Here is a 55,778-nt window from a genome sequence, read left to right as displayed (position 1 = left end):
GTTCGAGCGGCTGGACCCCGACCCGGGGCCGCCGCCGTCCGGCGGGGGCACGCTGCGCGACTTCGGCAGCCACCTGGTCGACCAGGCCTTGGTGCTCATGGGAGCGGTGTTCTCCGTCTACGCCGAATGGCACCTGAACGAGGCCCGCCTCGACGACGACTTCTTCGTCGCCCTGACGCATGCGGACGGTGGGCGTTCGCACCTGTGGGGCAGCTGGCGGCAGGGGGCGCCGGGCCCCCGGTTCCGGGTCACCGGGACGACGGGCACCTACGTGGTGGGCGGACCGATGGACGGTCAGGAGGAGCTGCTCCTCGCCGGCCACACCCCCGCGTCGCTCGGCCCGGCGTGGGGTTCGGAGCCCGCGAACCGGTGGGGTCGGGTGCATCGCGGGGACCACGGCGAGATCGTGCCGACGCTGCCCGGGGCGTGGAACGGCTTCTATCCCGCCTTCGCCCGCGCCGTCCGGGGACTGGGGCCCGTCCCGGTGGACGCGCGGGACGCCGTCGCCACCGCGACCGTGCTCGACGCCGCGCGGCGCAGCGCGACCGAGGGTGGCGTCGTCCGCTTCACGGGGTGAGGTCAGCGGTCCAGCCCGTCCCAGGACCAGCGCGGGATCGGAACCCCGTCGGGGACGACCGAGCCCTGGGCGGAGTACGCCAGCACGTCGGCCACGGCCCATTCCATGTACGCCCGAAGCGCCGCCCGGAACTCGGCGTCGTCGGGCAGACCGGCGTCGTCCGCGGCGGCCACGAAGCACTCCACGAACCGCCGGCCGAGATCGCTCATGTCGCCGTGGCCGGCGTGCAGGTGGAGCAGGAAGGACTGGTCGGCGGGCAGTTCGCTGTACCGCGGCGGCCCGCCCATCACCTCCGCCCAATACGCCGCCAGCCGCTCGACGTGCTGCGGGTCGAGGTCGTCGTGCGAGAAGGGGTGGTTGAGCTCCGGATCGGCGAGGCAGCGCGCGTGGTGCGCCGTCGCCAGGGCCAGGAAGGCCGGCTCACCGCCCGCGTACTCGAACAGCGTCGTCTGCATGGTCGCAATGTCCCAGCCGGGCGCGGTCGCGCGCCAGGTCAGTCGTTGCGCGCGGTCTCGGGTCCGGTGATGCGTGTGAGCAGCGGCAGGGTCGACGCGATGACGGCGAGCGACGCGACCAGCCCGGTCACGATGAGCACGTAGTAGTCCGCGCCGAGCGGCTGGAGCGTCTCGTGCAGCTGCGCGCGCAGGAAGAAGTGCGCGGTCAGCAGGGCGACTCCGGCCGACAGCGCGGCCGTGACCAGCAGCGGCACCGCCGACTCGAGGAGCACGACCCGGCGGAGGACGGCGAGCGGCGTGCCGGTGAGCCGCAGGAGGCTGAACGGACGGCGCCGGTCGGAGAGCCCACCTGCCACGGACACCGCCAGACTGCAGCCGGCGATGGGCAGGCTCACCAGGATCGCCACATCCGCCAGCCGCTGATACTGCGTGGACAGTTCGGCGTTGTGCGCGTCGTACTCGGTGAGCGTCTCCGGCGCGAACGTGCGCGGGAAAGCCAGCCCGAGGACGGTCCGGGCCTGCTCGACCGCGACCGTGGAGCCGTCCGTGCTGATGACGACGGTGTCGACCGGCAGCCCGTCGAGGTCAGCGAGCGGGACGGCGGCCGGGGGCCACACCTGTTCGGCCATCGGCCGCGACGTGTCGATGACGCCGTGCCCGAACTGCGGAACGACCGCCGCGGTGTCCGCCCCGGCAGTGCAACGGCCGAGCACCGGCGTGGCGGCCAGTTCGCGGCACGAGGTCGCGTCGACCCACAGCTGCTGCTTCGTGCCGGGCGTCGCGTGGAGCACGGTGACGCCGTCCACCCCGTCGATCCTCATGAGGTCGCCGCGCACGGCGTCCGGGATCGCGGCCACTGGGTTCTCCGGCCCGAGCCCGGAGAAGAACTGCTGCACGAGGGTCTGGTCCGACGTCGCCGAACTGCCCTGCGCCTGTCCGTTGTAGTCGACGATCGTGGTGATCACGGCCGTCGCTCCGGTGCCGATGAAGACGGCGAGCACCAGCCCGCTGATCGCCCGGAACCCGCCCTTCGGATCGTCGGCCAGCCGCCTTCCGGCGATCAGGGTCGCCGCCCGCTGTGCGCGCCGTGCCATGAGGCGGGATCCGAGCATCGTGAGCCACGGTCCGGCGATCACCAGGCCGGCCATGACGGTCAGCACCCCCGCCAGGTAGGCGCGGGACTGCAGAGTCGTGTCCTTGCTCGCCGCGATGTCGCTGACGTAGGCCAGATAGGCGAGCCAGCCCAGGCCGACCATCAGGGGCACGACCCGCCACGCCCGGGGCGACCGTCCGGTCACCCGCCGGGCCACGCCGAGCGGCGAGACCGAGACATGGCGCAGGGCGAGGCGGGCCGCGACCGCAGCACCGACCGGGATGCCCACCCCGACGAGCAGCAGATCGCGCAGGCTGGGGGTCAGGTCAGCCGTGAAGAACGGGGCGCCGGTGAACGGGATGGTGGCCATCGCGGGCCGGAGGAGGAAGAAGAGGCCGAAGCCGACGGCGACGCCGGCGAGGGCGGCCACCGTCGACTCGACGGTGGCGATGGTCGCCACCTGCCGGGGCGTGGCCCCGACCAGCCGCATCGCGGCGAACCGCTGCTCGCGCCGCGCGGCGGCCAACCGGGTGGCACCGCCGATGAAGATGAGCACGGGGAACAACAGGGCCACCGCGACTACCGTCAGGATGAGCGTGATGCCGTTGTCGTTCGTGCCGACCCCCAGCGCGCACTCGCCCCGGCAGCTGCTCGGCACCGTGGTGCTGATCCGGCTGACGGTCTGCGCCTCGGGCTCGGCGGACAGCTCGTCGACGCTGCGGCCGACGATCAGGATCAGGGTGTCCGGCGCAGGCAGCGCGGCCTCGCCGATCGTGCCGGCCAGGGTGCCGGGATACCGGTCGCCGAGCTGGTCGGCGGGGGCCTCGCGCAGCAGCTGCACCATCGCGGGCGACGCGTAGTACGTCCCCGCCGCCGGGAGTGCGGGGATGCCGGGCGGGACGGGCGATTCCGGGCCGGTCGCGGCGACGTCGACCCGGCCGATCAGCCGGCCCTGGTAGTAGTCGGCCCGGAGCCGCCACCACAGCGGATCGGTGCCCGAGTCGTCCGCGGGCGCATTCGACCCCGTGTAGCCGGTCTCCAACCAGGCGTACTTGGCGTTCTGCGCGTTGACGGCGTTGATGCCCGACAGTGTCGTGAGCAGCAGCCCGGTGCCGATGGCCACGGCGATGGCGATGAGCGCCAGCCGTCCCAGTGCCTCGCGGCCGCCGGTGACGGCCAGCCGCAGCCCGAGCCGGATCACGACACGACGAGGTCGGGGACGGCCACCTTGCCGTCCCGCACGATGATCTCCCGGTCGGCGTAGGCGGCCACCCGTGCGTCGTGGGTCACCAGCACGACCGTCGTCCCCTCGTCGCGGGCCGAGGCCACCAGCAGGTCCATGACCTGCTCACCGGTCAGCGAGTCCAGCGACCCGGTCGGCTCGTCGGCGAACAGCACCTGCGGCTCGGCGACCAGGGCGCGGGCCAGGGCGACCCGCTGGGCTTGGCCGCCGGAGAGCTCGCCCGAGCGCCGGCGCTGGAGACCGGGCAGGTCGAGCCGCTCGAACCACACCTGCGCCCGGCTCAGGGCCTCCGAGCGACGGACGCCGCTCAGCAGCAGGGGCAGGGCGACGTTCTCCTCGGCGGTCAGCTCCGGCACGAGCTGGCCGAACTGGAAGACGAAGCCGAAGCGGTCGCGCCGCAGTGCGCTGCGGGCGTTCTCGTCGAGGGTGTCGATCCGCCGCCCGCCGACGTGGATCTCCCCGGCGTCCGGACGCAGGATGCCGGCCAGGCAGTGCAACAGCGTCGACTTGCCGGAGCCGCTGGGCCCCATGACCGCGAGGATCTCCCCCGGCGCGACCGCGACGCTCGCGCCGCGCAGCGCCGGGGTGGGGCCGAAGGAGAGGTGCACGTCCCGCGCCTCGATCAGCGGTGCGGCCTGACCGTTCATGCCCCGATCTCCTTCGCCAGCGCGTCCAGCCGGGCGGCGGTGAGTTCGATCCAGCGCAGGTCGGCCTCGAGGTGGAACAGGCCGTGGTCGGCGAGCAGTGCGTCGACCAGGCTGCCCGAGCGGCGCAGCTCGGTCAGCTCGCGCATCCGCTGCATGTGCGCGGCCCGCTGACGGTCCAGGTAGTTCTCCGCCGACCGCCCCGACATGAGAGCCAGCACGACCTTCACGAACAGCACGGTCTGCAGGCTCGGTTCGGGAGCGACCGGTTCGGCGAGCCAGGTCTCGATGTCGCTGACGCCCTGCTCGGTGATGACGTAGCGCTTGCGGTCCGGCCCGGCGCCGGGCTCGGCCTCGGCCGCGATCACCTTGCCGTCCCGGGCCAGCCGGGCGAGCGTCGAGTAGACCTGCCCGAACTGCAGCGGCTTCCCCCGGCCGAAGAAGGTGTCGTAGTCGCGCTTGAGGTCGTATCCGTGGCTCGGTTCGCGTTCGAGCAGCCCCAGAAGTGCCAGCGGTACCGTCATGCCGCGGCACCATACACTCGGTGTATACGCCGAGGGAAGACAGGAGGGCGCCCAGCCGGCCGATGACTTCTCCGGCCCCGCGCGGTCTCCTTCACGACGCCGCCCTTCGAGCCCGGGAGCCTCCGATGACCACGCCCACGATCAGCACCCAGACGCTCGAGGCACCGGGCGCCACCATCACCTACGACGTGCGCGGCAGGCTCGGCACCGGCACCCCGTTGCTGATCGTCGGCTGCCCCATGGGCGCCGACGGCTTCGCGACGCTGGCCGGCCTGTTCCCCGACCGGCCCGTGGTCACCTACGACCCACGCGGTGTGGGTCGCAGCCCCCGCCACGACGGCGCAGGGGAACTGACACCCGACCTCCACGCGGCCGACCTGGTCCGGCTCGTCGAGACCATCGGAGGCGGGCCGGTCGACGTGCTCGCCAGCAGCGGCGGGGCAGTCAACGCACTGGCCTGGGTCGCCGGGCGCGGCGAGCAGGTGCGCACGCTGGTTGCGCACGAGCCGCCGCTGGCCACGATCCTGCCCGACCGCGACGCGCAGACCGCGGCGATCCGGCACATGCGCGAGACCTACCAGCGGGACGGGTTCGGGCCGGCGATGGCGATGTTCATCCTGCTCGTCGGCCACGACGGGCTGATGCCCGAGGGCTACCGGCCGCCGTCGGTCGACCCCGCGCAGTTCGGTCTGCCGACCGAGGACGACGGCCGCCGCGACGACCCCCTCCTCGCGCAGAACATCGGCGGCCTCACCGGTTACCGGCCAGACGTCGAGGTACTCCGGGCGGCACCCACCCGGATCGTGCTCGCGCGGGGCGCGGCCTCCGGGCAGACGATGGCGGCCCGCGCCGCCGATGCGATGGCTGCGCTGCTGGGCGCCGAGCTGGTCGCCTTCCCCGGCAACCACGGCGGGTTCATGGGCGACGAGTACGGCCAGCCGGGCGAGCCGGAAGCATTCGCCGCCCGGCTGCGCGCGGTCCTGGTCAGTAGCTGAAGCAGCTGGCGGCCTCCGGACCGATCCACTCCCACAGCTGCACGGTGCCGCCGAGCGCGGCGTTGGCCACGAAGGTGCCCGGGTCGATGCCCTTCGCGTTGACGCAGATCGGGCAGACGAGGTGCGTGCCGCCAGCTGCGGCGTATCGCGTCATGAGGGTCGGGATGTCGGGGCATCCGACACAGGCGGTGCCGACGGCGAAGGCGTCGGTGGCCAGGCGCACCGCCTCCTTGGTCAGGAACATCAGCGTGGGCCGGCCGGACTCCGCAGCACCGACGGCGACGAGGAGGGCCACGGTCACGCGCTCGGCGTCCTCGAGGCCGGTCGCGAGGCTGATGGCGGCCTTGTCGCTCATGACAGCGGCTCGCGGCAGAAGCCCGAGCAGAGCAGGAACAGCCGCGCGATCCGGCCATCGACACCCGTGTCGGCGTAGACCTGCTGCTCCACCACGAACCAGCCCGCACCGAGGTGCGGCGCTCGCACACGGGCCCGCCAGCGGAGGTGCAGCCGTCCGCCGACCTCCCCGACGGAGGCGTCGACGAGGTCGAAGTCGTCGACGTCGCCGAACCATCGCCGGAAGGTCGCACCGATCTGCTCGGCGCCGTGCCACTGCTTGAATCCGCTGGGCACCAGCGCGGTCAGGTGGGCGTCGTCGGACAGGGTGCCCGCGAGGCCGGTGAAGTCCTGCGCGGCGAGGCCCTCGAGGAAGGCCCCGGCGACGGAGAACAGCGGCGCGTCGGAACGGGCCGGGATCGGCGGTCGTGCAGTCGTCGTGGTCATGGCTGTCGTTCTATTGCGCGGACCCGGCCGCCCGACTCGGGCAACTGCCCGATCTTTCTACGCGCCGTCGCCCACGAGCCCGTGCCGCATGGCGAACAGCGCCGCCTGCGTGCGCGTGGACACCCCGAGCTTGAGATAGATGTGCTCGAGGTGCGTGGAGACGGTCTTGCGCGAGACGGTGAGGGCGTCGGCGATCTGCCGGTTGGACAGCCCCCGGCCGAGCTCGATGAGCACCTGCCGTTCACGCGCCGTCAACGCTGTCGAGGGGCCGTCGAGCCGGCGCACCCGGTGGCCCGCGGCGGCGAGGACCGCATCGACCGCATCGCCGTCCAGTCGTCCGGCACGGACCTCCTGCCCGACGACGGCCGCCGCCTCCCGGGACGCGAAGGCCGCCCGATGCGAACGCGGTTGCCCCAGGGCATGGACGACATCGGCCGCCGCCAGCACACGCGACGTCATGGGCAGGGAATCGGCCGTCAGCCCGTGCGGGTAGCCGGATCCGTCCAGCCGCTCGTGGTGCTGGGCCGCGCAGCGCGCCACGGCGGTCAGCGGCGGTATCCGTGCCAGCATCCGCTCGGTCAGATAGGGATGGGTCCGCGCCCGCTCCCGCTGTGCCAGGGTCCACGGCCTGGTCTCGTTCCAGACGGCACTGGGAATCCCGATCATCCCCAGGTCGTGCAGCCAGGCTGCCTGCCGCACGAGGGCGACGTCCTCGTCCGCCAGCCCCAAGCGCCGGGCACCGTCCGAGGCCAGGACGGCGACACCGCGCGAGTGCCCGATTCGCGGAGGGGACTTGAGGTCGGCGAAGTCGGCGAAGGCCTGCAGCGCCAGGTCCAGCCGGTCGCCGGCAAGGACGGACCCCAGCCGCGGGTCGAGCGCGATCACCTCGTCCCACGCCCGGATGGAGTCCAGCCCGGCGAGGATCTCGCCGTGCCGCTCGACGAAGCAGTCGGCGAGGCCTGGATCGAACTGGGTGCCCCGCCGATCCCGGACGACGGCGAGAGCGGCCTGTGCCCCTCCGGTCTGGTGGAAGGCCTCGATGTTGTCGGCGAGGTGCACCAGGCGCATCGCCGGGGCCAGCTGGTCGCCGGCGACCTGCCCGGGCACGCCACGGCCGTCCCACCGCTCGAAGGCCTGGAGCAGCGGGCGACTCACTTCCTCGCCCAGATCCAGCCGCTCGGCCAGATCGCTGGCCGACTGGCAGTGCGCCTCCATGACGCGTTGCACCGAGCGGCCCGCGGTGGCCAGGAAGCGGCCGACCATGCCCACCCGCCGCAGCCCGGAGCTGCCGTTGCCGAGGTGACGAGCCACGAAGAGGGCCATGGAGACGCCGCCCAGATCGCCGTCGTGGGTATCGGCGTACAGCTCGACCTCGTCGCCGAACAGCTCGGCCAGCTCGCTGGTGTCGGCGGCGCAGCCGACCCAGGTGAGCAGCGACGTGTAGTACGCCGCGGACCGGACGGAGTTGTCGAGGCCCGCCGCGTCGGCCAGGCGCAGCGTGACCACGGTCTGCCGGAGGACCCGCTCCATGGGCCGGCCCATGCCGAGGTCGGACAACAGAGACAACGTGGCGACGAGGTCCGCGAGCCTGACTGGCGCACCGGAACGGGTCACGGCCGGATCCTCACGCATCCATGCCGTGCGTAGGTGAGGTTCAGCCCCGCTGCTCGGCGAACCTCCGCTGCGCCTCCTCGACGGCCCGCACCGCCTCCTTCTTGCGATCCCACGCCCCGGCCACGGACGGCTCGGACGACTTCCCCGGCTCCAGCGCCTCGTAGATCTGGAAGAAGTGCCAGATCTCGCTGATCTGGTGCATCGGGACGTCGCCCAGGTCCTGCAGGTGCGCCTGACGGGGGTCGGTCGCGGGCACGCACAGCAGCTTGGCGTCGGGGCGGCCGGCGTCGCGCATCCAGAAGACGGCGATCACGCGCGCCCGGACGATGCAACCGGGGAACGTGGGTTCCTGCAGCAGGACGAGTGCGTCGATCGGGTCGCCGTCCTCGGCGAGGGTGTCGGGCACGAATCCGTAGTCGCTGGGATAGCCGGTCGCGGTGAACAGCATCCGGTCCAGCCTGATGCGGTCGCGCTCGAGGTCGTACTCGTACTTGTTCCGCGAGCCCTTCGGGATCTCCACGAGCACGTCGACGTCCACGAGGGCGACCCTGACCGCCCCTGCGACGCACGTCAACCGGAGAACACCGCGCGCCGGGCCATGGCGGACGACTCCGCCACGGGCCAGGGTGCCGGTGCATGCGTCGAGGGAAGGGACTTCAGGTGACGACGTCCGAGGTGACCATCGGGGCACCCGGAGGGGCGCTTCCCTCCTACGTGTCGATTCCCGCCGGCCCCGGCACGTGGCCCGGCGTCGTCGTGCTGCACGACCTGGTCGGGATGAGCCGTGACCTGCGCCGGCACGCCGACTGGCTCGCCGACGCCGGCTACCTCGCCGTCGCGCCGGACCTCTTCCGCGGCAGGCGAGGGCCGGTCTGCATGATCAGGATGATCCGGGAGACGGTGCGCCGGCAGGGACCCACCTTCGCCGACATCGAGGCCGTTCGCGCCTGGCTGGCCGACCGCGCGGACTGCACCGGCCAGGTGGGCGCCATGGGGTTCTGCCTCGGCGGAGGCTTCGCCCTGCTCATGGCCGCCGATCACCGCTTCGACGTGGCGAGCGTGAACTACGGCCCGGTCTCGTCGAAGGCCTACACGGAAGACGCGTTCGCGGCGGCATGTCCGATCGTCGCCAGCTACGGCGCCAAGGACCTGGGGAACCGCGGCGCCGGCGAGCGCCTCGAGCGGATCCTGACCGCGGTCGGGGTCGACCACGACGTGAAGACCTATCCCGTCGCAGGGCACTCGTTCATGGACGAGCACGACCGGGCCGAGCTCCCGGCACTTCTCGCCCTGCAGTTCCGCGTCGCCGGCGACCCCTACCGGGCGGAGGCGGCGGACGACGCCCGTCGGCGGATCCTCGCCTTCTTCGCCGCCCACCTGAGCGGCTGAGCGTCCTCAAGGACTGCCGCCCATGCGGTCGACGAGGGTGTCCAGGTCGACGCCGACCTTCTCGAACGCTGCGGCGGCGACCTCGAAGTCGACCGGGTAGTGCAGCGAGAGCAGGCGTCTCTCCTGCGCCGGTGTCAGTCGCATGGCGGGCAGCAGGCGCTCCACGTGCTGACGGGTGATCCGCCAGCCATCCGGATCCTTCACGGCCACTCCTGGAAACGGTGGGTGGTTCCATGTCGAGAACCTCGCAACGGCTCCGCTCAGCAGGTGAAGGGTCCCAACCGAGGCGACCCCGAGTCCAGGAGAACCACCATGCCGAAGTATCTCCTCCTCAAGCACTACACCGGCGGCCCGCAGCCGCATCGCCCCGTGCCCCCGATCGACCAGTGGGCGCCCGAGGACGTGGAGGCCCACATGGCCTTCCAGCACCACGTCGCCGACCTGCTCAAGGAGAACGGCGAGTTCGTCGACGCCCAGGCGCTCGCACCGGCCCAGACCTGGGTCCGCTACGGCGGTCCGGACGCCGCGCCGGTGACCACCGACGGTCCGCATCCCGAGACCAGCGATCTCGTGGCCGGCTGGTACATGGTCGACGTCGACTCCTACGAGCGGGCACTGGAGCTCGCGGCCTACGTCTCCTCCGAACCCGGCCCGGGCGGGACGCCGCTCTACGAGTGGATCGACGTCCGCGAAGTCATGTTCGAGATGCCCAAGAACGACTGACGTGGCCGACGGGCCCACCCGGGTGGACGACGGCGCTCTGCGCGCTCTCGTCCCTCGGGTGCTCGCCGGCCTGGTGCGACGGGGCGAGGACTTCTACGCGGCCGAGGACGCGCTGCAGGAGGCCCTGGTGGAAGCGCTGCGGGTGTGGCCCGCGCACCCGCCGCGCGATCCGCGCGGGTGGCTGATGACAGTGGCGACGCGGCGGCTCGTCGATGCCCGGCGCAGCGAGTCCGCCCGGTGGCGGCGCGAGGAGACGACGTCCGTCGAACCCCGGCCGGGACCCACCGAGGAGGGGGACGACACCCTGTTTCTGCTCTTCTGCTGCTGCTCCCCCGAGCTGGCGCCCGCCTCGCAGGTCGCGCTGACCCTGCGCGCCGTCGGAGGACTCACCACCCGGGAGATCGCGGACGCCTTCTTCGTGCCGGAGGCGACGATGGCGCAGCGCATCAGCCGGGCCAAGCGCACGCTGCAGGGACGCCGGCTGGACTCCCCCGGCGACCTGGCCGTGGTGCTCCGGGTGCTGTACCTCGTCTACACGGCGGGCCACGCGGGACGGGTCGATCTGGCGGGCGAGGCGATCCGGCTGGCCCGACAGCTCACGCTGGCCACCGATGAGCCGGAGGCGCGCGGACTGCTCGCGCTGATGCTGCTCAACCACGCCCGGTTGCCCGCGCGGCTCGACGCGCGGCGCCGGATCGTCCCGCTCGACCGGCAGGACCGAGGCCTCTGGGACACCCGCGAGATCGCCGAGGGTGTGCGCGTCCTGCAGTCGGCGCTGGTGCTCGAGCGCCCCGGCCGCTACCAGATCGAGGCCGCCATCGCCGCGCTGCACGACGACGCCGCCAGCGCGGAGGAGACCGACTGGCCGCAGATCCTCTCCTGGTACGACGACCTGGTCCTGCTCAGTGTCGACCCGGTGCGTCAGGACCCCGCCGCCGTGCTCGGACGCGCGGTCGCCGTGGGTCACGTGATCGGCCCCGCCGCCGGGCTGCGCGAGACCGACCGATTGCGCGAGGTGCTCGGCGGGCGGCACCGGTGGCACGCCGTCCGCGGGTACCTGCACGAGCTCGGCGGCGACCTGCCTGCCGCCGCAACGGCGTACGCGGAGGCGGCCCGTCTCGCCACGGACGTCGCCGAGCGCGATCACCTGGTCCGTCAGGCCGCGCGCGCCCGGGCCGGAGGCTGAGGTCCGCCGTCCTCAGGCCGGCGGCGGTGCGGCGGCCGGGCCCGCGGTTCTCCGCCGCATCCGGCGGAGCACTCCCAGTACCCCCGCGGCCAGCACCGCGGCGACGGCCAGCCAGGGCAGCAGGATGCCGAGGACGATCACGGCCCCGTGGAGCACCGACACCAGCGCGCGCCAACCGGTGCCGAGCGCGTCGAGGAAGCCGTCCGGTCCGCCGGGAGGCGCCACCCCGAACGGCGTCAGGTGCACGGTGAGCGTGGAGAGCTCCACCCGGTCGGCCAGCAGCGCCCGCTGCGACTGCAGCGACTCCAGATCCCCCTGCCGCTCGGACAGCGCCTTCTCCGCGGTGAGGAGGTCCGCGGTGCTCGCGGCGCCGTCCATCAGGCGCTGCAGCCGCGTCACCGACGTCTGCAGCGCCGAGATCCGCGCGTCGAGATCGACCGTCTTGCTGGTGACGTCGGAGCGGGACACCGAGACGTTCCCGACGTCGCCGACCTTCTCCAGGTCCGCCAACAGGTCGGTGAGCGCGTCGGCCGGCACGCGGACGACGAGGTCGGCGACCGCCCCCCGGCGCCCGTTCTCCCCGGACGCCGTCTGCTCCGTGCGCTCGTCGACCCGGCCGCCGGCCGCTTCGACCAGCTCGCTGACCCGCTGCGCGCCCGTCGCCGGCTCCTTGACCTGGACCGAGGCGCTGGCGGTCGTGACCACCTGCCGGTCGGCGTCGGACTCGGGTGCACTCGCCGTGCCACCCGGAGCCACCGCCGCACCACCCGCGGAACTGCTCGAGCTCGAGCCGGACCCGGAGCACCCGACGAGCAGCACCAGCGCCAGAGCCACACCCGCCACGCCCAGGGATCGCCTCATGGCCGGTGACCGTAGGAGCCCGGCGCGGCCCTGACCAGCGCCGATGCCGGATCGTGACGCCAATGGAACGCAATCGTTCAGGTCCGTGACGGAACCTTTCCGGTCGCAGCGCGTCCGCTCCTACGCCCATGATCCGGGCAGGTGCAGTCGCTGTCAGGAGGAGACATGCCGGCATGGCTGGTGGGGCAGGCGTCGACGCTGACCGGGGTCTCGGGCAAAGCGCTGCTGATGTACGGCACGGCCGTCGTCGGCCTGCGCATCGCCCACCGCCGCACGCTGTCGCAATGGACCGCGATCGACTTCGCCGCCGCGGTGGCGATCGGGGCGGTGATGGGGCGGACAGCGATCGCGGAGGGACAGTCGTTCCTCGTCGGCGCCGTCGCACTGGTGACTTTCCTCGGCGCACACGCGCTCGTGACCTACGGGCGCGGCAACCGGTGGATCGCCAAGGCAGTCGATCACCGGGTCCGCGTGCTGGTCCATCGCGGCGAACTCCGCAGCAGCCAGCTCCGCATCTGCGGACTGACGGAGAACGACGTCGTGGCCAAGCTCCGTGAACTCGGGATCCGCGACCTCACGGAACTGCGCTACGTCCTCTACGAGACGAAGGGAGAGCTCACCGTCATCCGGGAAACCGGGGCACCCACCGACGGCACGCTCGTCCGTGCCGGTTTGGCCGATGCCGCCGGGTTCGGTCCCGGGCGGACGGCAGGCACCGACCCCGTGGAGTGACGCCCGGTCAGTCGCGGCCCCGGCGCCTTCGCCCGCTGTGCCGGCCCCGCCGTGCGGCGTCGCCGGTCAACAGAGGACCTGATAGCGACGCTTGAGAGCGCTGGGCTGCATCCTCAGCAGGTCGGCCACGAACTGCACCACCTCACAGGTGCCACACCCGCGGTGCGGGCCCCGCCAGACGCACCGGTCCTGCGCGGTGATCCGGACCGCATGCCAGCGGGACGTCGTCGTCCCGGCCTCCTGGTCGCCCAGCAGTTCCACGCAGACATCCGGATGATCACGGACGACGCCGACGCGCGGATCGCTCTCTCCCGCGCAGGTCTCCCCGATCACGTACACCTGCATGTCCCCGTTGAGCCCTTCGCTGCGACCTCGACGAGAGCGGCTGGGTGGCCACCGGCCCCCACGGTTCGACCAGCGTCGGCGGCGTCCGGGTCGCCGGCAACGTCGTCAACCCGCGCGCCCAGGTCGTCACCGCCGCCGGCGAGGGGTCCGCAGCCGCCATCGCCATCAACGGCGACCTCGTCGACGAGGACGTCGGCGCCGCCCTGCACACCTTCACCACCGGCGCCGTGGTCTGCGACCCCCGCCCACCCGCATCCAACCCTCTCGACCCCCAGGAGCACCCATGTCCGACCACTCCCCATGTCCGCCTCCACGCCGATCGCCCCGCCCAGCAAGCACCAGCTGGCGCTGATGATCTGGCTGGCCGTCTTCCCGACCCTCACCGTGCTCAACCTGGCACTGGGCGACTGGCTGAAGACGCTGCCGCCTCTGCTCCACACCTTCGTGCTCGCCACCGTCGCGGTGCCGATCGTCATCTACGCGCTGATGCCCCAGCAGCACCGGCTGCGGGTCCGTCTCACGAGCCGGTGGGCCCGGTGACCGCCGTCCCGGTGGGTGATGCCTGGCCGAGGCCGCGCCCCTTGACACCCGTTCCGGCCGCGAGGATGGTCCCCGGCACCACCCCACGCCGTGAGGTGCGCAGGCAGCGGGGTCGCTCCACCGGCAGTCCGGCGTTCGCCGGGATCGGCACCAGCCGATGGGCGGAGAGGTCGTCATGACCGAGCGCCGGCCGTCCTACCCCGTGCGCGTGGACGGGGCCCCCGAGCCCGAAGCCGTCTCCCGCGGACTGTGGCTGGTCAAGTGGCTGCTGCTCGTGCCGCACCTCGTCGTCCTGCTGTTCCTCTGGCTGGCGTTCTACGCGGTCGGGATCGTGGCCTTCTTCGCGATCGTGATCACCGGCCGCTACCCGCGGGGGCTGTTCGACTTCAACGTCGGCGTGCTGCGCTGGTCATGGCGGGTGCACTACTACGGGTACGGCGCTCTGGCCACCGACCGCTACCCGCCCTTCACGCTGCACGAGGTCGCTGACTACCCGGCCCACCTGGACGTCGCCTATCCCGAGCGGCTGTCCCGCGGACTGGTCCTGGTCAAGTGGTGGCTGCTGGCGATCCCCCAGTACGTGATCGTCGGCATCTTCGTCGGCGGCGGACTGTGGTTCGGCACGCACGGGCAACACAGCAGCGACGCCTGGACGGCGGCCGGTCTCGTCGGGCTTCTCGTGCTCGTCGCCGGCATCGTGCTCCTGTTCACCGGCCGCTACCCCCGGGCGCTCTACGACTTCATCCTCGGCATGGACCGCTGGGCCCTCCGCGTGGCCGCCTACGCCGCGCTGATGACCGACCAGTACCCGCCGTTCCGCTTGGACCAGGGCGGCACCGACCCCGGCTCGACACCCGCCGTCCCCACTCCCCCACCGCCCTCCGGGGTGCCCGGCGGCCCCAGTCCGGTGGCCCCCGCGCCCGTCGCGTAGTCGGAATTCCGTCCCGGGCGGGCCCGGCAGGCCCTCCGAGATCGACCTGCCACGCCCGTGAATCGTCCTCAGCGGCAACCGCCGCTGCGGTCCTCGCACCGATCGAACGGAAGCCGACCCATGACGGCCACCACGCCCACCAGCACCGGGCCACGAGCTCCGACGAATCCGATGAGGTCGAGAGCCCGTCTCGCCGGTGTGCTCTACCTGATCACCTTCGTGTCGATCCCCACCCTCGCGCTCTACAACCCCATCCGGGATCACGCAGACTTCATCCTGGGAGCCGGAAGCGACACCGGCGTGCTCTGGGGCGCGTTCACCGAGGTGATCGTCGGCGTCGCCGGCATCAGCACCGCGCTCGTCCTCTTCCCCGTGCTCAAGCGGCAGAACGAGTCGGCGGCCCTCGGACTGGTCGCCGCCCGACTCGTGGAGACGACGCTCATCTTCGTCAGCGTCACGTGCCTGCTCACGATCGTCAGCCTGCGCGCCGACGTCGCCGGAACCCCCGGCGCGGACGACGCCTCGCTGACCACGACCGGCCACACCCTGCTGGCGGCCTACGACCGGACGTTCCTGCTGTCGCAGAGCCTCATGCCCGTCTTCTGCGACCTGCTCCTGGGCTACCTGCTCTTCAGGTCCCGTCTGGTCCCTCGCATCCTGCCGATCGTCGCGCTCGTCGGCGCTCCGCTGCTGCTCGCCTCCGACATCGCGATCTTCTTCGGTGTCTACGACCGGGTGGCGCCCCTCGCCGCGGTCGCCGTGATCCCGGTCGCCGTCTTCGAGTTCTCCCTCGGCATCTGGTTGCTCGTCAAGGGCTTCAACCCCACGTCTCCCGTGGTGGCGCGACCGAACAGCGAGGTCGCGATCCCGGCCCCGAGGACCGGCCAGCCCCAACCCGGCGAGCGAGGCTCGGAACTCGTCCGATAGCGGGCCGCATCTCTTCCTGCCCCTGGCCACCGCCTGACCCCCGGAGACCACACCATGCGCACCATCACCCGCACCGTCGAACTCGATGCCACACCGCACCAGGTCTGGGAGGTGCTGACCGACGCACGCGCACACGCCGACTGGAACCCGTTCATCACCACGATGGACGGCGACCTGGAGGTGGGCCGGCAGATCGAGGTCCGCATCGCTCCGCCCGGCGGCAGGCCGATGACCTTCCGTCCCACCGTCACCGACGTCGACCCGGAACACCACCTGGCGTGGCTCGGCCGCCTCCTCCTCCCGGGCCTGTTCGACGGGGCGCACTCCTTCACCCTCGAGCCGCTGCCCCACAACCACACCCGACTGACCCAGAGCGAGACGTTCCGGGGCGTCTTGGTTCCCCTCTCGGGCGGACTCCTGCAGCGCACCGAGGCGGGTTTCACCGCGATGAACGAAGCGCTGCGCCAGCGCATGGCTCAACGGCATTCCGCCTGAACCGCACCGTGCCGGTGCGGACGGCGCGCCCGCCGGACCAGGCTCTTCCGAAGGGACGAGACGGTGGCAGAGAACTGCACGATGGTCGGCAGATCGGTTCTGGTCACTGGCGCTACGGGAGGCATCGGCAATGCGACCGCCGTGGGCCTGGCCAGGCTCGGAGCGAACCTCGCGATCACCGGCCGGAACCGCGCCCGCGCCGAGGAGGCCGCACGCGAGGTCAGGGCCGCCGGCGGAGGCCAGGTCGACGCCTTCGTGGCGGACATGTCCGATCAATCGGAGGTCCGACGGCTGGCCGACGAGGTACTCGAGCGCATGCCCCGGATCCACGTCCTGGTCAACAATGTCGGCGGGTACTGGAACACCCGGCACGTCACCGCCGACGGGCTCGAGCGCACCTTTGCCCTCAACCACCTGGCGCCGTTCCTGCTCACCAACCTGCTCCTGGACCGGCTGTCGCACAGTCAGCCTGCCCGAGTGGTCACGGTCGCTTCCCAGGCACACGCCCAAGGGCGGATCCACTTCGACGACCTGCAGGGAGCTCGGTCGTACTCCGGTGCGCAGGCCTACAACCAATCCAAGCTCGCCAACATCCTGTTCACGTATGAGCTGGCGAGGCGGCTCGAGGCCACCTCCGTCACGGCCAACGCCGTGCACCCCGGGGTGGTGAGCACCGGATTCGGCGCAGACGACCCCGGGCGGCTCCAGCGGCTGTTCGTCCCGTTGATGCGGCCGCTGATGAAGGATCCGGCCGCCGGCGCCGCCACGTCGGTCCACGTCGCTTCGGAGCCCGGGCTCGACGAGGTGACGGGCCAGTACTTCGCCAAGGGCAGGCGCAGGAGATCCTCTGAGCGCAGTCACGACGGAGCCGTTGCGGGGCGACTTTGGCACGTCAGCGCCGAGCTGGTCGAGCCGATCGTCTAGGCCCTTCCGCCCGCGCGCAACCGTGCGCATTCAGCCAGCGGGCGATCAATCGCCCGGGGCGACGGACGAGTCGGCCTGTACGCCGGGTTCTGTCCACGGGCGCCTTGCGGCCTCCCGATGGGCGGTCATCCATCTAGGCCTGCCGTTGCCGGCAGGCTCCAGCGGTCTACCCGCAGGCTCGGGCGGGCCGCCCTCGAACGCCTGCGCAGAACGGCGAACCGTTCCTTTTGACCTTGCTCCGGGTGGGGTTTACCGAGCCACACCGGTCACCCGGTGTGCGGTGGTCTCTTACACCGCCGTTTCACCCTTACCAGCAGCACGCTGCTGGCGGTCTGTTCTCTGTGGCACTGTCCCGCGGGTCGCCCCGGGTCGCTGTTAACGACCACCCTGCCCTGTGGAGCCCGGACGTTCCTCGGCGGTGGGTCTCCCCACCGACGCGACCGCCCAGCCGACTCGTCCGTCGTGCCGAGCAGTCTACGGATCACTCGTGCTCGGTCCAGCACCCCAGGATGTCCGACGCCACCTCGAAGGCCAGAGCCGTGCGCCGCTGGCCGTTCGTGCCGAAGACCTCCGGCAGGCCGGTGGCGTCGACCGTGAGGGTCATGTCGTCCTTGACCACCACCACGCCGGTGGCGGAGCGGACGGCGCGCTCGCCGAGACCGACCGTCTGTTCGGCCTGCGGCAGCTCCGCCGCGCGCGAGTCGAAGAAGGCGGCCGCCTGGTCGTTGCTCTTCGACACGTTGACCTGGAGCACGAGCGGCCCCATCGGCAGGTGGTACGTGCAGGTGAAGACCTGGCCGTCCCAGGAGGTCACCGTGTGCGCGGGTGCGTCGAGCCGCAGGATCTGGGTGATCTCGCCGGAGATCTCGTCGTCGCACACCATCGCGGCCCGCTCCGGTGGTGCGTCGCCGGTTGCGGCCTGCCCACTGGTGTGGCCCTGGTGGCCGGTTGCGGCGTGGCCCATCGAGTGGTCGGCCGCCATGGTCTCTGCCTGCGCACCGGTGCAGCCGCCCAGCAGGAGCGGGATCGCCAGCAGTGCCGGGTGCCATCGTCGGTTCGTCATCGGGATCTCCTGATTCCGTGCCCACCGGCACGACGGGAAAGCGGGGGTCGGGGTCAGCTGCGGGAACTGCCGGTCAGGGACGCGTAAGCCACGATGTTGTTCAGGTAGCTGCGTGTGGCGGGGTCGAAGTCGCCGCCGCAGGTGATCAGGCGCAGTTCGGCGTCGTCGGTGTTGCCGTAGACCTCGAGCGTCGGGAACGCGTCCTTGGAATACGAGGCGACCCGGTCGACGCGGAAGACCGCAGTGGTGGCGTCGGCGCGGGTCACCGAGATCTCGTCGCCCGGGCGCAGGTCGCCCAGCCTGAAGAAGACACCGGGCCCGTACTCCGCTGAGTCGACGTGACCCAGGATCAGGGCCGGACCGACCTCACCGGGTGTCGGCGAATCGCGGTACCAGCCGGCTTTCGAGTCCTTGGCCAGCGGGGGCACTTCGACGGTCCCGTCCGGATTGAGTCCGAGGTCGAGCAGATCGGACGACACCCCGATGGCCGGAACCTCCAGGTGCACCGGCTGCGATGCCGGCAGGGTGGGCCCCTGCACGGTCGACGGCGCCGGGATTCCGGGTGCCGGAGGGGATGACGGGCTCGCCGACGCGGTCGAGCCGGTCCCCGCCGCGATCGGTTGCGGTGGCGACTGCTGTGCCCGAAGGCCGACGACCAGGGCGACCGCCCCGGCGACGACGAGCAGCACGGCCACCGCGGCCGCACCCAGGCGGATGCGCCGACCGTGCTGCTCGTCGCTCATGACCGGTTACCCGAGCCGATCAGTTCTCGGTGACCCGGCGACGCCGGAGCGCCACGGCGCCGGCTGCCGCCCCGGCCGCCACGAGCCCCGCACCGAGGGCCAGGACGCCCTCGTCCTCGATGCCCGCGGTGCCGCCACCGCCGGTGGCCGCCGAGCCGTTGGGCACCGTGGACATCTGCGACGCCTTGAGCGTCCCGCAGAGCGCCGGCGAGGTCGCGGCCAGCGGGAGCGACGGAACCAGGTCGCTCTTCTCCGCCTGGGCCGCCGAGCTCAGCTTCGCCGGGTCGAGACCGTGCACGACCACGACCGCGGTGCCCGCCTTCAGCGAGTCCATGGTCTTCTGGTCCAGCGCGAAGGTGCGGCTGTAGTCGAAGGAGGCTCCGGCCGGTGCGACCTCGAGCGTCGTGCCTGCCGCCGGGCTGGTGTCGCCGGAGGTCGACAGCGTCGTCCCGATCGCGCCGTAGCTGGGGCCGCCCTCGGTCGTGCTGATGACGCCGTCACCGCTGGTGTCGGCGTCCATCCCGGGACAGGTGCCCTTCGCGCCGATGTGGATGTGCTGCACGTGCGGGTACGGGTTGCCGTTGAACTTGTCGGCCAGACCCGTGGCGTGCTCGGTGACGGTCGCCTGCGACCCGTTCAGCTCGATCATCACCGTGCCCGAGCCGCCCGAGCCGTTCACCGCCTGCAGCTGCGCCTGATACGTCTGGCTGGTCGCGGCCGAGGCCGCGGTCATGGCCATCAACGGGAATGCCGCGGCCGCGATCGCGACGACCGGTGCTGCGAGTGCCTTGCGCATGGGGACTCCTCGAGGTTCATGGTGCTGCCGCCGAGAACAGCGACGCCGCGGGCGCAGTTGGAAACCACGCACCGTCGAACCGGAAGGGCGCATAGGGCGCCCCCCGCCGTCCGAGCCGGGAAAGGCTCGTGAGGATGCCGACCGGGCGGGTTCCCCCACCGCCCGCAGCCGCGAGGGATACGGCGTCCTCACACGGACGTTCGCAGGTGAAGCCTCAGCGGTTCATGATCCAAACCGCGCGCAATAGAGTTGTGCATAAGAATTTGTGTCGGTCGTCAGCCCCAGAAGAGCCGGAAGCCGACCCGGCGCCGTCCGTCGTCGGTCATCGTGGCCATGTCGACGATCTGCTGCGCCTGCTCCTCGACGGGCGCGTCGGAGATCAGTTCGAGGTACCGGCGGTGCTCGCAGAGCGAGGCCACCGCCTTCTCCACGTGCTCGCTGACGTCGACCTCGTGCGGCGGGTCGAGCATCTCGCTGACGGCGATGTACTGGACACCGGTCCAGCGCTCCGCGGTCAGGTCCGGGAAGATCCACTCGTTCCCGGCGTCGGCGACCGCGTCGAGCACGCACTGCCCGAGCGCGCGGTGGTCGGCGGAGTTCACGTAGGCCGGGGTCATCCCGGGCGGCGACCAGGTGGCGCCGAAGTAGCCGGTGACGACGAGCTCGGGACGGTGCCGCCGGATCGCTCCGGCGATGTCGCGGCGCAGCGCGGGGCCGGCCTCCAGGACGCCGTCCCGGTGGTCGAGGAACTCCACCTCGGCCACGCCGACGACGGCGGCCGACCGGCGCTCCTCCTCCTCGCGCAGCGGGGCCGCGTCCTCGGGCCGCACGCCCTCCATGCCCGCCTCGCCGCGCGTCGCGAGCAGGTAGTGCACCTGTTTCCCGGCCGCGGTCCAGGCCGAGACGGCGGCAGCGATCCCGTACTCGATGTCGTCGGGGTGCGCCGCGATCACCAGGGCGCGCTGCCAGTCGTCGGGCATGGGCTTCGTCGGCATGTCCGGCAGTCTGCCGCCGGAGGGGTCAGCGCGCTGCGGGTTCCGGCGCCGGTTCCTGCGACGTCCGCTCCGCCGAGTCCGTGGGCGCGGCCGCGCGGACCAGCCACAGCACGAGCAGCCCGCCGACGATGCCGGCCAGCCCGCAGGCGAGGAACACCTCGCGCAGGCCGTCGGCGAAGCCCGCGTGGAGGGCGTCGGCCACCTTCGGCCGCGTCGACGGGTCGACCGCTGCCAGGATCCTCGGCGCCTGGCCGGCCGACAGCGCGGACGCCGTCCCTGACGGATTCGGGGCGCCGGCGTCCCGCAGCGCCGACGTCGCGCCGGCGGTGAAGACCGTCCCGAGCACCGCGATGCCCACGGCCAGGCCGAACTGCCGGGCCGTGTTCACCGCGCCCGACGCCATGCCGCTGCGCTCCCGCGGCACCGCGTCGAGCGCCGCCGAGGCCAGGGTCGGGTTGGCCATCCCCACCCCCACGCCGAGCACGGCGAGGCCGGCCACGAGCGCCCGCCAGGTCGAGTTCGCGTCGACGACCGTCATCAGCAGCCCGCCGGCCCCGACCAGCAACAGCCCGCCCCCGAGGACGAAGCGGGGCGGCAGGGTCTGCAACCACCGTCCCCCGGCACCGGACACCCCGAAGCTCAGCGCCGACAGCGGGATGAACACGCAGCCGGCCTGCAGCGGCGACAGCCCGCCGATCGACTGCACCCACAGGGAGATGTAGATCAGCTCGGCGAACGCAGCCCCGTTGAGCAGCATCGCCCCGAGCATGATGCCGCTGAACGACCTCGACCCGAACAGGCGGACGTCGAGCATCGGCGCCGTCCGCCGCAGCTCCACGGCCGCCCACACCGCGAGGACGACGAGACCGCCGGCGATCGGACCCCACGCCAGCGGATGCCCCCAGCCGTCCGCGGCGGCCCGCACCAGCCCGAAGACCACTCCCGCAGCGCCCAGGGTGAACAGCGCGATCCCCGGCACATCGGGCCGCGGCGCGTCCTGCTGGATGGCCTCGTGCACCACGGTCACCGTGAGCGAGACCGCCAGCACGCACACCGGCAGGTTCACGAAGAAGATCCAGCGCCAGGACAGCTCGGTCAGGGCGCCGCCCAGGATGGGACCGAGCGCGGCCGATGCCCCGACGACAGCGCCCCAGACGCCGAACGCCGTCCCCCGGTCACGGCCCTCGTAACTGGTGTTGATCAGCGCGATCGTCGTGGCGAACATGATCGCCCCCCCGATCCCCTGGATGCCGCGCGCGGCGATCAGGAAGCCCGGCCCCGGCGCCAGGCCACAGGCCAGCGAGGCCACCGCGAACAGCACCAGCCCGATCAGGTACAGCTTGCGGCGACCGAACAGGTCCGCCAGCGACCCGGCCCCCAGCACGAAGGCGGCCAGCGCCAGCGCGTACACGTCGATCACCCACTGGAGCTCGGTGAACGACGTCCGCAGGTCCGTCGCGATGTCCGGCAGCGCGACGTTCACGATCGTGACGTCGACCAGGAGCATGAAGGTGCCGGTGCAGATCGCGACCAGCGGGAGCCACTTGCGCACCGAGCCGCCATGCCCGCAATCCGTCGTGCGCAACCGACCTGAGGGCGAGATCTGGGTCATTCGTCGACAAGTCGACATCTCGAGACGTCGAGCCGTCGACCGCACTCCCGATACGGGGGCCCGGCCGGCCCACGTAGTCTCGGCGGTCGTGTCCGCCGTCGACCTCCTCATCGCGGCCGGGGTGGCCTTCGTGGCCGGCATCATCAACTCGATCGCCGGTGGCGGCTCGCTGATCCTCTTCCCGACCCTCGTCGCCCTCGGCCTGCCCACGGTCGCCGCGAACGTCACCAACTCCGTCTCGCAGTGGCCGGGCTACGTCGGCGGCGCGTTCGGATTCCGCGAGGAGTACGCCGGGCAGCGCGGACGGCTGCTCCGGTTCAGCGTCGTCGGCGTCCTGGGCGCGACCGCCGGGAGCGTGCTGCTCCTCACCACGCCGTCGGAGGCGTTCGACGTCGTCGTCCCGGTGCTGGTGCTGCTGGCGAGCCTGCTCCTGGCCGTCCAGCCGCTGCTGACCCGCCGGCTCCAGGTCGAGGACCACGACGCCCCCCGCCGCGACCCCGCGTGGCTGTACGTGGCGCTGTTCCTGGCCGCGGTCTACGGCGGCTACTTCGGCGGCGCGCTCGGCGTCATCCTGCTGGCCGTCCTCGGGGTGGGGCTGCACCGGCTGAAGCTCGCCAACGCGCTGAAGTCAGCGCTGTCGGTGGTCACCGCGTCGGTCAACATCGTGATCTTCGGCCTGTTCGGGCCGATCCACTGGGACGTCGTGGCCGTGGCCGCTCCGGCGAGTCTGATCGCTGGGTTCATCGGCGCCCGCATCGCGACCCGCATCCCGACCACCCCGCTGCGCATCTTCATCGTCGCCTTCGGCGTCGTCGTGGCGATCTACCTCTTCTTCCGCATCTGATCCGGTGGGCACGTTCCCCGCCCTGGGCCTGTCCGCCCTCGTCCTGCTCGCGACGCTGGTCGCCGCCACGGCCGGGTCCCGCCGGGTCCCCCCGGTGGCGGTCGCCCTCCCCGGGGCGGCGGTCCTGGTGCTGGCCGGCGCCGTCCGGGCATCGGCGGCCGTGGACGCGGTTCGCGACATCGCGCCGACCGTCGCCTTCCTCGTCGTGGTGCTGCTCCTGTCGCACCTCGCGGACCGCGAGGGCCTGTTCGCCTGGGCGGCGGCGGCGACCGCCCGGCGGTCGGGCAGGTCCGCCCGGTCGCTGCTGGCGCGTGTCGTCGTCCTGTCCGCGGTCGTGACGGCGGTGCTCAGCCTGGACGCCACCGTCGTCCTGCTCACGCCGGTCGTGGTGGCGACCGCCGCGCACATGCGGACGTCGTCACTCCCGCACGCCTACGCCGCGGGCCACCTCGCGAATTCGGCGTCCCTCCTGCTGCCGGTGTCGAACCTGACCAACCTGCTCGCGTTCGCCGCGACCGGGCTGTCGTTCCTGCACTTCACCGGCCTCATGCTGGCGCCGTGGCTGGTCGCAGTGGCCGTGGAGTTCGCCGTGTTGCGGTGGCTGTTCCGGGCCGAACTCGGGAAGCCGGCCGGCGAGCCGGTCATGACCGCACCGCCGCTGCCGGTGCCGGCCGTCGTCGTGGTGTCCCTCGTGGTGGTCGGGTTCGGCGCGGCCTCGCTGGTCGGGGTCTCCCCCGTCTGGCCGGCCACGGCGGGCGTCCTGGTGCTCGCCGTCCGGCAGCTGATCCGCCGGACGACGCGGGTCGCCGACCTCGTGCGCGCTGCCGACGTGCCGTTCGCCCTCTTCGTGCTCGCGCTCGCCGTCGTCGTGCTGGCGGTGCTGCACAACGGGGTGGAACAGTTCCTGCACACCGTGCTCCCGGACGGCGACGCGCTCCTCCCGCTGCTGACCATCGCGGCGTTGTCCGCGCTCCTGGCCAACCTGCTCAACAACCTGCCGGCCACGCTCGCGCTGCTGCCGGTGCTCGCCGTGGGCGGCGCGGGACCGGTGCTGGCCATGCTGGTCGGCGTCAACGTGGGCCCCAACCTCACCTACGTCGGATCGCTGGCCAACCTGCTGTGGCGGCGGGTGCTCGGGCGGGAGGCGCCCTCGTCGGCGCAGCACACGGCGGTCGGGCTGGCAACCGTCCCCCTCACGCTGCTGGCGGCGACCGTCGCCCTGTGGGCGGCGCTGCAGGTCTGATCACTGCCGGGCGAGCTCCACGTTCGTCCGGTGCGGGCCGGCGAGCCACTCCTGCTCCAACCGGGGGTCGACCGGGTCCTTGCCGCGGCGCAGCGCCTCGATGTAGGCGCGGTCCGCGGCGAGCCGGTCCGCGATCTCGGGACCGGTCGCGACGGCGCCGTGCCCGGGCACCAGCACGGAGACGCCCGCAGTGGCCTCCTCCAGCCGGTCGAGAGCCGTCGCGTAGGCATCCACCTGGCCGGGGCGCCGCGGGTCGAGCAGTGGGATCAGCAGATCGGACAGCATGTCGCCGGCGACCAGGACGCCGCGATCGGCGAGCAGGAGAGCGGCGTGGCCGAGGGCGTGGGCCTCGTGCTCGACGACCCGGCCCGGCACGGGTCCGCCGTCCGCGGGCAGGGCGGTGACGAGGGCGATCAGGTCGAGCGGGACATCGGTGGCGCTCTCCGCCGCCATCGCCTGCCCCCGCTCACGCACTCCGGGGGCGACCGCCGCGGAGGCCGGCATGGCGTAGCGCGGAACGTCGCCGAACCGGGAGTGCCAGAGCAGGTGGTCCCAGTGGAGGTGGGTGGAGAAGCCGGCGACCACGGGGACGCCGAGCCGCTCCACGTCGTCGGCCAGCTCCTCGAGCTCGGCGCCGTGGATGCCGGGATCGACCAGGACCAGCCCGTCGTCCCCACGCACCACGGTGGAGTTGCTCCAGACCCACGCGCTCTGCCGGACCCAGACGCCGGCGGCCACCTCGTTCAGCATCAGTGCATCCCCTCCAGACCGTGGTGATCGAGTCTGATTCCGTCGAGATCAGGGTGGCGGCGAGGCCGGCGCAGTAGTGAGTCCGCGCCACGCCTAGGCCTCCTCAGCGCCCCAGCGTCCGAGCGCGACGATCGCCTCGCGCAAGGCAAACCCGCGATCGGTCAGCGCGTAGGCCCGGGTGTTGTGCCGGAGGGGCAGACGGGTCAGCACGCCGGCCGCTTCGAGCTCGCGCAGGCGGGTCGCGAGCATGTTCGTCGGCACTCCGAGGTCGCGCTGCAGATCGCCGTAGCGCTGCGGCCCGTCGAGCAGCCGCTCCACGACGAGCAGGGCCCACCGTGCTCCGACGATGTCGAGGGCCGCGGCGAGGTCGCTCACGCGGTCGGATCGCCGTCCGGCTTCATCCAGAACGGCGAGTAGTGGTAGCCGTCGGGGTCGTCGAACTGGCGCTGGTACATGAAGGGGTAGTCGTCGGTGTCACCGATCCGCCCGCCGGCGGCGGCGGCGCGCTCGGCGAGCTCGTCGACCGCCTCGCGGCTGCCGAGGTCGAACGAGACCGTGACCTTCGAGGGCGTGTGGGGTCCGCCGACCAGCTCCTCGACGCCGCCGACGCTCGCGTACATCTCGCGGCTGCCGAGCATGACGTACTGCTCGGGCGCGATCGCGAAGCACGACACGTTGTGATCGGACATCTCGGCATTGAGGGTCCAGCCGAGGGCGGTGTAGAAGGCGGTCGCGCGCTCGACGCTCTCGACCGGGCAGGTGATGAAGAGGCTCATGCGGTCAACGCTTGCAAAATGCAAGTGCGACGTCAAGTCCGGGCCACCCACCCACGTGAGGCCGTGTTCATCGAGAGCTTTCGTTTCCGGCTAGGTGCGTCCTGAACGGTGACGCCGCAGGAGATCTCTGCCGCTGTGAGGTCCATGAGGAACCGCTGATGCCGACGGTGACCGGGTGTTCGCGGCCAGCAGCGGCGCGGAATCGTGATGGGCTCCGACATGCTCCTCCACAAGATCCCTCAGTCAGATCCCGTGGTCACACGCCTTCGACCCACGTTGCTGGTCAGTACACCTAGCGCAGATGTGCGGTGTCGTTGACGACCCGTACCGAGGTCCGCCCGTCCGACGACCAGGTCACGGTGCTCAGCGACGCCGCGTCCAGGAACACCCGGTGCACCACCTCGTCGCCCACCCCCAGGCCGGCGGCGAGGAACAGCTTGATCGGCGTGACGTGGCTGACCACCAGCACGGTCTTCCCGGCGTGCTGGGACAGGATCCGCCGGCGCGCCCGCGCCACCCGCGTGGCGACGTCGGCGATCGACTCCCCGCCGGGCGCCGCCACGCTGATGTCGGACATGAACCGCCGGGCGGCCAGCGGGTGCTTCGCCGCGGCCTCGTCGAAGGTCAGGCCCTCGACGTCCCCGAAGTCCAGCTCCACCAGGTCCTTCTCGAACTCGACGGGCAACCCGAGGGACGCCGCCACGACCTCCGCGGTCTCCCGCGTCCGACGCAGGGGCGAGGCGACGACCACCTCGATGCCGAGCTCGGCCACCCGCACCGCCGCCGCCTCGGCCTCGGCGCGCCCGGTCCGCGAGAGCGGCAGCTCGTTGCGGCCGCTGAAGCGGCGTTCCGGCGTGTGCTCGGTCTGCCCGTGCCGCAGCAGGTGCGTCACGGTGGTGACGACCGGCGCGGGCTCGGCGCTCGGCTGCACGTCGTCCTCGAGGACGACGGCCTCCGCCGCCGGGTCGCGGTGCACCGGCCGGCCGTCCATCGCGCTGTTTGCCAGGGCGTCCGCGGCACCGTTCTGCGCCCGCGGCACCCAGGTGTAGCGGACGGCACCCAGCTGCCGGGCGAGCCGCTGGGCCTGCAGCGCGAGCTGCTTCATGTCGGGGTGCTTGATCTGCCAGCGGCCCGACATCTGCTCCACCACGAGCTTGGAGTCCATCCGCACCTCGACCTCGGCGGTCGGGTCGAGGTCGAGCGCAGCCTGCAGACCGGCGACCAGGCCGCCGTACTCGGCGACGTTGTTGGTGGCCCGCCCGACGGACGCGGCGCGCTCGGCAAGCACCCGCCCGGTCTCGGCGTCGCGGACCAGCGCCCCGTAGCCGGCCGGACCGGGGTTGCCCCGCGATCCGCCGTCCGCCTCCACGATCAGCCGACTCACTGCTCGACTCCGGTCCCGGTCCGCTTCTCGGTCGCTGGCGCTCCCTGCGATGCTCGCGACACCGTCGTCTTCGGACGCGAGCTCACAGGCCGGACTCGGCCGTGCGGACCAGGATCCGGCCGCAGTTCTCGCAGCGCACGACCTCGTGCGGGTCTGCGTTGCGGACGGCGGACAGCTCGTTGCCGTAGAGCTCGATCCGGCACCCCTGGCACTGGCGCGCCTTGAGCATCGCCGCGCCCGTGCTGCCGGTCTGGGTCCGGATCCGGTCGTACAGCGACAGCAACGGCGCCGAGATCCCGCCGGCCACCTCGGCCCGCGCCGCCTCGTGCCGCTTGGTGCTGTCGGCGATGTCGGCCAGGGCGTCGTCCCGCAGCTGCCGGGCACGGTCGAGATCGGCCCGCGCCTGCTGCAGCCCCGACTGCGCGACCGCCAAGGCCTTCTCGGCAACCTCGAGGCGCTCCATCAGCTCGAGCTCCTGGTCCTCCAGATCGGACTGCCGGCGCTTCAGCGACGCCAGCTCGTGCTGGAGGTTGGTCATCTCCTTCGGCGAGACGCTGCCCGAGTCCAGCAACTTCTGGTCCTTCTCCTCGCGGGCCCGCACGGTCTCGACGTCGGACTCCATCCGCTTGACCTCGCGGCCGAGATCACCGACCTCGGTCTCGGCGCGGACGACGTCGGCGGCGAGCGTCCGCTCCGCCTCCGCGGCCGTCTCCACGGCCGCGACCTCCGGCAGCGTGCGGCCGCGGTGGGCCAGCTGCGTGAGGGCGACGTCCTCCGCAGCGAGGTCCAGGAGTTTCTGCTGCTCGAAATGGTCGACCTTCACGCCGATGAACCTACCGGGCGCCGGCCCGTCCTCCGGCCCCCGTGCAGGGTCCCGCTGCGAGCGTGCGGGGCACGGGGGTCCTTCCGCTACCGCTTACGGGCTCGCACGCCCTCCCACTCCCTGCGGCCTCCTGCTGCCCGGCACAGTCGTGCTCTGCCCACGGTGGTGGAGCAGAGCACGACTGTCCGCGAGGCTACGGTCGCCCGCGCGCTGTCCCGGCCGCTCCCGGGGGCGCCGACGCCAGCGGGTCGGGCAGATCGCGGACGGTGGGGTCCTCCCGCTCGGCGGTGTAGTCGTTCTCCGCCGTCCCGTCGACGCCGTCGGCCACCCGCATCGCCCGCAGGATCGCCGTGACCACGACGGCCACGATCAGGTTGACCAACAGCGCCAGGAACCCGGCGTAGACGGCCGACTTGGTGTCGAAGCCGAACTTCGACAGCGCGAACGACGACCCGCCGAAGTGCGCGCGCGCCACGCTGCCGTCGGGGTTGAGCTTCGGGATGTTGTAGACCAGCACGAGGCCGGTGGCCATGCCCGCGACCCACCCGGCGATCAGCCCGCCACGGTGGAACCAGCGGGTGTAGAGACCGAGCGCCACGGCCGGCAGCGTCTGCAGGATGATCACGCCGCCGATCAGCTGCAGGTCGATGGAGAACTGCGGGTTCAGGCCCAGGATGGCGAGGACCGCGCCGAGCTTCACCACGAGTGAGGCGATCTTGGCGACCCGCGCCTCCTGGTGCGGTGTGGCGTCCTTCTTCAGGTACTCCTTGTAGATGTTGCGGGTGAACAGGTTCGCTGCGGCGATCGACATGATCGCCGCCGGCACCAGCGCCCCGATACCGATGGCGGCGAAGGCGATGCCGGCGAACCAGCTCGGGAACATCTGCTGGAAGAGCACCGGCACGATCGTGTTGCCGTCGGTACCGATCGGCTTGGTGCCCGCGGCGATGGCCATGAAGCCGAGCAGCGCGATGAAGCCGAGGGCGAGGCTGTAGATCGGCAACGCGCTCATGTTCCGCTTGAGCACGTCGCGGTTGCTGGCGGCCAGCACGCCGGTGATCGAGTGGGGGTAGAGGAACAGCGCCAGCGCGGAGCCCAGGGCCAGCGTGGCGTACCCGAGCTGCCCGGTGGCCGGCAGGATGACGCCGGCCCCCGCGGAGAACTTCTTCTCCGCCGCCCCGAAGATCGCGTCCCAGCCACCGAGCTTCGACGGGATCACGATGACGGCCACGATGATCGTCAGGTAGATCAGCGTGTCCTTGACGACGGCGATCAGCGCCGGCGCCCGCAGACCCGAGTTGTACGTGTAGACGGCCAGGATGATGAACGCCACGATCAGCGGCAGGTCGCCGTTGACGCCCATCGCCTTGAGGATCGCCTCGATGCCGACCAGTTGGAGGGCGATGTAGGGCATCGTCGCGACGATCCCGGTGATCGCCACCAGCAGGGCCATCGTCGGCGAGTCGAACCGTGACCGGACGAAGTCGGCCGGCGTCACGAAACCGCGCACGTGGCTGACAGACCAGAGCCGCGCCACGACCAGGAACACCAGCGGATAGATGATGATGGTGTACGGGACGGCGAAGAACCCGGCCGCGCCCGCACCGAACATCAGGGCCGGCACCGCGACGAAGGTGTACGCCGTGTAGAGGTCACCGCCGAGCAGGAACCAGGTGATCCACGAGCCGAAGCTCCGGCCACCCAGCCCCCACTCGTCCAGGTGCATGAGGCTCTCGGCCCGGCGCCAGCGCGAGGCGGCGAACCCGAGCACGGTGACGAGCAGGAACAGGACGATGACGATCGTCAGCTCGACTGCGTTCACGGCTCAGACCTCCCGGTTCCGGTCGCCGGCGTCCCGGACGATCGCGTCGCGGGCCGCCTGGCGCTCCTCGGGGCTGCGCCGGGTCATGCGGTAGACGAGGGCGGTCGTCGCCACACCGAGCGCGACGAAGGCCAGCTGAAGCCAGTAGAAGAGCGGAAAACCGCCGAGCTTGGGGTCGACGTTGTTGTAGATCGGGACGATCAGCACCACCACGATCGGAACCAGCAGCAGCCAGTTCCAGGGGCTCTTGTCGCGGCGCTGCGGCGCGACCTCCCCGGTGGCCGGATCGCCCGGCGGCGTCGTTGCCGTGGACATCACTGCCCCCTCCCCCGGGGACGCGGCCCCGGGTGTCAGCCGGCCGATCTCCCGGCCGGAACCCCGTTCGACCCTTCGTGCCACGTCCACGGGTCGGTGCGACGTCGCGAGACCGCCACCTCCACCCGCCCGGACAGGTCGCGGTGGAGCACGTCCGCGGCCACCGGCAACCAGGGCCACTCCGATGCGAAGTGTGCGACGTCGCAGAGTGCGGGGCCACTCGAATCGATCATGTCCGACACCGGGTGGTGCTTGAGATCGCTGGTCAGGAACACGTCGGCGCCGGCGCCCACCGCCGCCGCGATCAGCGACGCCCCGCTGCCCCCGCAGACGGCGACCCGGCGCACCAGCCGCTCGGGATCACCGGCGGCCCGCACTCCCCCGACCGTGGCCGGTAGGGCCGCGGCGGCGCGGGCGGCGAACTCGCGCAGCGACATCGCCTGCTCGAGGTCGCCCACCCGGCCGAGGCCGGCGCGCGGGTCGTCGTCCGTCGGCTCCAGAGGCACGGCGTCCCGCAGGCCGAGGACGCCGGCCAGCGCGTCGTTGACCCCGTGGTCCGCGGCGCGGTCGGCGTTGGTGTGGGCGACGAACAGGCCGGCGTTCCCGCGGATCAGCCGGTGCACCAGGCGGCCCTTCGGGTCGTCGGCGGGCACCCCGTGCACCGGTGTGAGCAGCAGTGGATGGTGGGTGACCAGCAGCTCGGCCCCGGCCGCCAGGACGTCGTCGACGACGGCGCCGATCGGGTCGACGGCGAACACCACCCGGCGTACCGACTGGTCCGGGTCGCCGCAGACGAGGCCGACGGCGTCCCAGCTCTCGGCGAGGGCGGGGTCGTAGCGGGCGTTCAGCGCGGCGAGCACCTCGCGCATGGGCACGGACACGCCTGCCGACTCTAGGGGGACGCGGAGCCGGGGGTGACAAGCTTCGGGCGTGGCGGACGGCGGGCTTCGGACGCGGGGTCTGCGCGCGCCGGCGTGGCTGGAGCAGCTGGTGCCGACGACGCCGCCGCCGATCCCCTGGCACGACGTGGTCCGCTTCGCCGTGACGATCCCCGTGCCGCTGGCGCTGGCGGTGGCGATCGGCGGCGGCATCGAGCCCGGTGCGGCGCTCGGGGCCGGCGTGCTCTCGACCATGGGCGCCCTCGCCGGGGTGCTCGCCCCGCAGCACGCGCCGCTGCGCGACCGCCTGCGCCGGATCGGGGCCGCGGTCCTCTTCGGGGGTCTGGGGTTCCTCGTCGGCCAGTTCGGCTCCGGCGGGGGCTGGCGGCCGGTGGTGCTCATCGTCCTCGTGTCCGTCGTGGCCGCGCTGCTCAGCGCGGTGAACTCCGCGCTCTCCCTCGGCGCGCTGCAGCTGCTCGTCTACACCTCGCTCGCGTCGGGCCTGGTGACCCCGCTGCCGGTCTGGGTCGACGTGTCGTTCTTCGTCGCCGGAGCGGCCTGGGCCACGCTCACGATGCTCGTGCAGTACTCGATCGAGCCGGTCGATCCCGACCGCAGCGCCGTCGCTGCGGTCTTCACCCGTATCGCCGCACTGCTCGAGGCGGTCGGCACCCCGCAGACCGACGAGGCGCGCCGCCAGCTGACCGCGGCCCTCAACACCGGCTACGACCGGGTCATCCGCAGCCGCAGCCGGTCGGCGGGCCGCTCCCGCGAGCTGTCGGAGCTCGCCGGGGTGCTCAACGCGGCTGCGCCGCTGGTGGAGGGCGCCGTCGCCGCGGCCCGCTCGGGGGTTCCGCCCAGTCCCGACGACGTCGCGGCGGTGCAGTCCCTCGCCGCGGCGCTGCGCGGGGACACCGAGCTGTCCGGCGCACGCCCGCCCGCGCTCGAGGGCGGTCATCCGGCGCGGCGAGCCGTGCGGCACGGCGTCCGGCTGGTCTGGAACGTCGTCGGCGACCCCGAGGAGCGGGCCGGGGCCGCGGCCCTCTACCCGCAGGCGGACCGGCGGCTGCGGCTGCGCGCACTCGTGGACCGCACGCTGGCCAGCGGCGAGAGCCGGTCGTTCGCCGTCCGGCTGGCCCTGTGCATGGGCATCGCCGAGATCGCGCGGCAGAACGTGCCGACCCAGCGCCCCTACTGGGTGCTGCTGACCGTCGCGATCGTGCTCAAGCCCGACTTCGGGTCGGTGTTCACCCGGGCGATCCAGCGCGGCGTGGGCACCCTGCTCGGCGTGCTGCTGGGGTCGGCGCTGCTGGTCTTCCTGCCGCGCAGCCCGTGGCTGCTGGTCGCGATGGCGGCCTTCGCCGCGGTGCTGCCCTGGGCCCGCAGCGCGAACTTCGGGCTCTTCTCGGTGTTCCAGACCCCGCTGATCATCCTGCTGCTGGACATGACCTTGCCCAGCGGACCGGGCCTGATCGGCGCCCGCCTGGTCGACACGTTGATCGGCTGCGGGATCGTGCTCGTCGTCGGCTACCTGCTCTGGCCGCAGACCTGGCGGGCGCCGCTGGACGAGGCCCTCCGTGACGCCGCCGTCGCGCTGGACGCGTTCGTCGAGGCGGCCTTCACCGGGGACTCCACCGAGCGCCGCCGCGCACGGCGGCGCAACTACCGGGCCCTGACCGAGCTGCAGACCCAGCTGCAGCGCCGGCTCGCCGAGCCGCCGCCGATCAGCACCCGCGCGGCCGCGTGGTGGCCCGTGATCGTGCAGCTGGAACGGACGTCGGACGCCGTCACCGAGGCCGTGATCGCCGCGCACCAGGGCGAACCGGCGCCCGACCTCGCGCAGGTCACCGTCCTGCGCCGCGCGATCCGCCAGCTCGAGGAGGACCTCCGCACCCCCCGGATCGGTGACGACGACGCCGAGATCCTGGCCGACGGGGTGCTGGCTCCGGTCGCCCGCGAGGTCGACGCCGCCCGCCGACTGGTCCGCGAGACCGCCCCGGGCCGCCGCGACCACTGAGTTGCACGTGACCGTGCGTCACCCTGGGATGGGCGGGTGACGATCGATCCGCCGTCCGCCCTGCCCGCACCGACCGGTCCCCCGCCCCCCGGGTCGCGCACGGTCACGACGGACGACGGCGTGCCGCTGCACGTCGAGGTGGACGGCGTGCCGGACGCCTCGCTGACCGTCGTCTTCTCGCACGGGTTCACCGCCCGGCTGGTGGAGTGGGAGCTGCAGCGCGCGGCGATCCGCGACCGCGCGCGGCTGGTCCTGTGGGACCAGCGCGGGCACGGCCGGTCGGGCTGGACGAAGCTCACCCGGGCCACGATCGACCGCACCGGACGCGACCTGGGTGAGGTCCTGGACGCCACGACGCCGTCCGGACCGGTGGTCCTGGCCGGGCACTCGATGGGTGGCATGAGCATCCTGGCGCTGGCCCGGCAGCGGCCGGAGCTGTTCGGGAGCCGCGTCGTCGGCGTCTTCCTGCTGGCCACCTCGGCAGGGGGCCTCGTCCGGACCGGTGTCCTGGGGCTGCTCATCAGGATGATCCGGAAGCTGAAGTTGCTGTCGCTGTACCTCCGGTTCCTCCAGCTGCTGGCGCCGCTGCTCGAGCGGTTCCGGCGGCGCGGTACGCGGCTGGGCCGGCGGATCACCCGACGGCTGCTCTTCGGTGCCGACGACGCCGATCCGGGCAGCGTCCGCCTCGTCCAGGACCTGCTGGAGGAGACGCCCTATCCGGTCGCGATGGCCTTCTACGCCGGCTTTCTCGACCACGACGAGACCGCGGCTCTCGAGGTGCTGCGCCGGGTGCCGACGACCGTGGTCGCCGCCTCGCACGACCGGCTCACCCCCGCCGCGCACGGCCGCGACATGGCGGCGCGCATCGGGGAGTCGGCCGAGCTCGTCGTCGTCCCGGGCGCCGGCCACAGCGTGAACCTGACCCGTAGCTCGATCGTCGACGACGCGTTGAACGCGTTGCTGGACCGCGTGTCGACCAGTGGACAGATGACTGGTTGAGCGCGCTCCGGCTGGGCAGTGGCAGTGTGACGGGCACCACGACGACCGTGTTGCAGTAACCCGCCGGCACGCATAACTTCGGCGGCCACGCCGACGACGTCTGAGGAGCAGAACGTGGACCGGATGAGTGCCCTCGACTCGGGCTTTTTCTTCGCGGAGAGCGAGAACACCCCGATGCACGTGGGGTCGGTCGCGGTCTTCGAAGGACCCGCGCCGTCCTACGGCGACGTGGTGCGCCTGCTGCTGAGCAAGCTGCCGCTGGTGCCGCGATACCGCCAGCGGGTGCGCGAGATCCCGCTGCAGCTCGGCCGCCCGGTGTGGGTCGACGACCCGCACTTCCAGATCCTGTACCACGTCCGGCACACCGCGGTGCCGGGTCCGGGCAGCGACGAGCAGCTGCGCAACCTGGCCGGCCGCGTGCTCGGCCAGCGCCTGGACATGGCCAAGCCGCTGTGGGAGCTGTGGCTGGTCGAGGGCCTGGCCGAGGGCCGCTGGGCGATCATCTCCAAGGTCCACCACTGCATGGTCGACGGCATCGCCGGCACCGAGTTGATGCAGCTGATGTTCGACCTCAAGAGAGACGCCACGCACGAGGCGCCGAAGGACTGGACGCCGCGCCGTCCCCCGTCGAGCGCGTCCCTGGTCGCCGAGGCGGTCGGCGACGCCCTGACCCACCCGGCCCGGGCGGTCTCGTCCCTGCCGACGCTGAACACCGCCGTCCGCGGTGCCAAGGCGCTCGCCGAGCAGGGCCGGACCGTCGCCCAGACCGTCCCCTCGCTCGCCAAGCAGGCCCTCACCCCCACCGCGCGGTCGCTCAACGGGCCGATCGGCCCGCACCGCCGATGGGCCTGGACCGAGGGCAGGTTCGAGGAGTTCAAGGCCGTCCGGACGGTGTTCGGCGGCACGGTCAACGACGTCGTCCTCACCGCGATCACCGGCGGCTTCCGCGATCTGCTGCAGGGCCGCGGCGAGCTGTCCTCGGAGAAGCTCGTCGTCCGCTCGATGGTGCCGGTCTCGGTGCGCAAGGCCGACCAGAAGGGATCGCTGAACAACCAGGTCTCGGCGGTGTTCGTCGACCTCCCGGTCGGCCTGGCCGACCCGGTCGAGCGGCTCACGACGGTCCGCGGGCAGATGGACGAGTACAAGAAGGCGATGTCGGCGGTCGACGCCAACTCGATCATCGACATGGGCAACTACGTCGCGCCGCCGCTGCTCGCCCTCGGCGTGCGTGCCGCGCTCGCCGCCGGGCAGTTCGTGTGCCAGGCGGTGACCACGAACGTGCCGGGGCCGCGGTTCCCGCTCTACGTCCTCGGCAAGCAGATGGTGTCCGCCTACGCCTACGTGCCGATCGCGGGCGGCACCCGGTGCTCGATCGGCATCTTCAGCTACCAGAACACGATGACGTTCGGGATCAACGCCGACTTCGACGGCTACCCCGACGTCGACACCCTGTCCGGTGGCATCCGGCGCGGGCTCGACGAGCTGCTGACGCTGGCCAAGAAGCACGCCGACAAGGCCTCCTCCGCCGCCGAGGCCGCTCCGGCCGAGGCCCCTCCGGCCAAGAGGGCTCCGACCAAGAGGGCTCCGGCCAAGACCGCGGCGCCGAAGAAGAAGGCCGCGGCAGCGGGGCAGCAGTGAGCCCGGGCCGACGCCGCGAAGGCTTGACGGTCGCCGTCACGGGGCCGACCGGCACCTTCGGCGCCGGGCTGGTCCCGCAGCTGCAGGCCGACGAGCGGATCGCGCGGATCATCGGCATCGCCCGGCGTCCGTTCGATCCGGCCGAGCGCGGCTGGTCGAAGATGGAGTACCGGCAGGGCGACGTCCGTGATCCGGCGGCGCTCCGGGAAGCCTTCGCGGGTGCCGACGTCGTCGTCCACCTGGCGTTCCTGATCACCGGCAACGCCTCGCGGGAGACCGCGCGGGCGATCAACGTGGACGGCACGCTCAACGTGTTCCGAGCTGCCGCGGCCGCCGGTGCGCAGCGGTTCGTCTACGCCTCGTCGGTGGCGGCCTACGGCTTCGCCGACGACATCCCCGACCGCATCTCGGAGGACTGGCCGACCCGCCCCGCCCACCGGCTGTTCTACGCGCAGGAGAAGGCCGAGCTGGAGTCGCTGCTGGAGAGGGAGGCGGCGGAGCATCCGGAGCTCACCCTCTACCTCCTGCGCCCGCCGATCGTCCTCGGCCCCCACGCCGTGGGCGCGAAGGACGTGCTGCCGGGCCCACTGGCGCCGCTGGGCCGGCGCCTGTTCGGCCGGCCGCGGCGGCTGCCGTTCCCGGTCCCTGTGCTGGCGCCGCAGCACCCGCTGCAGTTCATCCACGAGGACGACGTCGGACGTGCGCTGCTGCTCTGCGTCGTCGCCGCCGGCCCCCCGGGCGCGTACAACATCGCCGGCGACGGCGTCGTGACCGCGGCGGACGTCGTCCGCGAGTTCGGCGCCCTGCCGATCCCCATCCCGGCCGCGCCGGCGCAGGCCGCGGCGCGCGCGGTGTCGCGCCTGCCGTTCCTCCCGCCGGCCGCCGAATGGGTGGAGGCGGCCAGCCGCCCGGTCATCATGGACACCACCCGGGCCCGCGAGCAGCTGGGCTGGCGGCCCCGGTACAGCGCGCTCGAGGCGCTGCGCGCGACCCTGGACGCGGATTAGCTGATAGCCGTCACCGTCTCGTCCAGCCAGGAGAGGACGTCCGCGGCGACGCGGTCGGGCACCTGCAGCTGCGGGACGTGACCGACGCCGGCCAGTTCGACGTAGCACCAGGTCGGGTGGCGGCGGGCGATGTCCCGCGCCGCGGCGACCGGTACGAGCCGGTCGCGATCGCCGTGCACGAGAAGGACGGGCACCCGGATCGACGCCATCGCCTTGCGGTAGCGCCGCGGGTCGACGAGCAGGCGCAGCAGCGACCGCGCAGCGCCCAGGAACGCCCGGTCCATGCCCTCGACGTCCTCGCGCTCCTCCAGCAGCGTGACCGACCGCTCGATCACCTCGGGCGGGACGCTGTCGGGGTCGACCCCGCACAACGAGAGCATCTCGCGCACCCGGGCGCGCTCGGAGGTCTTGGTGCGCCGCTTGCGCAGGAACCGCTCGCCCAGGAAAGGCACCGCGTAGATCGCGAACATGAGGGCGACCAGCGGGTCCAGCGCCCGCCGGGGGCCGGGGACCGCCGGGTCGAGGAGCACCAGGCCGGTCACTGCGTCCGGGCGCTCGCCCGCCGCGAGGATCGAGAGCATCCCGCCCATCGAGTTGCCGACCAGGACCGCCGGCTCCCCCACCACCTCGTCGAGGAACCGCTGCAGCACGGCCGCGTTGGCCGAGACGCTGGAGGTGCGGCCGCCGGGCTCGCTGCGGCCGAAACCGGGCAGGTCGATGGCCCAGACGCGCGCGCGTTCCTCGAGCAGCGGCGCCAGCAGATCCCAGTTCAGGTGCGACCCGCCGAGACCGTGCACCAGCACGACCGCCGGACCGGCCGCGGGGCCGCCGAAGTCGACGTAGTGCACCGGCCCGTCCAGGTCCACGACCCGGCTCTCCCCGTTGGTCGACCGTTCAGCGTCCGTCACGCCCCGACCGTACCCGCCGGTAACCCCTGCGGGTGACGTCGATGAGATCTCGCGGTCACCTGCCGGTCACGGGGCAAGCGACCTACCTGCGGAACGTGAACGACTGATATGACCCAGAACACATTTCGGCAACATCTGACTCCGAATGGGGTCGACCAGGTGTGCCCCAGGCATCACATTGGTACACGTCAGACCAACGAAGGTCGGCACACGGAGGACGAAGTGGCAGCACGCCAGAGCGAAGGACCCATGCTCCCGCTCTACCTCACCGAGCCCGGCCGCGCCGTGGCCGACTACGGCCTCTACCTGGCTGCCCGCCCGCTGCTGCCCCGCCTGCCGCGCGGTGACGGGCACTCCGTCCTCGTCCTGCCCGGGCTCCTCGCCGACGACGTATCCACCCACGCCCTGCGCACGGTGCTCCGCAAGCTCGGCTACGACGTGCACGGGTGGGGGTTGGGACGCAACATCGGGCCCACCGCCACCTGCGTGAACGGCATCCGCGACCTGATGGAGCGCCTCACCGACTCCTCCGGCAAGCCGGTCACCGTCATCGGCTGGAGCCTGGGCGGGATCTTCGCCCGCGACGTGGCCCGCCGCTCGCCGGAGTCGGTGCGCCAGGTCGTGACGCTGGGCAGCCCGTTCCGGCTGACCAAGCACACCGAGAGTCGCGCCACGAAGGTCTTCGACCGGTTCGCGCACCTGCACGTCGAGCACCGCACGCTGCCGCTGGAGTCGGAGAGCCTGCCCCTGCCCATGCCGGCGACGTCGATCTACTCCCACTACGACGGCATCGTCCACTGGCGGACGTGCCTGGACACCCCGGGCGAGCGCTGCGAGAACATCGCGGTCATGGCCAGCCACCTGGGCCTGGGCCACCACCCCGCCGCGATCTGGGCGGTCGCCGACCGGCTGGCGCAGCCGGAGGGCACCTGGAAGCCGTTCAAGGCCCCGCTGTTCCTGCGGCCGGCCTTCCCGAAGCCCGCGACTCCGGCGGCGACCGGCCCGCTGGCCGAGGAGACGTCCGCCGCCTGACCGCGCGGGGCCGGAGCAATGTGCGTCCGAGGCGCATCCCGAGCGGAAAGTGCGCCGTGGTCGCACATCGCTCGTGCGTCCGCACCCCGGAGGGCCGAGGCCGAGCCCGCCGATGCCGACACCGACCCGGCTCCCGCCTGCCCCGCCTGCCAGGACGTGGCCGATGCCCTCGACAGCATCCGGGCCCTGTTCACCGACCTCGCCGGCGACGTCGCCCATCTCGGCGAGCGCCTACGGGAGCCCTCGCCCGCGACGCCGACCAGCTCCCCCGGTCTCCCACGCGGGCCACACGCCGTTGGTCCCGAGGCCGGCCTGACGCGATCGGTCTGATCAACTACCGGCTGCCGCCCCATCTGATTGCCGGACCGGTAGCCGAATGCGGCTCGGAACCTCCCCGAGGGCTGCCGGACATGCGGTCACCAGCCAGGGCCCGAGTGAAGGCTTGACGCCCCCCCGTGCGGATCTCTGCTGCCGGAAAGCTCACGCCTAGCCTCCAGCTGAGCCTCGTGCCGTTCCCGGCGCTTCACGCTGTCTGAGCCGTGGTCGTCTGCCGCGGTGGCCGCCGGCTGCTTGCTGCTGTCCTTGTGTCGGCGCAGCCGACCCCCCGTGATCGTCATGGTCAACAAGCGTCGACCTACCCGGTCATCGAAGGGAATGGACCAATGATCCTCGCGGCCGTTCTACCAGGCCGCTCACCGAGCATTGGCACTCGTGGATCTCGCCAGCGAGTACGACATCAGGTCGGCGTTCGTGGCCCTGCTCCAGTAACTCCGTGAGTAACTCGTTACCCCGACACCACGCGGGAGTCGGAAACCCGCACGTCTGAGGAATGTGGGTGGGCGCGGAGGGATTTGAACCCCCGACCGCTCGCTTGTAAGGCGAGAGCTCTACCGCTGAGCTACGCGCCCGGCGCGCCCAGGGTAGTCAAGGGACCCCCGTCCCCCTCACCGCTCGCAAGCTCGCGGCGAGCCTCTGGACGGGGGTCTCCTCCTGGACGCCGGACGGTCAGGCGGCGAGCTTGCCGACAGCGTCCTTCCAGCCGGACTGCGCGCGGGCGTCACCGGGCTGGTTGACCTCGGCGAAGGTGATGGTCCCCTCGGCGTCGATCAGGAAGGTGCCGCGCACGGCCATGCCGGCCTTGTCGTTGAACACGCCGTAGGCCTGCGCCACCGAGCCGTGCGGCCAGAAGTCCGACAACAGGTCGAAGTCGAAGCCCTCCTGCGCCTTGAACGCCTTGAGGCTGAACACCGGGTCGGTGCTGATCGCGAGCACGCGCACGCCGGCGTCGCTGTAGGTGGAGAGCTCGTCACGGAGCTGACAGAGCTCGCCCGTGCAGATGCCGGAGAAGGCGAACGGGTAGAAGACCAGCAGCACGGGGGTGCCGCGCAGGTCCGCCAGGGACACGACCTGCTTGTCCTGGTCGGGGAGGCTGAAATCGGGGGCGACGTCACCGACGGAGAGGCTCATGGCTCGATCGTCCCTCAGCGCCGCGTGCGTGCGGCCTTCGGGGTCACGAGCCGGATGCCCGACCAGTCCTTGGCCGCGGAGATGCTGCTCGTCTGGGAGAGCCCCGCGGTGGGAGCGGCCTCGGTGACGTCGCCGGGCTCCACGTGGCCCGGGCGGCCCGACTTCGGCACGAGCAGCCACACGACGCCGTCGTCGGCCAGCGACGCGATCGCGTCCACGAGCGCGTCGACCAGGTCGCCGTCGTCCTCGCGCCACCAGAGGATCACCACGTCGGCGACCTCGTCGGTGTCCTCGTCGACCATCTCACCGCCGGAGAGGTCGATGATGGCGTCGCGCAGGTCCTCGTCGGCGTCTTCGTCCCAGCCGAGCTCCTGCACGACCATGCCCGGCTTGATGCCCAGCCGGGCCGCCATGCCGGCGCTGTCGACGCTCATCCGTGCTGCTCCTCCATGGGTGATTGTGCGCGGTGATGGTGCGGTGGATGCTGCCCTGTCCGGGCGTCCGACGCGCGCGGAGGCGTCACGGACGTCCGCAGTCGTTACCTGGGAGGGCGCGGTTCGGGCGCTCACCGAGGACGGACACGACCAGCGGGAGGGAAACCCGCACCCCGGTCATGTCACCCCTCTCGCCTCATCGATCTCTGCTCCGGGGGTCTGCCCCGGAACGGACTCGTCACGCCGAGCCACCGTGGCGGAAGCGTAGGGCATGACGGGCCGGACGCAAGCGCGCGCAGCAGCCAGTTCGTCGACAGCGGGAGGGGTGTGTGCCGTACTCCTCTTCCGCACGACGGCAGGGCCGCGTGACGGCGACCACCTCGAAGAGAGACGATGGGCACATGAGCGCACCGCAGCAGAAGGACGGCGACCCCGTCCAGGAGTCCGGCACCCCCCGCTCGGTCATCACCAACGGGATGCCCAGCCAACTCATCGACACCGACCCCGACGAGACCCAGGAATGGCTGGACTCCCTCGACGCGGTCGTCGACCACGCGGGCCAGGGCCGCGCCCGCTACCTGATGCTGCGGATGCTCGAGCGCAGCCGCGAACAGAGGGTCGGGGTGCCGTCGCTGCGCAGCACCGACTACATCAACACCATCCCGCCGGAGCGCGAGCCGTGGTTCCCCGGTGACGAGCACGTCGAGCGCCGCATCCGCGCCTACATCCGCTGGAACGCCGCGATCATGGTGCACCGCGCGCAGCGGCCCGGGATCGCCGTCGGCGGCCACATCTCGTCCTACGCGTCGTCCGCGTCGCTCTACGAGGTCGGCTTCAACCACTTCTTCCGCGGCAAGGACCACCCCGGCGGCGGCGACCAGATCTACTTCCAGGGCCACTCCTCCCCCGGCATCTACGCTCGCGCGTTCCTCGAGGGCCGGCTGACCGAGCACCAGCTCGACGGCTTCCGCCAGGAGGTCAGCCACCCCGGCGGGGGCCTGTCCTCCTACCCGCACCCGCGCCTGATGCCGGAGTTCTGGGAGTTCCCGACGGTCTCCATGGGCCTCGGCCCGATGAACGCGGTCTACCAGGCGCGGTTCAACCGCTACCTGCACGCGCGCGGCATCAAGGACACCTCCGACCAGCACGTCTGGGCGTTCCTCGGGGACGGCGAGATGGACGAGGTCGAGTCCCTCGGCGCCATCGGCCTGGCCGCGCGCGAGGAGCTCGACAACCTGACCTTCGTCATCAACTGCAACCTGCAGCGCCTCGACGGCCCGGTCCGCGGCAACGGCAAGGTCATCCAGGAGCTGGAGTCCTTCTTCCGCGGCGCCGGCTGGAACGTCATCAAGGTGATCTGGGGCCGCGAGTGGGACGCCCTGCTCGCCCAGGACCGTGACGGCGCGCTGGTCAACCTGATGAACACCACGACCGACGGCGACTACCAGACCTACAAGGCCGAGGACGGCGCCTTCGTCCGCGAGCACTTCTTCGGCCGCGACCCGCGCACCCGCAAGATGGTCGAGCACCTCAGCGACAAGGAGGTGTGGGACCTCTCCCGCGGCGGCCACGACTACCGCAAGGTCTACGCCGCGTACAAGGCCGCGATGGACCACAAGGGCCAGCCGACGGTCATCCTCGCCAAGACCATCAAGGGCTGGACGCTGGGCAGCCACTTCGAGGGCCGCAACTCCACGCACCAGATGAAGAAGCTGACCGCCGAGGACCTCGCCGCCTTCCGCGACCGGCTCTACCTCGACATCCCCGACTCGGCGCTGGACAAGACCCTGCCGCCCTACTACAAGCCCGAGCCGGGCTCCGACGAGCTGGAGTACATGCTCGAGCGGCGCCGCCAGCTCGGCGGTTCGGTGCCGCGGCGCCGGTCGGAGTTCAAGCAGCTCAAGGCCCCCGACGACAAGGCCCTCGACGTGCTGCGCCGCGGTTCGGGCAAGCAGGAGGTGGCGACGACGATGGCGTTCGTCCGCCTGCTGAAGGAGCTCCTCAAGGACAAGGAGCTCGGCCCGCGCTTCGTCCCGATCATCCCGGACGAGGCCCGCACCTTCGGCCTGGACGCCCTGTTCAGCTCGCACAAGATCTACAACCCGGCGGGCCAGCGGTACACGTCGGTCGACCGCGAACTGATGCTGGCGTACAAGGAGTCCGAGTCGGGCGTGATCCTGCACGAGGGGATCAACGAGGCCGGCTCCGCGGCGTCGTTCACCGCCGTCGGCTCCTCCTACGCCACCCACGGCGAGCCGATGATCCCGATCTACATCTTCTACTCGATGTTCGGGTTCCAGCGGACCGGCGACAGCTTCTGGGCCGCCGCCGACCAGATGGCGCGCGGCTTCCTGCTGGGCGCCACCGCCGGCCGGACCACGCTCAACGGTGAAGGTCTCCAGCACGAGGACGGCCACTCGATCCTGCTGGCCGCGACCAACCCCGCCGTCGTCGCGTACGACCCGGCGTTCTCCTTCGAGGTCGCCCACATCACCCGGGACGCCCTGGTGCGGATGTACGGCGACGACCCCGGTTCCCCGCTCGGCACATCCCGCTCCGCCGACGTCATGTACTACCTCACCGTCTACAACGAGCCGTTCAACCAGCCGGCCGAGCCGGAGAACCTGCCGGTGGCCGACCTGCTGGCCGGCATGTACCGGTACGCCGAGGGCCCGCAGATCGCCGACGGCAGGAAGGCGCAGCTCCTGGCCTCCGGTGTGGCGGTGCCGTGGGCGTTGCGGGCCCAGGAGCTGCTCGCGCAGGACTGGGGCATCTCCGCCGACGTCTGGTCGGTGACCTCGTGGACCGAGCTGCGCCGGCAGGCCGACGAGGTGTCCGAGCACAATCTGCTGCACCCGGAGGAGGAGCCGCAGGTCCCCTACGTCACCGCGAAGTTGCTGGAGGCGCAGGGCCCGGTCGTCGCGGTGTCGGACTTCATGAAGGCCGTCCCCGACCTGATCGCGCCGTACGCACCGCACGGGATGCGGTCGCTGGGCACCGACGGATTCGGTCTCTCGGACACCCGCCCGGCGCTGCGCCGGTACTTCCACGTCGACGCCGAGTCGATCGTCGTCCGCACGCTGGCCTCCCTCGCCGAGTGGGACCAGCTCGACCGGGCCGTCGTCCGGCAGGCCGTCGAGAAGTACCAGGTCCGCGACGTGCAGGCCGCCCCGGCGGAGGAACGGTCCGACGAGAGCCCCGCGACCTAGCCGTGCCTGACGGCGGTGCCCCGGGCAACCGGGTCACCGCCGTCGGGGTGGTGCATGGGCGGCCGGACGCCGACGTCAGTCGTCCCCGTCGCCGCCGGACGTGGACGCGGAGGTGACGACCCCGTTCCAGGTGGCCTGGGCGCCGGCGTGACCGACGCGGACGATCTGCTGCACGGTCCCGACGACGGCGACCACGGCGAGCACCGAGACGACGACCGGGAGCCAACGGGGCCCCGCGCCGGCCGACGGGCGGGCGCGGCGGCGATCGACCAGCCAGAGGCCGACGGCGACGACGAAGAGCGCGATCGCCCAGGGCAGCATGCCGTCGGCGAGCTCGGCGTGCCGCTCGATCAGCGCGTTCCCTCGCATCGCGTGCTCGAGGCCCTCACCGCTCTGGGTGGACAGCGGGACGAGCACCAGCGCGATGCCGGCGAGCACCGGGGTGACGACGCCCAGCCGGCGCCGAGCCTCCGGCCAGAAGGCGTGCAGCAGGACGGCGAGGGACGCGAGCGGCAGGAGGACCACCGTCGCGTGGACGACGATCGCGTGGGTGGGCAGTCCGAAGACGGTCGCGGGCACGGATTCCTCCGGGTCGGGGGCACAGGTCGCCGAACAGTGAGCCACACCAACCTGGCACGACGCTGTGAAAGCCGTCAGCCGGCGAGCGCCTGCAGGGCCATCCAGGCGTAGACGGCGACCCCGGCCGGCAGCGGCTCCTCGTCGAACACGACCAGGTTCGAGTGGTTGGCCGGCGCGGTCGCGGGGTCCAGTCCGGGCGGGCAGGCACCCAGCCACGCCATCGCGCCCGGCACCCTCTGCAGCACGTAGGAGAAGTCCTCGGCACCCATGAGCGGGGCCGGCGACACCCGGCTCGCGCTGGGGCCCAAGAGCTCCGTCGCCGCCTCGAGCACCCGCGCCGCCGCACCGGGGTCGTTGACCGTGACCGGATAGCCCTCCACGTGCTCGAACTCCAGCGTCAGCCCGTGCGCCGCGGCGACATGCGTGGCCACCCGCTGCACCGACTCGACGACGTCCGTGCGGCGCTCCGCCGACAGTGTCCGGATCGTGCCCTCCAGCATCGCGCTGTCCGGGATGACGTTGTTGGCCGAACCGGCCTCGATGTGCGCGACCGTCACCACCGCCGGGTCGAACACGTCCACTCGCCGGGTGACCATCGACTGCAGGGCGAGCACGATCTCGGCGGCGGCCGGGATCGGGTCGGCGGCGGCGTGCGGTTCGGAGGCGTGCCCACCCCGGCCGCGCACGACCATCCGCCATTGATCGGCGGCGGCCATCATCGGGCCGGGCCGCACGTTGACGCTGCCGCTCTCCAGCGTCGAGGAGATGTGCAGCGCGAACGCCCCGCTCACGGGTGCGTCCGGGACGACGTCCAGCAGCCCCTCCTCCAGCATGAACCGGGCGCCGTGGAAGCCCTCCTCCCCCGGCTGGACCATGAACACCACCTGGCCGGCCAGCAGGTCGCGGCGCTCGGCCAGCAGCCGGGCGGCGCCGAGCAGCATCGCCATGTGGGTGTCGTGCCCGCAGGCGTGCATCGCGCCGGGCTCCTCGGAGGCGAACGGCAGCCCGGTGTCCTCCTGCACGGGCAGCCCGTCCATGTCCCCGCGGAGCAGGTAGGTGGGCCCGGGCCGGGCGCCGCGCAGCACGCCGACGACCGAGCTGGTCGTCGTCCCCGTGGTCAGCTCGATCGGGAGGCCGGCGAACGCGTCGAGCACCATCGCCTGGGTCTGCGGAAGGTGCAGCCCGACCTCCGGGTGGCGGTGGAGCCGCCGGCGCAGGTCGATCGTGGCGTCGGCGTCGGTGTAGGCGGCGGAGAGCAGCTCCGAGGCGCTGATCGGCATGGGCAGCACTCTCACACAGCCCAGTCGGGGCGGGAGGTGTCGAGCTGCCAGACCAGGAGGACGGCGGGGCCGCCCACCGGGCGGCCGTCCTGCTGCTCGATCACCACCCCGTCGACGCCGCGGACGAGGAGCAGCCCCGGCGGCACCTCGACCGCCTCCCCCGGCCGGGCCCGGCCCACCCACAGCCTGGCGTCCCGACGGCGGAGGTCGACCCATCCGTCCGCCGCGCGGTGCACCTCGTGCGACGGTGGCGCCGCCGGCTCGGCGCTGCGCAGGTAGCACTGCAGCAGCCGGGCGCCGTCGTCCCCGGCGACCTCGTCATGGGTGAGCCCCGACCCGGCCCGCAGGACGGCGACATCGCCCGCCGCGAACTGCGCGCCGTCCCCCCAGCTGTGCCGCAGCGACCCTGCCAGGACGACCGCGACCACGTCGACGTCCCGGTGGTCGTGCGGCCCGTACCCGGCGCCGGCGGCCAGTTGGTCGTCGGCGATCCGCAGCAGCGGGCCCAGCGAGCCGTCGGTGGGAGCCACCACGATCCGCTGGTCGAGGTCGCTCACGACGTCGGCCGCAGCGACGCCCGGCCCTCGGCGAACGCCCCGAAGAGCAGCGCGGTCAGCAGGCTCCAGCCGACCCCCAGGGCCCACCCGCCCAGGACGTCGGACAGGAAGTGCACACCGAGCCACATGCGGGTCAGGCCCACGAGGAGGACCAGCGCGACCCCGGCGGCGAGGGCCAGGTGCCGGGCCCGCCCGGCCAGCAGCGGCCAGGCCAGCACCAGGGCGACGGTGACCAGGGTGGCGATGCCGGAGGAGTGACCGCTCGGGAAGCTCAGGGACTCCAGACGAGCGCCGCCCTGGGTGAAGTGAGGTCGCACGCGCCCGAAGAAGTGCTTGAGCAGCGTGTTCAGCGGGCCGATCAGGACCACGGCGGTGGCGAGCCAGGCGACGGTCCACCATGCCCGGCGGCGCAGGAGCAGGAGCACGACGGGCAGGTAGACGACGTAGCGGAACAGCGACAGCCCCGGTGCGGTGAGGACGTCGAGCAGCGTGGTGAGCGTGGCGGCGCGGTGGTCCCCCGCATAGAGGGCCTCGCTGACGGCGCCGTCGACCCGGAGTTGGGGCCCGAAGTGGGTACGTACCCCGGCGCCGAGAAAGGCGAGCACCACGAGGCAGCCCGCAACCGTGACCACCGCGGCAGGGACGGCACGGCGGGCACGCGCGCGGGCGAGGACCGGGGCGCCGTCCGGGGGAACTGTCACCGCTCCACTCTTCCCGACCGTCGTCGGCGTGACACGCTGGGAGCGTGAGTGGGGTGAGCAAGCGCCCGCCGACGGAGGCGACGCTGCGGCGGCTGGAGCGCTCGTCGGGAGCGCTCGCCACGCGTGCCGTCGCCCGGATGGACGACGAGCTCTCCTGGTTCCGCGAGATGCCGGCGGACCGGCGGTCGTGGGTCACGCTGGTCGCGCAGAACGGCATCGCCTCCCTGGTGGAGTGGTGCCGCGACCCCGGCAGCCCGCCCCGGCTGACCGGCGACGTGTTCGGGGCGGCCCCGCGTGAACTGGTCCGGGTCGTTGCCCTGAAGCAGACCGTCGACCTGATCAAGGTCACCGTGGACGTGCTGGAGGACCACGTGGCCTCCGTCGCCGAGCCGGGTGACGAGGACGCGCTGCACCTCGCCGTCCTCCAGTTCAGCCGCGAGGTGGCCTTCGCCACCGCCCACGTGTACGCGAGCTTCGCCGAGAACCGTGGCGCGTGGGACGCCCGGCTGGAGGCCCTGGTCGTCGATGCCCTCGTGCGCGGGGAGCGGTCCGACGAGCTCTCGGGCCGGGCTGCGGCCCTCGGCTGGGCGTCCGACACGCCGGTCACGGTTCTCGTGGGGGCCACGCCGGACGGCGTCGACGACCCGCACTCGGCGGTCCGCCGGGCGGCCCGGTCGCTGCGCAGCGAGGTGCTGGTCGGCGTGCACGCCGACCAGCTGGTCGTCGTCCTCGGCCGGGACGGGGGTCTCGATGACGTGGCCGAACGGGTCACCGAGGAGTTCGGCAAGGGACCCGTCGTGCTCGGTCCGGTGGTCGAGGGCCTGGGCCAGGCCGGTGAGTCGGCAGCGGCGGCGCTCGCCGGTCTGCGGGCGGCACGCGCGTGGCCCGACGCGCCGCGCCCCGTGTCGGCCGACGCCCTGCTCGCGGAGCGCGCTCTCGACGGCGATCCGATCGCCCGCGCCCAGCTGCAGGAGCGGGTGGCCCTTCCCCTGCAGGCAGCCGGGCGCGAGGTGCTGGAGACGGTGCGCGCGGTGCTCAACAGCGGGGGCAACCTGGAGGCCAGTGCCCGGGCGATCTTCGTGCACCCCAACACCGTCCGGTACCGGCTCAAGCGCGCCACCGAGCTCACCGGCCAGTCGGTCACCGATCCGCGCGGCAGCTGGACGCTGCAGGTCGCCCTGGCACTCGCCGAACTCGACCGGGATCGCTCCCTCTGGCACTGAGTTCCGTGTGGTGTCCACCACCGGAACGGCGTGAATCCGCCTGCGAGCCCACTGTTCTTGGAGGGTCTCCACAAAGATCACGGGTGTGCTTTCGTTCGGCACACCCTCCCCGCGGGCACAAGATCACTGGCACGGTGGACGAGTGCTGGCCCTCCTCGCACCCGGACAGGGTGCGCAGAAACCCGGAATGCTCACCGACTGGCTCGATCTCCCCGGAGCCGAATCCTTCTTCCGCCGGGCCGGCGAGCTCGCCGGCGCGGACCTGCTGACCCTCGGCACGACCGGTGACGCCGAGGCGATCAAGGACACCGCGGTCACCCAGCCGCTGGTCGTCGCGATGAGCTTGTTCGTCGCCCAGGAGCTCGGCGCGGTCCCCGAACCGGGGGCACCGGCTGTCGGGGACGTCGTCATCACCGGCCACAGCGTCGGCGAGCTCACGGCGGCGGCGCTCGCCGGCGTGCTGAGCGTCGAGGACGCGATCACGCTGACCGCCGCGCGCGGCCGGGCGATGGCCGAGGCGTGCGCGCAGACGCCGACCGGCATGTCCGCCGTCCTCGGTGGCGACCCGGACGAGGTGCTCGCAGCGATCGAGAAGCACGGTCTCACCCCGGCCAACATGAACGGCGCCGGCCAGATCGTCGCCGCCGGCGCCCTGGACGGGCTGGAGGCGCTGAAGGGCGATCCGCCGGCCAAGGCCCGGGTCATGCCGCTGTCGGTGGCCGGAGCCTTCCACACCGAGTACATGGCGTCCGCGCGCGCCGAGCTGGAGTCCGTCGTCGGCACCCTGCACCCGGCCGACCCGAGCCGCCGGCTGTTGTCCAACGCCGACGGCCAGGCCGTCGACACTGGCGCGGAGGTCGTGCGCCGGCTGGTCAGCCAGGTCACCAGCCCCGTCCGGTTCGACTCGTGCCTCGCCACCCTGCGCGAGCTCGGGGTCACCGCCGTCGTCGAACTGCCGCCCGCCGGTGCGCTCGCCGGTCTGGCGAAGCGGGAGTGGAAGGGGTCGGACATCGAGATCCTCGCCCTGTCCGCGCCCAAGGACCTCGCCCGTGCCCGCGAGCTGCTGGGCGGCGGCGCGTGACCGACCCCGGGTACGCCTGGCGCCTCGTCGTCGCCCCCGCCCGCGGCACCGTCAGCCCGGCCGACGTCGCCGAGGGCACCCGGCTGCCCGCCGGCTCCCCGCTCGGCAGGATCCGCAGCCGTCGCGAGGAAATGAACGTCTCGGCCGCCTACGACGGGGTACTGGCCGAGTGGCTCGTCCACGAGGGCGACCTCGTGGACGCCGGAGATCCGATCGCCCGCCTGTACCCGGAGGTCAGCGCATGAGCACCATCCAGCTCCCGACCGGCGCCGCGGGTGCGCGCATCCTCGGGCTCGGTGCCTACCGCCCGCGCCGTCGCGTGACCAACGACGAACTCGCCCAGGTGATGGACACGAACGACGAGTGGATCCAGAGCCGCGTCGGCATCGCCGAGCGGCGCTGGGCCAGCGAGGACGAGACCCTCGTCGAGATGGCCGTCGCGGCGGGCGGCAAGGCGATCGCGGCAAGCGGCCTGTCGCCCGACGAGGTCGACCTGGTCATCGTCGCCAGCGCCAGCCTGCGCGCGCCCATCCCGGGCATCGGTCCCCAGGTCGCGCACCGGCTCGGCGTCCCGCGTCCGGGTTCGTTCGACCTCAATGCCGGCTGCGCCGGGTTCTGCTACGCGCTGAGCGTCGCGAGCGACGCCATCCGGTCCGGTTCCTCGCGCAATGCGCTCGTCGTCGGAGTCGAGCGACTGACCGACGTCACCGACCAGAGCGACCGGAGCACCGCCGTGATCTTCGCCGACGGGGCGGGGGCGGCCGTCGTCGGCGCCGCCGACGAGCCGGGCATCGGCCCGGTCGCGTGGGGCAGCGACGGCGACCAGTACAACGCCATCGAGATCGCCGCCGGCAGCTCCACGATGACCATGGCCGGCCAGGCCGTCTACCGGTGGGCGACGACGAAGCTCACGGCCACCCTGGAAGAGGCGATGGAGAAGGCCGGCGTCGGTCCGGACGACATCGACGTGTTCGCCCCGCACCAGGCCAACCTGCGCATCGTCGAGTCCATGACCAAGCGCCTCGGCTTCCCGGACAACACCGTGGTCGCCCGCGACATCGTGCAGGCGGGCAACACGTCGGCCGCCTCGATCCCGCTCGCCCTCACCGCGCTGATGGAGTCGGGTGAGGCGAAGTCCGGCGACCTCGCCCTGGTGCTCGGCTACGGCGCCGGCCTCACGTTCGCCGGGCAGGTACTGGTCCTTCCGTGATACCCACTGATTCCCGGGACACCTGGTCCCGGATTACGGCGGGCCCCGCCCGCCCCATCCGAGAGAGAGGACCCGTCGCGTGAGCAGCACCCAGGAGATCCAGTCCGGTCTGGCCGAGATCCTGGAGGAGGTCGCCGGCGTGACCCCCGCCGACGCCACCCCCGAGAAGTCCTTCACCGACGACCTCGACGTCGACTCGCTGTCGATGGTCGAGATCGCCACCGCGGTCGAGGACAAGTTCGGCGTCGCCATCCCCGACGACGAGCTCGGCAACATCAAGACCGTCGGCGACGCGATCAGCTTCATCGAGAAGAACCAGTAAGAGGACCCCCTGCCACCCACCACTCGCAGGCTCGCGGCGGGGCCCTGTAGAGGGCCTCGCCGCGAGCACCGCGACCAGGAGGAATTGCCATGAGCACGTCCACCGCCGACGTCGTCGTCACCGGTCTCGGTGCCACCACGCCCCTGGGTGGCGACGTCGCCAGCACCTGGGAGGCCCTCCTGGCCGGGAAGTCCGGCGTCAGCCGGATCACCGACGACTGGGTCAAGGACTACCCGGCCCAGCTGGTCGCCCGCCTCGCCACGGACCCCGCCGAGCAGATCGACCGCGTCCGCGCCCGGCGTCTGGACCGCAGCCAGCAGGTCGCCGTCATCGCGGCCGAGGAGGCGTGGCGGGAGTCCGGCGCGGCCGACGCGGGAGTCGCTCCGGAACGGATCGCCGTCGTCTTCGGCACCGGCATCGGCGGAGCGCTGACCCTGCTGGGCCAGGACGACGTCCTCGAGGAGAAGGGACCCAAGAGGGTCTCCCCCTTCACCATCCCCATGCTCATGCCCAACGGCCCGGCTGCCGCCGTCGGTCTCGCCATCGGCGCCAAGGGCGGCGTGCACGCCCCGGTCAGTGCCTGCGCGTCGGGCGCCGAGGCGATCCGCTGGGGCCTCGACATGCTGCGCCTCGACCGCGCGGACGTCGTCCTCGTCGGCGGCACCGAGGCGTGCGTCCACCCGCTGCCGATGGCCGGCTTCGCCGCGATGCGCGCCATGAGCACCCGCAACGACGAGCCCGAGCGCGCCTCCCGGCCGTTCGACAAGGCTCGCGACGGCTTCGTGCTCGGCGAGGGCGCGGCGGCGATCGTGCTCGAGCGCGCCGACGCCGCGAAGGCCCGCGGGGCGCGCATCCACGCCCGCCTGGCCGGCGCGGCCGGCACCGCCGACGGCTACGACCTGGTCGCGCCGCACCCCGAGGGCGAGGGTGCCGCCCGCGCCATCACCGCGGCGCTGCGCGACGCCGGACTCACCCCGGCCGACGTCCAGCACGTCAACGCGCACGCCACGTCCACGCCGGTGGGCGACACCGCCGAGGCCGCCGCGATCCTCTCCTCGCTGGGCGGGGACGTGCTGGTCAGTGCCACGAAGAGCCAGACCGGTCACCTGCTCGGCGCCGCCGGTGCCCTGGAGGCGATCTTCACGATCCTCGCGCTGCGGGAGCAGATCGTGCCGGGCACGGCCAACCTGGACGACCCCGACGACGACGCCGCCGTCCAGGCGCTGGACATCGTTCGCGGCGAGCCACGGCGCACGACGCTCACCGCCGCGGTCAACGACTCGTTCGGCTTCGGCGGCCACAACATGGCGCTGGTCTTCACCACCGCGTGAGCGAGGACCCGGCACCGGAGGCGGTCGACCCGCGCGATCCCGAGGACCGGCTGGCGCGGTTCTTCGATCCCGGGTCCATGCGGCTGCTGGCCGCGCGCGACACCTCCGGGGTGCTCGCCGCGCGCGGCACGGTCGAGGGCAGCCCGGCGATCGCCTACTGCACCGACGCGACCGTCATGGGTGGCGCCATGGGTCTCGACGGCTGCCGGCACATCGTCGACGCCATCGACGCCGCCCTGCGGGAGCGGGTGCCCTCGGTCGGCATCTGGCACTCGGGCGGCGCCCGTCTGGCCGAAGGCGTCACCGCGCTGCACGCCGTCGGCGAGGTCTTCGCCGCGATGGTGCGGGCGTCGGGCCGCATCCCGCAGATCTCCGTGGTGCTCGGCGCGGCGGCCGGTGGCGCGGCGTACGGTCCTGCGCTGACCGACCTGGTGATCATGGGCCCGGCCGGCCGGGTCTTCGTGACCGGCCCGGACGTCGTCCGCTCGGTCACCGGTGAGGACGTCGACCAGGAGAAGCTCGGGGGCCCCGACACCCACGGACGGCGCAGCGGCGTCGTGCACGTGGTCACCGACTCCGAGGCCGCCGCCCTGGCGACCGCCCGGATGGCCGTCGACCTGCTGGCCGCCCAGGGCGAGCTGAAGCCCGCCGAGGACGAGGCGGACGTCGACCTGGGGGCACTGCTGCCCGAGCAGCGCAACCGCGCGTACGACGTGAAGCCGCTGGTCACCGCGGTCCTGGATGCGCCGGGGCTGGAGCTGCACCCGCGCTTCGCCCCCAACATCGTGACGACGCTGGGCCGCCTGGCCGGCCGGACGGTAGGGGTGATCGCCAACAATCCGCTGCGCCTGGGCGGCTGCCTGGACTCCGCGTCGGCCGAGAAGGCGGCCCGGTTCGTGCGCATGTGCGACGCGTTCGGGGTGCCACTGCTGGTGCTGGTCGACGTCCCCGGGTACCTGCCCGGCGTCGGCCAGGAATGGGACGGCGTGGTGCGGCGCGGGGCCAAGCTGCTGCACGCCTTCGCCGAGGCGGTGGTGCCGCGGGTGACGCTGGTGACCCGGAAGTCCTACGGCGGCGCCTACATCGCGATGAACGCGCGGTCGCTGGGCGCCACCTCGGTGTTCGCGTGGCCCGGGGCCGAGGTCGCGGTCATGGGCGCGAAGGCCGCCGTCGGCATCCTGCACCGCAAGAAGCTGGCCGCCGCACCGCCGCACGAGCGCGAGGAGCTGCACGCGCAGCTGGCCGCGGAGCACGAGCGGATCGCCGGCGGCGTGAACCGGGCGCTGGAGATCGGCGTCGTGGACGAGGTCGTCGAGCCGAACCGGACCCGGCGCCGGCTGGTCGCCGCGCTGGCGGCCGCGCCCCCCGGCCGCGGGGCGCACGGCAACATCCCGCTGTAGCCCCCGGAATGATCAGCGTTCCTGATCAAAGTGGGTCCTCCCCCACCGTCGACCGCGGGGTAGGACCCCTTGTGATCAGCGACCCTGATCATCAGCGAGGCACGAAGTAGGTCGTCCGGACGCCGCTTCCCCGACGGCGCCCGGACGACCGGTCTCAGATTACGACGACGCGGAGCCTCAGACGACCTGGTGCAGCCAGGTGACCGGGCTGCCGTCGCCGGCGTGCCGGTAGACCTCCAGGTCGGCGTCCCAGGCCGCGCCGAGGAGCTCGTCGACACCGTGCCGGAAGGCCTCCATCGAGCCGGCCGTCGCCGCCAGGTGCCGCAGCTGCTGCTCGCTGATCATGATGTCGCCGTTGGCGCTGGTGGGCGCACGGAAGACACCCTGGCCGGGAACGTAGGACATGCGCTCGCCGTCGTTGCCGTGGCTGGCTTCCTCGGTGACCTCGAAGCGCAGCATGGGCCACGCGCGGAGCGCAGCGACCAGCCGCGCGGCGGTTCCAGGCGAACCCGTCCACGCCACCTCGGCACGGTAGGAACCGTGTGCCGCGGGCTGGTCGGCCCACGACAGGGAGACCGGCGCGCCGACGACGCGTTCCAGCGCCCATTCGACATGCTGGCAGAGCGCCTTCGGGCACGCGTGCACGAAGACGACACCCTGGGTAGACCGTCGCTGCACGGGGCACCTCCATCGAAATCGATCGGTCTCGTCTTCCCCTACGGACCATCGAATTCGGTGACGCGCTGTATTCGGCAATGACGGAGCAGGGCTCCTGCAGACAGTCTGCCTGATGACCACCCGATCGCGCCAGCCCGGGTGGGTCGGTTGGGGCGAATGTGACGGATGGTCACGAGTGATGCGTCTTACTGCTGGTCAAACGCATTACCACGTCGCTCGCGATCGCGTCCAGCCGGCTTCGCATGATTCTCCGGCGACCCCGACGGGAACCAGGTCCCTGGTCGGTGCGGCGATTCGAATTCATGACGGACGTCCCGCCGTCAGTCACGTTCTGTAGTCAACAGCGTCTCGTTCTCACGCTGCGCCACTCGGTAGGTGCGGACCGGCGTCAGTGGCCGAGCACGGTGATGCGGTCGCCACCGTCCTTCTTCGATCGGTACATGGCGGCGTCCGCGCGGTGCATGAGGTCCCCGACGTCGTCCCCGGGCTGCACCTCGGCGACCCCGATGCTCGCCGTGACCCCGGACAGACGGCCGATCCGGGCGACCGCGTCGCGCAGGCGCTCGGCGAGGACGTCGCCGGAGAAGGCGACGGAGATGTCGGCGAGGACGGCGAACTCGTCACCACCGAGCCGCGCGACCGTGTCGGTCTCGCGCACGGCGCCGCCGAGGGCCGCGCCCACGGCGCGGAGCATCGCATCGCCCGCGGCGTGCCCGCCGGCGTCGTTGACGGCCTTGAACCCGTCGAGGTCGACGAGGCAGACGACGGTCTGGTGACCCCAGGCCGCGGCGTCGACGGCCTCGGCCACGCGCTCGAGGTAGGCGCGCCGGTTCGGGATGCCGGTGAGCGGATCGGTGGACGCCAGCATCTCCTGCGTGCGGATGAGCATCACCTGCCGGTCGTACGCGGCCCAGGAGTTGGCCGAGGCCATGGCACAGACCATCGTGAAGGCGCCCATGATCGCGAGGAAGAACAGTCCGGACGTGGTCAGGCCGGGCAGCTCGACGAAGACCAGGTAGGCCACGGTCATGAGCGAGCCCATGAGCACCACGCCGTAGGGCGAGTAGGCGACCGCGAGGAACGTCAGGGTGAGGAACAGCAGGGCGTCGAGCGGGCTGGACGGGCCGCCGTCGAGCCGGGTGCCGATGATGACCAGGGCGCTGGTCGCGAAGCTCCAGAGGTAGAACATCGTGGGGCCGCGCGAGTCGCGCATCATCTCGGCCAGCGGCAGCAGCAACAGCAGCGGGCAGCCGACCATGGCCAGACCGGTGAGGGCCAGGATGACCGGGTTGTCACGACCGGGGCTGTCGGTGACCAGCACGTAGCCGATGACGGCGAGTGCCGCGATCTCGGTCAGCAGCACGCCGATGCGCACGTGCCGGACCCAGTAGGCCACGCGGTCGTCGTCCCCGGCCAGGGGCCGGTACAGGCCGGCGCGCACAGCGGCACCCAGCCGCCGGAGCATCCCGGCTGGGGCCGGGACGCGCCGGGGCGCACTGAGGGCGCGGCGGTCCGCAGCCGGGTATTCGGTCACGGTCCTGCGATCGACCTCAGGGGCGCGCTCCTTGACCCGTCCCTCACCCCGGGGGGTGAGAAACGTTGCCGCCGGGGTGTAACGCGTGCCACCGCGTGCGATGCCTGCCCGAGCGCAGGACGGGTAGAGGCGGTGCGTGGCGACACATC

59 protein-coding genes, 1 tRNA gene and 1 other RNA gene (1 of these 61 running past the window's edge) are annotated in these 55,778 nt (G+C 72.4%); 26 read left to right on the top strand and 35 right to left on the bottom strand.

Annotation, left to right across the window (positions count from 1 at the left end; translation table 11 throughout):
• Positions 1-577: the 3' portion of a Gfo/Idh/MocA family oxidoreductase gene (locus AC2H4J_RS10905; protein ID WP_487464880.1), read on the top strand. The gene continues 473 nt to the left of window position 1, outside the view; the window shows 577 of its 1,050 coding nt (coding positions 474-1,050); its start codon lies beyond the left edge, outside the window; the stop codon is at positions 575-577.
• A gap of 2 nt (positions 578-579) precedes the next feature.
• On the opposite strand, the gene AC2H4J_RS10900 is transcribed toward AC2H4J_RS10905, so the two are convergent.
• From AC2H4J_RS10900 to AC2H4J_RS10885, 4 genes are read right to left on the bottom strand one after another with little or no spacing between them, the layout of a single operon-like run.
• Complete coding sequence (locus AC2H4J_RS10900) at positions 580-1,032, bottom strand: group II truncated hemoglobin (protein ID WP_487464879.1); 453 nt, start codon at positions 1,030-1,032, stop codon at positions 580-582.
• Positions 1,033-1,070: 38 nt separating this feature from the next.
• Complete coding sequence (locus AC2H4J_RS10895) at positions 1,071-3,326, bottom strand: ABC transporter permease (RefSeq protein WP_487464878.1); 2,256 nt, start codon at positions 3,324-3,326, stop codon at positions 1,071-1,073.
• Positions 3,323-4,015, bottom strand: a complete 693-nt coding sequence (locus AC2H4J_RS10890; protein ID WP_487464877.1) for an ABC transporter ATP-binding protein — start codon at positions 4,013-4,015, stop codon at positions 3,323-3,325. Before AC2H4J_RS10890 ends, AC2H4J_RS10895 begins: the two co-directional genes overlap by 4 nt.
• Entirely contained in the window at positions 4,012-4,536 is a 525-nt protein-coding gene (locus tag AC2H4J_RS10885) for a PadR family transcriptional regulator (RefSeq protein WP_487464876.1), read from the bottom strand. The genes AC2H4J_RS10890 and AC2H4J_RS10885 overlap by 4 nt, the downstream gene beginning before the upstream one ends.
• A 125-nt stretch (positions 4,537-4,661) precedes the next feature.
• Between AC2H4J_RS10885 and AC2H4J_RS10880 the strand changes: the two genes are divergently transcribed.
• A complete protein-coding gene (locus AC2H4J_RS10880) occupies positions 4,662-5,531 on the top strand; it encodes an alpha/beta fold hydrolase (protein ID WP_487464875.1) in 870 nt (289 codons plus the stop codon).
• Here AC2H4J_RS10880 and AC2H4J_RS10875 read toward each other — a convergent pair.
• From AC2H4J_RS10875 to AC2H4J_RS10860, 4 genes are read right to left on the bottom strand one after another with little or no spacing between them, the layout of a single operon-like run.
• A complete protein-coding gene (locus tag AC2H4J_RS10875) occupies positions 5,521-5,886 on the bottom strand; it encodes a DsrE family protein (protein WP_487464874.1) in 366 nt (121 codons plus the stop codon). The genes AC2H4J_RS10880 and AC2H4J_RS10875 overlap by 11 nt on opposite strands.
• A complete protein-coding gene (locus tag AC2H4J_RS10870; RefSeq protein WP_487464873.1) occupies positions 5,883-6,311 on the bottom strand; it encodes a nuclear transport factor 2 family protein in 429 nt (142 codons plus the stop codon). The genes AC2H4J_RS10875 and AC2H4J_RS10870 overlap by 4 nt, the downstream gene beginning before the upstream one ends.
• Before the next feature lie 57 nt (positions 6,312-6,368).
• Complete coding sequence (locus AC2H4J_RS10865) at positions 6,369-7,925, bottom strand: HD domain-containing phosphohydrolase (protein ID WP_487464872.1); 1,557 nt, start codon at positions 7,923-7,925, stop codon at positions 6,369-6,371.
• 40 nt (positions 7,926-7,965) lie between these two features.
• The gene (locus tag AC2H4J_RS10860) at positions 7,966-8,463 is read right to left on the bottom strand and encodes an inorganic diphosphatase (RefSeq protein ID WP_487464871.1); all 498 of its coding nucleotides are present in this window, start codon (positions 8,461-8,463) and stop codon (positions 7,966-7,968) included.
• Positions 8,464-8,585: 122 nt separating this feature from the next.
• On the opposite strand from AC2H4J_RS10860, the gene AC2H4J_RS10855 reads away from it, so the two are divergent.
• The gene (locus tag AC2H4J_RS10855) at positions 8,586-9,314 is read left to right on the top strand and encodes a dienelactone hydrolase family protein (RefSeq protein ID WP_487464870.1); all 729 of its coding nucleotides are present in this window, start codon (positions 8,586-8,588) and stop codon (positions 9,312-9,314) included.
• Positions 9,315-9,320: 6 nt separating this feature from the next.
• Here the strand turns inward: AC2H4J_RS10855 and AC2H4J_RS10850 are convergent, their stop codons facing one another.
• Positions 9,321-9,518, bottom strand: a complete 198-nt coding sequence (locus tag AC2H4J_RS10850) for a hypothetical protein (RefSeq protein WP_487464869.1) — start codon at positions 9,516-9,518, stop codon at positions 9,321-9,323.
• A gap of 108 nt (positions 9,519-9,626) precedes the next feature.
• Between AC2H4J_RS10850 and AC2H4J_RS10845 the strand changes: the two genes are divergently transcribed.
• Together AC2H4J_RS10845 and AC2H4J_RS10840 are read left to right on the top strand one after the other, a co-directional pair.
• Complete coding sequence (locus AC2H4J_RS10845) at positions 9,627-10,037, top strand: YciI family protein (RefSeq protein WP_487464868.1); 411 nt, start codon at positions 9,627-9,629, stop codon at positions 10,035-10,037.
• Between the two features lies 1 nt (position 10,038).
• Entirely contained in the window at positions 10,039-11,223 is a 1,185-nt protein-coding gene (locus AC2H4J_RS10840) for an RNA polymerase sigma factor (RefSeq protein ID WP_487464867.1), read from the top strand.
• A 12-nt stretch (positions 11,224-11,235) separates the two neighbouring features.
• Here AC2H4J_RS10840 and AC2H4J_RS10835 read toward each other — a convergent pair whose 3' ends face one another.
• The gene (locus AC2H4J_RS10835; protein WP_487464866.1) at positions 11,236-12,084 is read right to left on the bottom strand and encodes a DUF4349 domain-containing protein; all 849 of its coding nucleotides are present in this window, start codon (positions 12,082-12,084) and stop codon (positions 11,236-11,238) included.
• Between the two features lie 165 nt (positions 12,085-12,249).
• On the opposite strand from AC2H4J_RS10835, the gene AC2H4J_RS10830 reads away from it, so the two are divergent.
• Positions 12,250-12,816 carry a DUF421 domain-containing protein gene (locus AC2H4J_RS10830; RefSeq protein ID WP_487464865.1) on the top strand — a complete coding sequence of 189 codons (567 nt, stop codon included), beginning with the start codon at positions 12,250-12,252 and terminating at the stop codon, positions 12,814-12,816.
• Positions 12,817-12,882: 66 nt separating this feature from the next.
• Here the strand turns inward: AC2H4J_RS10830 and AC2H4J_RS10825 are convergent, their stop codons facing one another.
• Positions 12,883-13,161: a hypothetical protein gene (locus AC2H4J_RS10825; RefSeq protein WP_487464864.1), complete on the bottom strand. Its 279-nt coding sequence runs from the start codon at positions 13,159-13,161 to the stop codon at positions 12,883-12,885.
• Between the two features lie 300 nt (positions 13,162-13,461).
• Here AC2H4J_RS10825 and AC2H4J_RS10820 point away from each other — a divergent pair, with 300 nt between their 5' ends.
• The 5 genes from AC2H4J_RS10820 (at position 13,462) to AC2H4J_RS10800 (ending at position 16,978) form a co-directional block, all read left to right on the top strand.
• Positions 13,462-13,701, top strand: coding sequence for a hypothetical protein (locus tag AC2H4J_RS10820; protein ID WP_487464863.1), 240 nt, complete (start codon positions 13,462-13,464; stop codon positions 13,699-13,701).
• Between the two features lie 175 nt (positions 13,702-13,876).
• Entirely contained in the window at positions 13,877-14,632 is a 756-nt protein-coding gene (locus tag AC2H4J_RS10815) for a DUF4389 domain-containing protein (protein WP_487464862.1), read from the top strand.
• A 171-nt stretch (positions 14,633-14,803) separates the two neighbouring features.
• Complete coding sequence (locus AC2H4J_RS10810; RefSeq protein ID WP_487464861.1) at positions 14,804-15,559, top strand: DUF4386 domain-containing protein; 756 nt, start codon at positions 14,804-14,806, stop codon at positions 15,557-15,559.
• 54 nt (positions 15,560-15,613) lie between these two features.
• The gene (locus AC2H4J_RS10805; protein ID WP_487464860.1) at positions 15,614-16,054 is read left to right on the top strand and encodes an SRPBCC family protein; all 441 of its coding nucleotides are present in this window, start codon (positions 15,614-15,616) and stop codon (positions 16,052-16,054) included.
• Between the two features lie 81 nt (positions 16,055-16,135).
• Positions 16,136-16,978: an SDR family NAD(P)-dependent oxidoreductase gene (locus AC2H4J_RS10800; RefSeq protein WP_487464897.1), complete on the top strand. Its 843-nt coding sequence runs from the start codon at positions 16,136-16,138 to the stop codon at positions 16,976-16,978.
• 62 nt (positions 16,979-17,040) lie between these two features.
• Here the strand turns inward: AC2H4J_RS10800 and rnpB are convergent.
• The 6 genes from rnpB to AC2H4J_RS10770 all read right to left on the bottom strand — a co-directional run bounded on the left by rnpB (position 17,041) and on the right by AC2H4J_RS10770 (position 22,127).
• Positions 17,041-17,434, bottom strand: an RNA gene (gene rnpB / locus AC2H4J_RS10795) — RNase P RNA component class A.
• 25 nt (positions 17,435-17,459) lie between these two features.
• Positions 17,460-18,041: a hypothetical protein gene (locus tag AC2H4J_RS10790; RefSeq protein WP_487464859.1), complete on the bottom strand. Its 582-nt coding sequence runs from the start codon at positions 18,039-18,041 to the stop codon at positions 17,460-17,462.
• A gap of 53 nt (positions 18,042-18,094) precedes the next feature.
• Positions 18,095-18,784: a class F sortase gene (locus AC2H4J_RS10785; protein ID WP_487464858.1), complete on the bottom strand. Its 690-nt coding sequence runs from the start codon at positions 18,782-18,784 to the stop codon at positions 18,095-18,097.
• A gap of 19 nt (positions 18,785-18,803) precedes the next feature.
• Entirely contained in the window at positions 18,804-19,580 is a 777-nt protein-coding gene (locus AC2H4J_RS10780) for a hypothetical protein (RefSeq protein ID WP_487464857.1), read from the bottom strand.
• Positions 19,581-19,855: 275 nt separating this feature from the next.
• Positions 19,856-20,575, bottom strand: coding sequence for a PIG-L deacetylase family protein (locus tag AC2H4J_RS10775; RefSeq protein ID WP_487464856.1), 720 nt, complete (start codon positions 20,573-20,575; stop codon positions 19,856-19,858).
• A gap of 25 nt (positions 20,576-20,600) precedes the next feature.
• Positions 20,601-22,127 (bottom strand): MFS transporter, encoded by a 1,527-nt coding sequence (locus tag AC2H4J_RS10770; protein ID WP_487464855.1) that lies wholly within the window; start codon positions 22,125-22,127, stop codon positions 20,601-20,603.
• 148 nt (positions 22,128-22,275) lie between these two features.
• Between AC2H4J_RS10770 and AC2H4J_RS10765 the strand changes: the two genes are divergently transcribed.
• Entirely contained in the window at positions 22,276-23,031 is a 756-nt protein-coding gene (locus tag AC2H4J_RS10765; protein ID WP_487464854.1) for a sulfite exporter TauE/SafE family protein, read from the top strand.
• A gap of 4 nt (positions 23,032-23,035) precedes the next feature.
• Positions 23,036-24,274, top strand: a complete 1,239-nt coding sequence (locus tag AC2H4J_RS10760; protein WP_487464853.1) for an SLC13 family permease — start codon at positions 23,036-23,038, stop codon at positions 24,272-24,274.
• Here the strand turns inward: AC2H4J_RS10760 and AC2H4J_RS10755 are convergent, their stop codons facing one another.
• From AC2H4J_RS10755 to AC2H4J_RS10720, 8 genes are all read right to left on the bottom strand, one after another.
• Positions 24,275-25,024, bottom strand: a complete 750-nt coding sequence (locus tag AC2H4J_RS10755) for an MBL fold metallo-hydrolase (protein WP_487464852.1) — start codon at positions 25,022-25,024, stop codon at positions 24,275-24,277.
• 93 nt (positions 25,025-25,117) lie between these two features.
• Positions 25,118-25,399: a winged helix-turn-helix transcriptional regulator gene (locus AC2H4J_RS10750; RefSeq protein WP_487464851.1), complete on the bottom strand. Its 282-nt coding sequence runs from the start codon at positions 25,397-25,399 to the stop codon at positions 25,118-25,120.
• Complete coding sequence (locus AC2H4J_RS10745) at positions 25,396-25,800, bottom strand: VOC family protein (RefSeq protein ID WP_487464850.1); 405 nt, start codon at positions 25,798-25,800, stop codon at positions 25,396-25,398. The genes AC2H4J_RS10750 and AC2H4J_RS10745 overlap by 4 nt, the downstream gene beginning before the upstream one ends.
• Positions 25,801-26,092: 292 nt before the next feature.
• Positions 26,093-27,184 (bottom strand): bifunctional RNase H/acid phosphatase, encoded by a 1,092-nt coding sequence (locus tag AC2H4J_RS10740; protein ID WP_487464849.1) that lies wholly within the window; start codon positions 27,182-27,184, stop codon positions 26,093-26,095.
• Positions 27,185-27,266: 82 nt separating this feature from the next.
• Entirely contained in the window at positions 27,267-28,007 is a 741-nt protein-coding gene (locus AC2H4J_RS10735) for a zinc ribbon domain-containing protein (protein ID WP_487464848.1), read from the bottom strand.
• A 193-nt stretch (positions 28,008-28,200) separates the two neighbouring features.
• Positions 28,201-29,829, bottom strand: coding sequence for a monocarboxylate uptake permease MctP (mctP, locus tag AC2H4J_RS10730; RefSeq protein ID WP_487464847.1), 1,629 nt, complete (start codon positions 29,827-29,829; stop codon positions 28,201-28,203).
• Between the two features lie 3 nt (positions 29,830-29,832).
• A complete protein-coding gene (locus AC2H4J_RS10725; RefSeq protein WP_487464846.1) occupies positions 29,833-30,144 on the bottom strand; it encodes a DUF3311 domain-containing protein in 312 nt (103 codons plus the stop codon).
• Between the two features lie 35 nt (positions 30,145-30,179).
• Positions 30,180-31,025, bottom strand: a complete 846-nt coding sequence (locus AC2H4J_RS10720; RefSeq protein WP_487464845.1) for a Nif3-like dinuclear metal center hexameric protein — start codon at positions 31,023-31,025, stop codon at positions 30,180-30,182.
• A gap of 49 nt (positions 31,026-31,074) precedes the next feature.
• On the opposite strand from AC2H4J_RS10720, the gene AC2H4J_RS10715 reads away from it, so the two are divergent.
• The 4 genes from AC2H4J_RS10715 (at position 31,075) to AC2H4J_RS10700 (ending at position 36,683) form a co-directional block, all read left to right on the top strand.
• Complete coding sequence (locus tag AC2H4J_RS10715; RefSeq protein WP_487464844.1) at positions 31,075-33,039, top strand: FUSC family protein; 1,965 nt, start codon at positions 31,075-31,077, stop codon at positions 33,037-33,039.
• Between the two features lie 36 nt (positions 33,040-33,075).
• On the top strand, positions 33,076-34,038 hold the full coding sequence (locus AC2H4J_RS10710; protein ID WP_487464843.1) for an alpha/beta fold hydrolase: 963 nt from the start codon (positions 33,076-33,078) through the stop codon (positions 34,036-34,038).
• Between the two features lie 123 nt (positions 34,039-34,161).
• Complete coding sequence (locus AC2H4J_RS10705; protein WP_487464842.1) at positions 34,162-35,676, top strand: WS/DGAT/MGAT family O-acyltransferase; 1,515 nt, start codon at positions 34,162-34,164, stop codon at positions 35,674-35,676.
• 23 nt (positions 35,677-35,699) lie between these two features.
• The gene (locus AC2H4J_RS10700) at positions 35,700-36,683 is read left to right on the top strand and encodes an NAD-dependent epimerase/dehydratase family protein (RefSeq protein ID WP_487464841.1); all 984 of its coding nucleotides are present in this window, start codon (positions 35,700-35,702) and stop codon (positions 36,681-36,683) included.
• On the opposite strand, the gene AC2H4J_RS10695 is transcribed toward AC2H4J_RS10700, so the two are convergent.
• Positions 36,680-37,591 (bottom strand): alpha/beta fold hydrolase, encoded by a 912-nt coding sequence (locus tag AC2H4J_RS10695; RefSeq protein ID WP_487464840.1) that lies wholly within the window; start codon positions 37,589-37,591, stop codon positions 36,680-36,682. The genes AC2H4J_RS10700 and AC2H4J_RS10695 overlap by 4 nt on opposite strands.
• A gap of 249 nt (positions 37,592-37,840) precedes the next feature.
• On the opposite strand from AC2H4J_RS10695, the gene AC2H4J_RS10690 reads away from it, so the two are divergent.
• Positions 37,841-38,623, top strand: coding sequence for an esterase/lipase family protein (locus AC2H4J_RS10690; protein WP_487464839.1), 783 nt, complete (start codon positions 37,841-37,843; stop codon positions 38,621-38,623).
• Between the two features lie 836 nt (positions 38,624-39,459).
• On the opposite strand, the gene AC2H4J_RS10685 is transcribed toward AC2H4J_RS10690, so the two are convergent.
• From AC2H4J_RS10685 to AC2H4J_RS10675, 3 genes are all read right to left on the bottom strand, one after another.
• A tRNA-Val gene (locus AC2H4J_RS10685) sits at positions 39,460-39,531 on the bottom strand.
• 97 nt (positions 39,532-39,628) lie between these two features.
• Positions 39,629-40,090: a peroxiredoxin gene (locus AC2H4J_RS10680; protein ID WP_487464838.1), complete on the bottom strand. Its 462-nt coding sequence runs from the start codon at positions 40,088-40,090 to the stop codon at positions 39,629-39,631.
• Positions 40,091-40,104: 14 nt separating this feature from the next.
• Positions 40,105-40,524 carry a DUF3052 domain-containing protein gene (locus tag AC2H4J_RS10675; RefSeq protein WP_487464837.1) on the bottom strand — a complete coding sequence of 140 codons (420 nt, stop codon included), beginning with the start codon at positions 40,522-40,524 and terminating at the stop codon, positions 40,105-40,107.
• 401 nt (positions 40,525-40,925) lie between these two features.
• Between AC2H4J_RS10675 and aceE the strand changes: the two genes are divergently transcribed.
• The gene (aceE, locus tag AC2H4J_RS10670) at positions 40,926-43,733 is read left to right on the top strand and encodes a pyruvate dehydrogenase (acetyl-transferring), homodimeric type (protein WP_487464836.1); all 2,808 of its coding nucleotides are present in this window, start codon (positions 40,926-40,928) and stop codon (positions 43,731-43,733) included.
• A 75-nt stretch (positions 43,734-43,808) separates the two neighbouring features.
• On the opposite strand, the gene AC2H4J_RS10665 is transcribed toward aceE, so the two are convergent.
• From AC2H4J_RS10665 to AC2H4J_RS10650, 4 genes are all read right to left on the bottom strand, one after another.
• Positions 43,809-44,312 (bottom strand): DUF2231 domain-containing protein, encoded by a 504-nt coding sequence (locus AC2H4J_RS10665; RefSeq protein WP_487464835.1) that lies wholly within the window; start codon positions 44,310-44,312, stop codon positions 43,809-43,811.
• 74 nt (positions 44,313-44,386) lie between these two features.
• Positions 44,387-45,592: a M20 metallopeptidase family protein gene (locus AC2H4J_RS10660; RefSeq protein ID WP_487464834.1), complete on the bottom strand. Its 1,206-nt coding sequence runs from the start codon at positions 45,590-45,592 to the stop codon at positions 44,387-44,389.
• Between the two features lie 11 nt (positions 45,593-45,603).
• Complete coding sequence (locus tag AC2H4J_RS10655; protein ID WP_487464833.1) at positions 45,604-46,149, bottom strand: pirin family protein; 546 nt, start codon at positions 46,147-46,149, stop codon at positions 45,604-45,606.
• A complete protein-coding gene (locus AC2H4J_RS10650; RefSeq protein ID WP_487464832.1) occupies positions 46,146-46,850 on the bottom strand; it encodes a phosphatase PAP2 family protein in 705 nt (234 codons plus the stop codon). The genes AC2H4J_RS10655 and AC2H4J_RS10650 overlap by 4 nt, the downstream gene beginning before the upstream one ends.
• Before the next feature lie 53 nt (positions 46,851-46,903).
• Here AC2H4J_RS10650 and AC2H4J_RS10645 point away from each other — a divergent pair, with 53 nt between their 5' ends.
• From AC2H4J_RS10645 to AC2H4J_RS10615, 7 genes are all read left to right on the top strand, one after another.
• The gene (locus tag AC2H4J_RS10645; protein ID WP_487464831.1) at positions 46,904-48,073 is read left to right on the top strand and encodes a PucR family transcriptional regulator; all 1,170 of its coding nucleotides are present in this window, start codon (positions 46,904-46,906) and stop codon (positions 48,071-48,073) included.
• 187 nt (positions 48,074-48,260) lie between these two features.
• On the top strand, positions 48,261-49,154 hold the full coding sequence (locus tag AC2H4J_RS10640) for an ACP S-malonyltransferase (protein ID WP_487464830.1): 894 nt from the start codon (positions 48,261-48,263) through the stop codon (positions 49,152-49,154).
• Positions 49,151-49,399 (top strand): biotin/lipoyl-containing protein, encoded by a 249-nt coding sequence (locus AC2H4J_RS10635; protein ID WP_487464829.1) that lies wholly within the window; start codon positions 49,151-49,153, stop codon positions 49,397-49,399. Before AC2H4J_RS10640 ends, AC2H4J_RS10635 begins: the two co-directional genes overlap by 4 nt.
• Positions 49,396-50,364: a beta-ketoacyl-ACP synthase III gene (locus AC2H4J_RS10630; RefSeq protein ID WP_487464828.1), complete on the top strand. Its 969-nt coding sequence runs from the start codon at positions 49,396-49,398 to the stop codon at positions 50,362-50,364. The genes AC2H4J_RS10635 and AC2H4J_RS10630 overlap by 4 nt, the downstream gene beginning before the upstream one ends.
• 79 nt (positions 50,365-50,443) lie before the next feature.
• A complete protein-coding gene (locus tag AC2H4J_RS10625; protein ID WP_487464827.1) occupies positions 50,444-50,686 on the top strand; it encodes an acyl carrier protein in 243 nt (80 codons plus the stop codon).
• Positions 50,687-50,775: 89 nt separating this feature from the next.
• Positions 50,776-52,017, top strand: a complete 1,242-nt coding sequence (locus tag AC2H4J_RS10620) for a beta-ketoacyl-[acyl-carrier-protein] synthase family protein (protein ID WP_487464826.1) — start codon at positions 50,776-50,778, stop codon at positions 52,015-52,017.
• Entirely contained in the window at positions 52,014-53,417 is a 1,404-nt protein-coding gene (locus AC2H4J_RS10615) for an acyl-CoA carboxylase subunit beta (RefSeq protein WP_487464825.1), read from the top strand. Before AC2H4J_RS10620 ends, AC2H4J_RS10615 begins: the two co-directional genes overlap by 4 nt.
• Before the next feature lie 177 nt (positions 53,418-53,594).
• Here the strand turns inward: AC2H4J_RS10615 and AC2H4J_RS10610 are convergent, their stop codons facing one another.
• Both AC2H4J_RS10610 and AC2H4J_RS10605 read right to left on the bottom strand, forming a co-directional pair.
• A complete protein-coding gene (locus AC2H4J_RS10610) occupies positions 53,595-54,095 on the bottom strand; it encodes a DUF3145 domain-containing protein (RefSeq protein ID WP_487464824.1) in 501 nt (166 codons plus the stop codon).
• Between the two features lie 388 nt (positions 54,096-54,483).
• Positions 54,484-55,629: a GGDEF domain-containing protein gene (locus AC2H4J_RS10605; protein ID WP_487464823.1), complete on the bottom strand. Its 1,146-nt coding sequence runs from the start codon at positions 55,627-55,629 to the stop codon at positions 54,484-54,486.
• Between the last annotated feature and the right edge of the window lie 149 nt (positions 55,630-55,778).

The organism is Blastococcus sp. OS1-29, assembly GCF_057628075.1.
Note: the sequence above shows the minus strand (reverse complement) of the source record. Positions and strands in the feature narration are given on the sequence as shown.

Coding starts and splice junctions, on each gene's coding strand:
- AC2H4J_RS10900 (WP_487464879.1), bottom strand. CDS start 1,032: ATGCAGACGACGCTGTTCGAGTACGCGGGCGGTGAGCCGGCCTTCCTG.
- AC2H4J_RS10890 (WP_487464877.1), bottom strand. CDS start 4,015: ATGAACGGTCAGGCCGCACCGCTGATCGAGGCGCGGGACGTGCACCTC.
- AC2H4J_RS10885 (WP_487464876.1), bottom strand. CDS start 4,536: ATGACGGTACCGCTGGCACTTCTGGGGCTGCTCGAACGCGAACCGAGC.
- AC2H4J_RS10880 (WP_487464875.1), top strand. CDS start 4,662: ATGACCACGCCCACGATCAGCACCCAGACGCTCGAGGCACCGGGCGCC.
- AC2H4J_RS10875 (WP_487464874.1), bottom strand. CDS start 5,886: ATGAGCGACAAGGCCGCCATCAGCCTCGCGACCGGCCTCGAGGACGCC.
- AC2H4J_RS10870 (WP_487464873.1), bottom strand. CDS start 6,311: ATGACCACGACGACTGCACGACCGCCGATCCCGGCCCGTTCCGACGCG.
- AC2H4J_RS10845 (WP_487464868.1), top strand. CDS start 9,627: ATGCCGAAGTATCTCCTCCTCAAGCACTACACCGGCGGCCCGCAGCCG.
- AC2H4J_RS10835 (WP_487464866.1), bottom strand. CDS start 12,084: ATGAGGCGATCCCTGGGCGTGGCGGGTGTGGCTCTGGCGCTGGTGCTG.
- AC2H4J_RS10830 (WP_487464865.1), top strand. CDS start 12,250: ATGCCGGCATGGCTGGTGGGGCAGGCGTCGACGCTGACCGGGGTCTCG.
- AC2H4J_RS10825 (WP_487464864.1), bottom strand. CDS start 13,161: ATGCAGGTGTACGTGATCGGGGAGACCTGCGCGGGAGAGAGCGATCCG.
- AC2H4J_RS10820 (WP_487464863.1), top strand. CDS start 13,462: ATGTCCGCCTCCACGCCGATCGCCCCGCCCAGCAAGCACCAGCTGGCG.
- AC2H4J_RS10815 (WP_487464862.1), top strand. CDS start 13,877: ATGACCGAGCGCCGGCCGTCCTACCCCGTGCGCGTGGACGGGGCCCCC.
- AC2H4J_RS10810 (WP_487464861.1), top strand. CDS start 14,804: ATGAGGTCGAGAGCCCGTCTCGCCGGTGTGCTCTACCTGATCACCTTC.
- AC2H4J_RS10805 (WP_487464860.1), top strand. CDS start 15,614: ATGCGCACCATCACCCGCACCGTCGAACTCGATGCCACACCGCACCAG.
- AC2H4J_RS10800 (WP_487464897.1), top strand. CDS start 16,136: ATGGTCGGCAGATCGGTTCTGGTCACTGGCGCTACGGGAGGCATCGGC.
- AC2H4J_RS10790 (WP_487464859.1), bottom strand. CDS start 18,041: ATGACGAACCGACGATGGCACCCGGCACTGCTGGCGATCCCGCTCCTG.
- AC2H4J_RS10785 (WP_487464858.1), bottom strand. CDS start 18,784: ATGAGCGACGAGCAGCACGGTCGGCGCATCCGCCTGGGTGCGGCCGCG.
- AC2H4J_RS10780 (WP_487464857.1), bottom strand. CDS start 19,580: ATGCGCAAGGCACTCGCAGCACCGGTCGTCGCGATCGCGGCCGCGGCA.
- AC2H4J_RS10775 (WP_487464856.1), bottom strand. CDS start 20,575: ATGCCGACGAAGCCCATGCCCGACGACTGGCAGCGCGCCCTGGTGATC.
- AC2H4J_RS10755 (WP_487464852.1), bottom strand. CDS start 25,024: ATGCTGAACGAGGTGGCCGCCGGCGTCTGGGTCCGGCAGAGCGCGTGG.
- AC2H4J_RS10745 (WP_487464850.1), bottom strand. CDS start 25,800: ATGAGCCTCTTCATCACCTGCCCGGTCGAGAGCGTCGAGCGCGCGACC.
- AC2H4J_RS10725 (WP_487464846.1), bottom strand. CDS start 30,144: ATGTCCACGGCAACGACGCCGCCGGGCGATCCGGCCACCGGGGAGGTC.
- AC2H4J_RS10705 (WP_487464842.1), top strand. CDS start 34,162: ATGAGTGCCCTCGACTCGGGCTTTTTCTTCGCGGAGAGCGAGAACACC.
- AC2H4J_RS10690 (WP_487464839.1), top strand. CDS start 37,841: ATGCTCCCGCTCTACCTCACCGAGCCCGGCCGCGCCGTGGCCGACTAC.
- AC2H4J_RS10680 (WP_487464838.1), bottom strand. CDS start 40,090: ATGAGCCTCTCCGTCGGTGACGTCGCCCCCGATTTCAGCCTCCCCGAC.
- AC2H4J_RS10675 (WP_487464837.1), bottom strand. CDS start 40,524: ATGAGCGTCGACAGCGCCGGCATGGCGGCCCGGCTGGGCATCAAGCCG.
- aceE (WP_487464836.1), top strand. CDS start 40,926: ATGAGCGCACCGCAGCAGAAGGACGGCGACCCCGTCCAGGAGTCCGGC.
- AC2H4J_RS10660 (WP_487464834.1), bottom strand. CDS start 45,592: ATGCCGATCAGCGCCTCGGAGCTGCTCTCCGCCGCCTACACCGACGCC.
- AC2H4J_RS10640 (WP_487464830.1), top strand. CDS start 48,261: ATGCTCACCGACTGGCTCGATCTCCCCGGAGCCGAATCCTTCTTCCGC.
- AC2H4J_RS10630 (WP_487464828.1), top strand. CDS start 49,396: ATGAGCACCATCCAGCTCCCGACCGGCGCCGCGGGTGCGCGCATCCTC.
- AC2H4J_RS10620 (WP_487464826.1), top strand. CDS start 50,776: ATGAGCACGTCCACCGCCGACGTCGTCGTCACCGGTCTCGGTGCCACC.